The sequence below is a fragment of the Candidatus Didemnitutus sp. genome (assembly GCA_019634575.1).
Taxonomy (GTDB): Bacteria; Verrucomicrobiota; Verrucomicrobiia; order Opitutales; family Opitutaceae; genus Didemnitutus.
The window spans coordinates 3,561,999-3,605,921 of sequence record JAHCAY010000001.1 but is presented as its reverse complement, the minus strand read 5'-3'; the positions used below and the strand labels follow the sequence as shown (position 1 = coordinate 3,605,921).

The following is a 43,923-nucleotide window of genomic DNA, read 5'->3' as shown; positions in this document are numbered from 1 at the left end:
GTTGGTGTGCCGCAACGGTCTGACCGTCGCGGATGCCGACTTTGCCCATGTCTCGATCCGGCACGTGGACGTTTCCGCCGACGCCTTCGCCAAGGCGGCGCAATCCGTCGCCGAGAACACACCTCGCGCGCTGGAGGCGGTGGCCAAATGGCAGGGTGTGCAGCTCCCGCAGGCCACCCGGGTAGAGTTCGCCCAACGTGCGGCAGGCCTCCGTTGGGATGCCGATCAGCCGGTCATGAAGCTCCTCAGCCCTGAGAAGCTGCTGACACCGGTGCGCTACGGCGATGCCGCCACGGACCTCTGGACCACCTTCAACGTGGTGCAGGAGCACCTGATTCGAGGCGGTGACCGCTACATGGGCTACACCGCCGGCATGGGCATCCGCCGCAATCGCACGCGTCCGGTGGGTGGGCTAGGCGAAAGCCAGAAGCTGAACAAGGCGCTCTGGAGTCTCGCGAGCGAGTTCGCCAACAACTGAGTCACGCACGGGGAGCGGCCTGCGGGCCGCTCCCTTTCTTTCGGGAGGCGTGATCCCCCGTTTCCGGTAGGCGCGCCCGCGTGCCAGGCGCACGCGAGCCGCTTCAATCAGCGGCGCCGGCCAGCACTCCGCTGACCGGCGCATTCACAATCCAACGAAATTCACCATGAACAACGGCACCTCCGAAGCACCCGCCACCGCACGCAACCCACGCACCACGACCGACGAACTTGACACGCTCAAACGCGAGCTGATGAAAGCCGAGGTGCGCCTCGCCAAAGCCCGCGCCACCGTCGTCAGCGCCGAGATCGACATCAAAGTCCTTAGCACGCGGCTCAAGGCGCACGCGCGTTGACGCGCTACTTGGAGCCCGACACCGGCTTGATCGCGATGATGCGGCGATAGGAGCCGCGGAAACCAGCCGGTTCGTCCGAACGCACGGTCCAGCCAGGCGTGGCTATCAGTGGCTCGACCGTGCGATTCAGTTCGGAAAACGCGAGTGCCGCCACCCGATTGGCCAGCCTGCGGGCCAAACCGGGCGTTTGTCCGGCTGGCAGGAATTTATCGAAGATCGACACTGTGCCACCCGGGACCAGCACACGGTCAACTTCGGCCACGATGCGCTCGGGTTCCGGAGCGACTGCAAGAATCAGATGCAGGAGCACCACATCGAAACTTCCGGGGGCGAAAGGCAGCGAGCGAGCATCGCCCACCACAAAGGTCACACCGAGACCGCGCCGACGCGCTCTCTCTTCTGCGCGTCTCACCATGCCGGGCGTGAGATCGAGCCCGGTCACCGCAACTCCCGTGGGGATGAAATCCAAGTCGAGCCCGGTCCCGCAGCCGACCAGCAAAACCCGCTGTCCGGCCTGCAGACGAAGCGCTGAAATGGCCACCTTTCGCTGCCCGGAGAAGATGCCCGCGATCCAGTCGTAAACGGGGGCATAGAGTCCGTAGCGCCACCGGTTCAGCCGGTCGGAATCAGGGAACTCATTTTTCCGAGAGGCTGTCATGCTTGATTCCAGAGTGCGGAGTAACAATCACCTCCACGGCATCAGCAGGCCACGGGTCGAAGGCAACGGTGAACCGATCCGGGTATGGCGCACCATGGCGGCGACGCTGGAGGCGGATCGGAACAGTCTGGCGCGCGACTTCGCGTTGCTCGCCGTTTAATATGACGACGTCCAGGTGAGACGGAGGCAAAACTCCCGTGGAACGGCCATGAACCCAGCCGGAAACGGCATTTCGTCCGTCGATGGAAAGCAATTCCGCCGATTTGATTCTCAAGGCGAAAGTGTTCTGTGATGTAACGCGAACGCGTGCCGCCACACCGGTGGCCGGACCGACCGTGGCACAGCCAGACAACGCCACCAGCGCGAGAGTAAGGAATAATTGATTCATGGGTGTTCTCCTTTCGCCATGCGCCTTTGGTGCCGGTAAAGGTAAATCGCGGTGTCGCAAATCGCCCCCGCCAACCCGCCAGCAATTCCACCCCCGGTCATCCATAGCATATTTCCATGCCAGTAGATTTCGGCCGATAATCCGACGAGCGATCCAACCCCGATTGCCCACGGCATCACTTCGGGCTCCCAACGCACGCGGCGACGGGTTTTGGGAGATGACTTGAGGGGGCGCTTAGTTCGCACGGCATCAGGACGCAGCTGGTTTGGGTGTCGCGAGCAGGCGCAACGCGTTCGCTATCACTAGCAAAGTAGCCCCTGTATCCGCGAGAATAGCGAACCAAAGGCTCGCGTAGCCGATCAAGGTAAGCACGAGAAAGAGTGCCTTCAGACCGAGCGCAAAACTGATGTTGAAATGAATGATGCCCAGCGTGCGGCGGCCGAGCCGGATGGTCTCCGCAATCTTACCGAGTTCATCCTGCATGAGGGCAATATCGGCCGTCTCGATGGCGGCATCCGTGCCCGCCGCGCCCATCGCGATGCCGATGTTGGCCGTCGCCATGGCCGGAGCGTCGTTCACGCCATCACCGACCATGCCAACCACGCCGTATTTCGCGCGCAGGGCCTTCACGGCCTCGACCTTGTCGTCGGGCAGCAGGTCACCTCGTGCCTCGTCAATACCAACCTGCCGGGCGATGAAGTCAGCCGTGCGTTGATTGTCGCCGCTCAGCATCACCACTTGCTCGACGCCCGCCGCGTGCAGCGCGGCTATTGAGGCCTTGGCGTTGGGTCGCAGCGTATCGCCGATGGCGATGATTCCCAGGACTTCGCCTTTGCAGCCATCGTGCGGGCGATGGCCAACCACCACGACGGACTGTCCTTGGGCCTCGATAGTCGCCAGCCGGGTCTCTACGCTTTCCGAGCACACCCCCAGTTCGTGGGTAAATCGGTGGTTGCCGACAAAGTAGGCATGGCCGTCGACCACTCCCTCGGCTCCGCGGCCGCTGCGGGCTTGGTAATTCGAGGCCCGTTGGTAGGTGATTTTCTGTTCCTTGGTATGCGCGACCACCGCTTTGGCCAGGGGATGCGCCGAATGCTCGTCAATGGAGGCCGCCACACCCAGCACCTGACCCATGGTGGCCGAACCCAACAACTCAACGCCGATCACCTGCGGTTTTCCTTCGGTGATTGTTCCCGTTTTGTCCACGGCGAGTCCCTTGAGTCGGCCAATCGTTTCAAGGTGGGCTCCTCCCTTGACCAGCACGCCGCGCCGGGCTAGCGCAGTTAGGCCGGCGACAATACTGACCGGCGTGGAGATCACCAATGCACATGGACAGGCGATAATGAGCAACACGCACGCGCGATATAGCCATGCCGACCAGTCGCCGCCCATCGCCAGCGGCGGAATAAGAAAAATCAACAATGCGACCACAGTCACCGTCGGGGTGTAATAGCGGGCGAACACATCCACGAAACGCTGCGTGGGCGCTTTCTGTTCCTGCGCCTCCGCGACCAGTCGGATGATCCGAGCCAGGGTCGTGTCTCCCGTCGTTTTGGTGACTTTGATTTCCAGCGAACCCTCGCCGTTGATCGTGCCGGCAAACACGGTGTCACCCGGCTGCTTGTCCACCGGCACCGACTCGCCCGTAATGGGGGCCTGATTGACGGATGATTCTCCAAGCAGCACGACCCCATCGAGAGGAATGCCCATGCCGGATTTGGTCGCTATGGTCTCGCCGAGCGCGACTTGATCCACCGGCACCTCGGTAAACTGGCCATCGCGTTTAACGACGGCGACCTTCGGTGCCAGTTCCAACAGGGCCTCGGTCGCCCGGCGCGCCCGCCGATCAGCCCAGCCTTCGAGCCACTCGGCAACCCCGAAGAGAAACACTACCGCCGAGGCCTCCACCCACTCGCCAATGACCGATGCACCGACGGCCGCGATGACGACCAATAGGTTGATGTCCGGCCTAAACCTCCGAACTGCCTTCCACGCCTTGGGCAACAGGAACCAGCCACCGGCCAGCATGGCGATGACCGCAAGGCCGGTGGCGACAGCTTGGGGTAATCCTTGAAGCAAGTTAGCCATGACCGCCCCGGCAACCAGCACGCCAGAGATCACGAGACTAATAGATTCCCAACGATTGCTGCCATCGTCGTGATCGTGACTGCAACCTCCCTCGTGCTCGTCCTCTTCGTCGTTATTGGATGTCATAGTAGTTAATAGGCCTTTCTTTGTCGGCACGGAGCCCTGATCTCAAATCGCCATAGCTCCTACTTCTCCTGTGCTGATGCGCAGCGCGGCTTCGACGGGCAAGGCATAGACCTTGCCGTCGCCGCGATTCCCGGTTCGGGCCGCTTCGGCAATGGCCCTGCCGATCACTGCTGCATCTTCGTCCGCCACCATGACCTCAACGCGCACGTGGGGAAGTGTTCCGAGGACGGCTTCGTCCATCGCACCTTTGGAATGGTCGTGTTTACGTCCCCGACCAAAGCCCCGAATATCGGCGAAAGTCGCCCCGGTGACGCCCGGCTGGTTATGCAAGGCTTCGCGAACGGCTTCCTCCTTTGCCGGGCGGATGAATGCGATGATGGTTTTCATTTTCGGTTTCTCCTTAGTGGTCGTGCTTATCCCCACCGGCATCGTCGCAAACGCAGGCGTATTCGGCGCGCTTGCACTCGCCGCAGACTTCATCGTGAAACTCGACCCGGTAGTTCTTCGGCTTGGCCTGGGCGGAGTCGCGCACCTGCAGGACAACGCGGTAGCCGTCGCCTTCGGGCAGCGGAGCGGATGACACGAGCGCGCCGTCCTTGGCAGCGAACGTGAGGTTCACCTTGCCGGTCTTGGCTTCGGCTATCGCCGAAACCACCTGACCGGACGGACCCACGGCTTTAAGATCCTTGTCGTAGAAGGATACGATGACGGAGCGGTCCTTCTCGACGAAGAACTCCACGTGGGGAGCCTCTGTGGTAACAATTTTGCCGCCTTTGGGGCCGGGAATCGGCTTGGCGGCGAACGCTACGGCCGTGGCCAGCAGCGCGAATGATGTAAGGATGAGGTTACGGATGGTTTTCATAGGAATAATTTTGGTTGAGTGGTTGAGGTTTAGGAGTGGTTGCCTTCATGGGCACGGACTTCGATCCGCACGGTGCCGCTCGGAAGCGGATCGAGCGCTACGCTGTAACTCGCGTAGGCGGGTCGCCGATGGCGTCGTATTATCTGGCGTGGTTCGAAATGCTCCACGGTGCTACGGAGCACACCACCCGCAGAATCGTAGAGGGTTACATCCAGATGGGTCTGGGTCGTGTCTTCGGCCTCCAGGCGCTTGACGACATAGCCCTTGACGACGAGCGGACCTTTTTTCCGCTCCAGCCAGATTTTTTCGACCACGACGACCGGGGAGTCGGCGCGGTCGAGTTTGATATGAGCTACATCGGGCGGAGCCCGAAAGGGCGTGGCGCAGCCGGTCAGGCCGACCACACCGAGAAGTAAAAGCCACGGCAGGGTTTTCATGCGTGTCCTTTGTTGGGAGTTGCGGGGTTGACGGAACGGGAAGGCCGGTTGTCGCGTTCAAACCAGCAGTAGAGCGTTGGCAACAGGACGAGGGTCAGGAAGGTCGCCGTGATGATGCCGCCGATGACGACGGTCGCGATGGGTCGCTGGACCTCAGCGCCCGACCCCGTGGCGAGAGCCATCGGAACGAAACCGAGGGCGGCGACCAAGGCGGTCATGAGCACGGGGCGCAGACGGGTCAGCGCGCCCTCGACCACGGCGTCCCGCACATTCTTTCCCTCTTCGCGCAATTGATTGATGAAGGAGATCATCATGACGCCGTTGAGCACAGCCACGCCGGAGAGAGCAATGAAGCCGACCGCCGCCGAGATGGAGAAAGGCAGGTCGCGCAGCCAGAGGGCGAAGACGCCGCCGGTGACGGCGAGGGGGATGCCGGTGTAAACAATCAAGGCCTGTCTGACGCTGCCAAAGGCCATGAAGATCAGGAGGAAGATCAGGGCGAGCGCGGCTGGCACCACGATCATCAGCCGGGTGCGCGCCTCCTGGAGGTTCTTGAAGGCCCCGCCGTATTCGACGAAATAGCCTTCGGGCAACTTAACCTCGGCTCCTATCTTTTGCTGCGCTTCCAAAACGAAGCTCTGCACATCGCGGCCGCGCAGGTTGACCTGAATCGCCATGCGGCGCTGGAACGCCTCACGGCTGATGGTGTTGACGCTTTCGGTCATGCTCACGTCGGCCACCTGGCCGAGGGTGACCATGCCGCCGTCGGTCGTGCGGATGGGGAGATTGGCAACGTTGGCAAAATCCTGCCGCGCCGATTCCGGCAGACGGGTGATGATGGGATAACGGCGATTGCCATCAATGATCACCCCGCCCTCGACGCCGGCGAACGCGGTCTCGATCACCTTGTTTACCTCATCGGCGTGGACGTTGTAGCGCGACATGGCCGTGCGGTTGAGGACGACCTGGAGGACGGGCGCCTTGCCTGCCGCATCAAACTCGACGTCGGCGGCCCCGGGGATCTTCTCCACGATTTCACGGACCTCGCCGGCGACCTTTTCCAAGGTGTCGTAGTCGTCACCAAAAACCTTGATGGCGATGTCGGCCCGGCTGCCCGAGAGCAGTTCGTTAAAACGCAATTCAATCGGTTGAGAAAAGAGGTAGCTCTGGGCGGGGAAGTGAACGGCCAGCTCCTTCGACATGAGATTGGTCAGTTCATCCTTGGTGATGGTGCGACCGTCGATCTTCCGCCACTCGGCGGGCGGTTTCATCATGATATAGCTGTCGCCCACGTTCACGCCCATCGGATCGGTCGCCACCTCGGAGGTGCCGACGCGGGCGAAGGTATGGGTTACTTCCGGGAACTTTTCCAACATCAGCTTCTCGGCGGCAGTCTGCATTTGCACCGACGGCCCAAGACCAATGCTGGTCGTGCGGATCATCTGAGCGGCGAGCGAACCCTCGTCGAGCTGCGGAATGAACTCCGCGCCAAGGTGAGTGAACACCCACATCGACACGCCGAATATGCCAATGGCAATGGCTGACATGAGCCAGCGCATGCGCAGGCTGAAGTGAAGCACCGGCGTGTAGAGTCGCTTGGCAAAGCGAATGAGGAAGTTGTCCTCTTCGCTGACCTTTGCCGTCATGAAGAACGAGCACAGCACCGGCACAACCGTGAGCGCGAGAATGAGCGCGCCGATGAGGGCGAAGACGACAGTGAAGGCCATCGGCGTGAACATTTTCCCTTCGATGCCCGTGAGGGTGAACATCGGCAGGTAAACGATAGTGATGATGGCCACACCGAAGACGGTGGGTGTGCCGACCTGTTTGCAGGCGGTCAGGATGGTATGCAGGCGCTCTTCCTTGCTCAGGAGGCGACCAAGCTGATGCTGACGCTGGGCCAGCATGCGCACGATATTCTCGGCCATGACCACCGCCCCGTCCACGATCAGACCAAAGTCCACGGCTCCGAGACTCATGAGATTACCCGACACGCCATAGCGAACCATGCCGGTCATGGCGAAGAGCATGGAAAGCGGGATGGCGGTGGCGACAATCAGGGCGGCACGCCAGTTGCCAAGCAGGGCAATCAGGATCGCGATCACCAGAATCGCTCCCTCAAAGAGATTCTTCTCCACCGTGCGGATGGTCGAATTGACCAAGTCGGTGCGATTATACACGGTTTCAACCTCCATGCCGTTGGGTAGCTTTGATTGCAGTTCGCCAATTCGCTCGTGCACCCGGCTGGAAACCAACCGGCTGTTCTCGCCAATAAGCATGAGGGCAGAGCCGAGCACAGCCTCTGCCCCATCATGGGTCGCGGAGCCCGTGCGAACGCCGGAACCGATAGCGACATCAGCCACGTCTTTGACGCGCAATGTGCCCGCGCGGGCACCGGAGAATTTGATCGGCAGGTTGGCGATTTCCTCTGTCGTCTGCACCCGCCCGATGGCACGCACCGTAACGGACTCGCCGCCCTTCTCCACCACCGAGCCGCCGGCGTTGGCGACGTTTTCCGCGACGATGTCGGCCACCTCACCCACGGTGAGACCCACGCTCGTGAGCTTTGCGGGATTGGGCATAATCACGATCTGCTTATCGTAGCCACCGGAAGTATTGACCTCCGTAACGCCGGGCACGGTGCGCAACGCGGGCTTCACGATATAGTCCTGAGCCAGCTTGAGTTCACGCAGCCGGTCCACCGGATCGGCCGGGGCATCCTTGAAACCCTCTTTATAGCGGACCGTGTAGTGGTAGATTTCACCGAGGCCCGTGGTGATGGGGGCGAGTTTCGGTGTGACGCCCGGCGGCAACTCATCCAGAACGGCTTGGAGGCGCTCACCCGCAAGTTGGCGGGCGCGATAAATGTCCGCACCTTCCTTGAAAATCAGGGTGACTTGCGAAAGGCCGAATTTCGAGATGGAGCGGACTTCGAGGAGCTTTTCGATTCCACCCATCTCGACTTCGATGGGATAGGTGACGAGTTTTTCGATTTCCTCAGGTGCGAGTGAAGGCACCGAGGTGTTGATTTGCACCTGAACGTTGGTGATGTCGGGCACGGCATCGATGGGCAGCTGGGAGGCTGACCAAGCGCCGATGAATATGAGCGCCACTGCGCCGAGCAGCACGAACACGCGCTGGCGGAGGGCAAACTCGAGAATCTTGTCGATCATAGGAAAGGGATGTGAGAATTAGAAAATGAGAAGAGAAGGATCAGTGGCTATGGCCGCCGCCCTTGGTTAGACGCAATTCGGCCAGCCAGAGCTGATCGACAGGCGTCACCACCACGACATCGCCGGCATAAAGACCGTCGGCGATTTCGATGAAGTCGGCTGAACGTGCGCCCACCTTGACCGGCGTGCGCAGGTAGGCGCCGCTATTGACGACGTAAACGAAGGTATCGGTGGCACCTTCGAGGACGGCGGAACGGGGCACGGTGAGGACCGACTTCGGTTCGACTGCGAGCGCGAGTGTCACGAAGTCGCCGATCTTATGGTTTGCCGAGGCGTCCAGCTCGAAGACCAGGTCAACGAGGCGCGTCGCCGAAACGGCGGATCGATCAATTCGCACCAGTTTCGCGCCGGTGAAACTGGACTGCTCAAATGGTTTAATCTGATAGGCGGGCAGTCGAGCGCTGGCCAGCACCTGAGGCGTGATCGTGAATACCTGGGCCGTGATATTCATCTCGGCCGCGAGCGCACGGTCCTCCGCTTCCGCGGTGACTAAACGGAGTGCCTTGACGACCTCGGGTGTAAGTTGCAGTCCGCGGCCTTCCTTGAAGGTAACGCCGCTTTCCTCACCTTCCGCACCCTCGGCATGCTCGGAGTGGTCGTGCCCTGCTTCGGAAGCCGCCTTCTTGCCGCAGCCGGCAAGGAACAGAGCCGAGGCGGCCAGACCGATTGGAAACCAAAGACGAAAGTTCATGGCTTGATTTCGACAGGGTTGAGTTCAATGCCGGTGAGCTGCTGGACCTTGAGTCCGGCCGCCAGCGTTTCGCTTTGGGTATCGAGCAACGCTTCGACGGCATCGAGGTAGCTGTTCTGCAATTCGACGTAGGTGGCGATGGGCACCGCGCCGGTCCGGTAGTGGCGGTCGGCCAGATCCGCAGCTTCGCGGAATTTCTGCACGGCATCGGGCGACCAACGCCGCGACTCGGCGAGCTTGGTGGCGAAGGCCTGTGCAGACGTGATGACTTCACGGTCGAGTTCGCGCAGCGTGACCAGCACAGCGGCTTCCGCCTGCCGGCGGCGGGCATTGGCCACTTCTACGGCCGCACCCGTGCGACCCGAGACAGGCAAGGGAACGCTCAGGCCGAGACCGACGATGGTCTCGCGGTCACCCACGTTGTCCCGCGAGAAATACGGACTCACGCTGATGCCGGGATAGCGCTCGTTGCGGGCGAGACTGACGGCAAACCCCTGTTGCTCCAATTCAACCAGCCGCATCCGGTAGTCGAAGTTCTTCTCGCGGGCGGCGGCCAGCAGATCAGGGGTGGCAGGCAAGGAGGCAAAACTAAGGGCCGGAGCGGCCACCCGCAGCGGGGCATCAACGGCCACGCCACGAAGCTGATTCAGTTCAATCAGCGCCGCCTGCACGGCAAGCTCAGCTTCGGTTGCGCGTCGCTGGAGGGCGAGTTCGCTTGCCTCGATCACGCGTGTTTCCAGCAGGGGCGTGATGCCAGCCGGATCGCGGGCAAGGAAGGTTTCCTTGAGCGAGGAGAAACGGTCGGAAACTTCCCTGATCGCCGCCGCCTTGGCGTTGGCGGCGTAGAGACCGAAAGCCAGCGTGCGCGCACGCGCCGTCAGGGCGTTTTCAAACCGGGCGACGCCCAGTTCGGCCAGTTCAACCTGTCGGTTGGCGATAGCCTTGCGCAGGGAGAGACGACCAGGCCATTCGAAGGTCTGCGTGACGGAGACAGACCAGACCGCACCGTCGCCGATCCTGGCACCCGATGAGTCCTTCAAACGCTTTTGACCGATATCAAAAGCCAACTCGGGGTCGCTCAGGCGTGAGGAGATGCGCACCCCGGCTTTGGCGGCGGCAATTTCTTCCTGATAAAATTGGCGCTCGGGATTTTTGGCCGTGATTTCGCTGACGAGCGCGGACAGTGAAACGGCAGTCGCGGCTTCATCGGGCGCGCTTTGGGCGTGTGCGACACCCGCAAGGGTGAGGAGCATCAACCCGAGGCTCGGGCGGATGAGGTAGGAGGGCGTGGAAACAATAGGATTCATGAAAAGTAAATGGACGTGACAAGGTGGTGAACGAAAACACCCCGAGGATTGCAGACGCGCGCACGCGTCCCGCAGCGGGATGGAATAGAAAAGGGTCGATCAGTCCGCGCAGGGACTAATCAACCAACGAGCGAAGGCGCGCGCGACAACGGCGCGGCACGACGGACAAACTGCCAGGCCGGAACCCAATGCTCCGGGGTCTCGGGCTCCGAAACCGCAAGGCTTGGCTCAACTGCCCATACTGACGGCAAGAGCTGCAAACAAAGAAAACACGTGCAGGCCGCCAAGGAAGGAGTCGGCACCTTGATCGTATCATTGCTGGTCTTAATGAGGCTGCTCTCGACCACATTGCATCCATCATGGGTGCAGGGGTCTCCGCTCGTCTCACAGCATTTTGCGGCAGCCCCATGCGGGGCTTCCGGCGCGATCAACCCTGCCGCCTCTAGTCCGCAATGCTGAGTCGCCGGCAACCAGAGGGCCAACAAGACAATCGCGATGATGTGGCGGAGCGTGGACACTGCCATTAGTAGTCGGCACTGTGCAGTTTTTGTCAATGGCCACTTGGCCGGAGCCGCGGGGCGAACCCCGCTGCGCAGTCGAGGAACGAGACTACTGACTGTCGCCGTGCATCTTGTCGTGGATGTCAAAACAACGGAGCCTGCAAAGATTGTGAGATATATCTCCCAAGCCGAGGAGTTACGCTCGCTTCGCTCGAATTCTTTTAGCTCTGCCCCGTCCGGTAGCGCCCCATTTTATGGGCGGTCAAGGTCGTGCCTGCGGCCTCCACCCCGCGCGAACGTTCCGCTTCCCCCTCGTTGGTCTCGCTGCGCGGGACACGGCCTCGGCGCTTCACCCAGCGCTTTGACTTTCGCCCATCCCGAGCGGGCGCTCAACCGGGCAGCACCCGCGATCACTCGACACCACGTCGAGCAAGGGAAGCGCGGCTCGCGCGAGCGCTCACCATGCGCGTTTACGAAGCCAAGATCGTTTACTCCCTCGTTTCCCTCGGCGAAGAGGTCCGTCTCGACCGACCCGAGAAGGTGGCCGAATACCTCCGTTCTGCTTTCGAAGAGAGCCCGATGCAGGAGGCGTTCTACTGCGTCTATCTCGACCGCAAAAATCACCCCATCGGCCGGCATCTCGTCACCCTGGGCACGGCGACATCCACACTGGTCGCACCCCGGGAGGTGTTCCGCGGAGCCATCCTCGCCAGCGCCTCTGCCCTCGTGGTCGCCCACAACCACCCCTCCGGCGACCCGGCCCCGAGCGCTGCGGATGTCCAAATCACCCGGCAACTCCGTGAAGCCGCCAAGGTGATCGACATCGACCTCATGGACCACGTCATCATCGGTGATCCGAAGGCCGACCCGCATGGCGTCGGCCACTACTCCTTCCGCGCCGCGGGCATCTTGTGATGCTCTTTCGCCGCAACGTCCATGATACCGCGCGGGCGGATCGTGCGTTGACTCCGACCCATTTCGGCCAACGGTTTTCCCACACGGGCCAGCCGCCCCGGGGGCCACCGGGGCGGTATTTTTTACCCGCACCGCGTGGCATTCGGTAGGAGTGGAGTGAGTTACGTTTTCATCTCACTTATCCGTAAGTGGAGTGAAAACGTAACACCGAAGGTCCAGTGGGCAGTTTAATATCTTGCAAATAAGACTAGTTTCACTTGGTTTATTTGCAACGAAATGAACCTTCCGGTTTAATTCGTTGCAGATATGACCAGAGATACTGGTTCAGACCGACAAAAATTAAACCAGAGGCTGAACGCCGCCCCAGCCGGTGCGGTGCTCACCTCGGCTTGGCTCAAGGGCCAGGGCATATCCAGTCGGCTGGCCGACTACTACGCCAGCTCCGGCTGGTTGCACCGCGTCGGAGACGGAGCCTTCACCGTTCAACCCGAGCCCCCCACCTGGCTGGGCGCGGTTTTCGGGCTCCAGCAGAAATCGAAGTCGTTTCATCCCGGTGGGCGCACGGCGTTGGAACTCTCCGGCCTCGCCCATTTTCTACCCTTGGGAGATGCCCACCCCGTCTATCTTTTCGGCCGCGCCGGTGACCGGCTTCCCGCCTGGTTCAAGGGGCTGCCTTGGTTCAGTCGTGTCCGCCACGTCAGCACGAACTTCCTGCCCCAGGAACTCGGGCTGCGCGAACACCGCGAAGGAGCCCTCAACGTGACTGTCTCTGCGCCGGAGCGGGCCGCGCTCGAATTCCTCCAACATCTGACGCTGGACGATGCCGGCTACGAACACGCCAACCTCGTTTTCGAAGGGCTCGGCACGCTGCGCCCGGGGTTGGTCCAGTCGCTCTTGGAGGCGTGTGCGTCGATCAAGGTGAAGCGGCTCTTTCTCCACCTGGCCGAAAAACAGGCGCACCCGTGGTTCAAGCAACTGGACCTTACAAAGGTTTCGCTCGGCAGCGGCAAGCGCGTGCTCATCCCCGGCGGGCGCCTCGATCCCAAATACCTGATCACCGTCCCGGCGGCGGTCGAAACACCTTCCGACGCACCATGAGAAACACCCCGTTCTTCAGGCAGGCCGACCTGCTGGTGCAGGTCGTGCCCTTCGTTAACGCCGAGGCCTGCTTCGCGCTCAAGGGCGGCACGGCGATCAACTTCTTCGTGCGCGATTTCCCGCGTCTGTCCGTGGACATCGATCTGGTTTACCTGGCGCTTGAGGATCGGCCGACCACGTTGCGGGGGATCGACGCCGCGCTCCAACGCATCGCAACGCGGTAGAAGAATTTGTCTCTCATCAATTGCTCGCCATCGTCACAATCTGCTTACAGGTTTCCCCGAGAATATAAACTTCCCAGTTTACTGCCTTCATGGCCACCGCTCCACAGATCAAAGCACTCCTCCAAAGCCACAGTAGCGGCGATGACGAGCGATTCTACGCCATCGCCCTTCAGGTGGCTGCCGCTGAGGCACGCCGGGGTCATGACGCACTGGCCTTGGAGATCAAGCAGCTTGTCGATCAGGCCAAGCAACGGAAGGCACTTCCGAAGTCCACGCCGTCCCTCTTTCATGTAGCCCAGCCGCAGGGTGAAGCCGCCGAATTACTCGAAAACGTCGATGCCGGGTGGAAAGTTAACGATCTCATCCTGCCCGGCACCTTGAAGAACCGTATCAGGCGCATCCTCTCTGAGCAGGAAAATCTCGCCCGGCTCAAAGAGCACGGGCTTCGCCCCCGTCAACGCCTACTTTTCACCGGCCCTCCCGGTTGCGGCAAGACCATGACCGCCGCCGCGCTTGCCGGTGATCTCTCGCTGCCTCTCTTCGTTGTTCGCCTCGACAGCCTAATCACCCGTTATCTGGGCGATTCACTTTCCAAGCTCCGGCTGATCTTCGAGACGGTCAACCGAACACGGGCCGTTTACCTTTTCGACGAGTTCGACAGCATCGGTTACACTCGCGACTTCACCGGCGATGTCGGTGAAATGCGCCGGCTCCTCAACAGTTTCCTGACCTTCATCGAAAAGCTCACAAGCAACAGCCTTGTCATCGCGGCCACAAACCACGGTGCTCGTCTCGACAAAGCGTTGTATCGCCGGTTCGACGATCTCATCGAGTTCGGCCTGCCGGACGACAACCACATCTGGGAAACCATCCAGACCCGCCTCCACGGGCTGCCTGCCCCCAAGCTCGGCAGACAAAAGATACTCAAGGCTGCCAAAGGCCTTAGCTACGCCGAGATCACCCGCGCCTGCGAGGAAGCGACGAAAGAGATGCTCCTGCATAGTCGCTCCGCCCTCACGACGGATTTGCTCGTGACCGCCCTGACCGAACGCCGGCTTTTCTTGAACCACTGATCCGAACCCAAACGAATACCCGTCTGTGCCGGATCATACGCAGCCGCTTTTTCCTCTCCCGAAGCCGACGCTCAAGCATCTGCTTCTACCCGCACAACCCAAGCGGGTGGATTACAAAGGGAATGGACGTGGCCAGCGCAGCATTCGGGAGGTCGTGCGCTCCGAGCATGCCGCATTCCTTGCGACGCAACTGAAAGCCGTGAGTGATTGGATTGAGGAATCCATACCGGCGGATGACATGCCGGAAATGACGGGCATCCCCGTCACGCTTACCACCAAGCCGGGCTATCCGCTCGCCACCGAAGATATTTACGCTCTGACGACTCAACGGGGAGAGAAATATGGCCCGCCTCCGGTGCATTTGCAGTCCCTGCAACTTGTCGATGACGAGGGCCGGCCCTATACTCGCATACTTCTGAACGTGCCATTCGGCGGGTTGGGTGTTCTGGCGGAGAAAGTCAGGAAGTTCAGCACCGGCACTGGGACAAAAGGAAATCTCCCTTGGCTGGCCAACATCGACACCATCGCGCAGGCGGGCATCGAAGGACTTTGGACGGATGCACCGGAAGATTTGCCGCAAGATGCCGATCCTCATTGGTGGCAGTTTTGGGTGCGCAAGTATCCTGTAGCCAGTCGTGACCGCTTTTTGTCAATTGCCGACGCCTTAGGTTTGGAAAAGCGCGGCGATGCACTCGTCCTTCCGGACCATTACGTGTTTGTCGCACGCGGCACCTACTCAACACTTGCATCGTCGATCCCCTTGCTCGACACGCTGGCCGAACTCCGTGCTGCACACGCCTGCGTGCTGGGTCTCACCGACCTCAATCTCATCGAGCAGGAAGATTACGTCGCTGAGGCTTTGCAGCGCATCAATTTCCCTCCGGATGATGCTCCCGCCGTTTGTCTTCTGGATACTGGCGTCAATCGCGGCCATAGCTTGCTAGAACCTCTTCTCGCCGCGCCCGACAACGACACGGTGTTCGGCGATGGCGACGGGAGTGACGGCTACACCGCCCAAAGCGCTCACGGCCATGGCACCCCTATGGCGGGGTTGGCTGCCTATGGCGATTTGCGCCAGCTTACCGCATCCAATCAGAAGTGGAATCAACTCCATCGTCTGGAGTCGGTCCGCCTTTTCGATCCGCATCGTCTGCATGACCCAGACAATTATGGCTCCGTCACTCTCCAGGCCGTTCGACGTCCCGAAATCAACAACGCCCAGCGCAAGCGCGCCTACTGTCTAGCCGTGACCGCACCGGGAACCGATGACGGGAAACCCTCTGCTTGGAGTGCTGCCGTGGATACGGCTGCCTATGGCGATGGCAATGGCTCGAAGCGGCTTATCCTCGTTTCGGCGGGCAACGTGCATCCGGATAATGCCGGTGCCAGTTATACTTATCCCGACGAGAATCGTAAGACGCCTATCGAAGATCCCGCTCAAGCATGGAATGCAATAACGGTAGGAGCACTCACGCGGCGCACAGCCGTGACCGAAGGTGATGATGAAGCCCGTCGTCTCACTCCCATTGTCCGGGAAAAAGGAATGCTCAGCCCTTTCAGCCGCACCTCGTGTGAGTGGGACCCTCATTGGCCACTCAAACCCGAGATCGTGCTCGAAGGCGGCAACGCTGCCGTCCACCCGGAAAATCACATCGAGTATCCCGACTCTCTGCAACTTGTGAGCACGTCCGCGAAGGTGCAGGCAGGAAAGCCGTTTTGTTCCTTCAAGGCGACCAGCGCGTCAACCGCCCAAGCCGCTGGTCTCGCCGCGGAGATCACCGCTCGCTATCCCGATCTTTGGCCGGAGACTGTCCGCGGTCTTCTCGTTCACGCCGCTCGTTGGACCCCGGTCATGCTCGATGGCGTCGATCCGCACCGTGCCTACACCAAGAAGAAAAATGACCGCCAGCGGTTCATCCAGATTCTACGTTCCTACGGCTATGGCGAACCCGACATAGCCCGCGCCTACTTCAGCGCCCAGCACGCCACCACCTTGATCCGTCAGGATGAACTGCGGCCTTACAAAAAGGAAAAAAGCAGCGTCAAACTCAACGACTGCCATATTCACCGGCTTCCGTGGCCCAAGCAACTGCTCCAAGACAACTACAACGCCACTCTCACCCTGCGGGTGACTCTATCCTATTTCGTGGCGCCGAATCCGTCGGCCAATAATGCACTCAAGGGCTCCCGTTACCGCTACGGCGGGAGCCTTCTCCGCTTCCTTGTCCGCAACAAGGACGATAGCGATGATGCCCGTTTTGAGGCGCGTATGACCCGGGTCGCTCAGAAAACGGAGAGCCCGGACGACGACGATGTCAATGTGGAGAATCTGCCGTCTGATCCAGGTTGGGCTTTGGGCTCCAAACTCTGCGGGAAAGGCGGTTCGTTGATCCACGATGTGTGGAAAGGCTCCGCCGCTGACCTCGCACAGATGGATCGCATTGCCATCTTCCCGGCCAAGGGCTGGTGGGCTTATCGTAAGTTTCCGGAAGGCGATCCGTGGCATGACTGTCACGCGCTCCCAATCCGCTACAGTCTGTTGGTAAGCGTCGAGGCTGAGCAGGAGATTCCCCTCTACGCCGAAATCAGCAATCTACTGGCTGTGCCTGTCGATGCGGGCTGATCTTGAGAAATCTGCATAGCATCCGATTTCATGACTAACTTGACTCCCGCAGGGCTGTAATTGGCGCACTCATCACGCGGCGAAGCCTGATTTGGGCAAGGCGAACTGGGTTACGTTCTTTTCGGCCGGCAGGCGGCTGAGGAGCTCGTCGCGGATGTGGCGCCAGGTCGAATCCTCCATCGCGGTCAACTTCGCCCGCAACTCGGCCACGTTGAACTCGTCGTTCACCCGCTGGGTGTGGTCGCCGAGCAGCGACGGCAACTTGCCGGCCAGCGTGCGCCGGAAGTCTTCCTTCCCCGGTTGGAAGTAATGCTTGAGCACAATCGAGGTGGTGCGATGCCCGGTAACCCGCTGCACGATTTCCAACGGGACGCCGGCCGTGAGGGCCACCGTCACCCAGGTGACGCGGAATGAATGAAAATCGCGGAGCGAGGCCTTGCGTAGCCCGTGCTCGCGTTCCTGTTGGATCGCGCCGCGAGTAGCCCGCTGTGCCTCATCTTCCTTCGGGTTAAAGAACCCCGCCGCCTTCATCACGCGGCGCACGCGGTCGGTGAGGTGGTCCGGGTTAATCCGGTAGTGCGCCTCCAACTCCGGGAAGACGTAGAACGGCGGACGCGGCGCGGGCTTCGCCAGCGCCTTTTCGAGCACACCACGCAAGAGCGGAAAGATCGGGATTTGCACCGTCTCGCCGGTTTTCGCCGTTTTCACGGTCACGAAGCCGCCTTCAAGATCGACCGAGCTGCGCAGCAGCGTGCAGCAATCGCCCCGGCGCATGGCCGTGCACATGCCCGTCACGATCAGCGGATAGATGAAGGGATCGGCCTTGGCCTTCTCTTCGAGCAACGAGAGTTCATCGACCGAGAACGGTTTCCGGAAAACCGTCTCACCGTCCTGGAGTGGGATGGCGGCGAACGGATTCTCGGCGATGCCCGCTTCCTTGCGCAGCGCATGAAACACCGAGCGCAGGTGAATCAGAGTGTGATTATAGGTCTTGGCCGCCACCCCACGTGCCAGCTCCGCCCGGCAGAAGGCATTGGCCAGCGGGGCATGGATCTGGGCCATCTCATGCAGAGAAGGAGAGGCCTTTTTCGCGAAACGGACGAATCGCTCGATGCAGGCGACCTTCTGCTTCTGGTAGCTCGCGCTCAGGGGACGGCGGCGCAGGACCGCGCACCAGCGGGCACCGATTTCGGCCAGCGGGACCGAACTGACCCGGGCGCCGGTGCGGATTTCATGGATAGTCTGCACCAATTCCTCGGCCGCCGACCGCCGCTTCAAGTCCTCCTGGAATTTTTCCATCGCCGCCTGTGCCTTGGCGCGGGAACGCTCAAACACGATGTCGCCCATCTCGCGCAGGGTCGGCGGCACGACGCCCTGCACCTTTACGGCCAGATTCTTGGTGAACTTGCGGCCGTTGACTTTGAATTTTCCATACCACCATTCGCTGACTCCCCGACGTAGTTCCAGACTCATGACAGACTCCTTTGTTTTGTGAGGTTGATTTGAAACCTCACGCAGCGCGGAGCAACGGACGGCATCTCCCGAGATCACGGTAGCCAAAGGAAGGGCCAAAGTTTGGCCAAAACCCGGGTTAAGCGATTCAGGGGCAGCGGTTAGGAAGTTGCCCTCATAACCTGAAGGTCGTTGGTTCAAATCCAACCCCTGCACCCAATTTGAGGCCCTCCCACTGCTCGGGAGGGCCTTCTTGTTTAGGCACTTCTGAGATGCAGCACCTCAGTTTCAGGTGCTGCCGTCAAAGCAGCCCCCGATGTTTCTTGGGGAATGGTAAAGGCCAGGTTTTTCCTACTGCCCTCTGCGCGGCATCGGCGAGAAACGCGATGAACGCGGGAGCACCAGACGGCGCGCGATAGCCTTCGCCCAAACATCCATGCGTGGTCTTCGCGCCGCAGTCAGTTTCCTCCGGACCGGCACAGCGACGACAAGGATGGGATGGCTAAGAACCGATGCCGCGCACGACAGCTGAGTATCATTCACGCAAGCAGCGGCCCTCATGCGCGCCACTCGTCCCCGGCGCATGGTAACTGTTACCCGATGCCTGCGTTGCCCCAGGCGCTGCGCCACCGCGGAATCGCGAGGCGTGTTCCTGATCGAATTTCTTCCGCCGCGGCCAGCCCCACTCTGGCCTCTCACGGTGCAGATGGGCATCCGGCATTGCGTGGTCAAAACGGACCCGCACTGGACACGCCTGCCGCCGCCGAGCGAGATCGACACGCTGCGGACGATCCAGCGCGAACTCGCGGAGGCCGGGCTGACGCTGATCGGGCTCGAAGGCGACCCGATCGACATGACCCGCATCAAGCTCGGCTTGCCGGGTCGCGACGAAGACATCGCCACCTACCGGAAAATGCTGCGCAACATGGGCGAACTCGGCCTGCGGCTGCTCTGCTACAATTTCATGGCCGGCATCGGCTGGCACCGCTCCGACGCCGGCGTGCCCGGCCGCGGCGGCGCGCTCGTGTCACGCCTCGACCTCGCGCAAATGCCGGCGACCCTCACCGAACACGGCGAGATTTCCGCCGAGCGCATCTGGGACAACTACGTCCATTTTCTCCGTGCGATCCTGCCCGCGGCGGAAGCCGCCGGCGTGCGCCTCGGCGCGCATCCCGACGATCCGCCGGTGCCGTCGCTGCGCGGACTCGGACGGATTTTCCACGCGCCGGAACAGTTCCAGCGCGCGCTCGGCTTGTCGGCATCGCCGGCGCACGGACTGACGTTCTGCCAGGCAAACTGGAAACTCATGGGCGGACCCGACGGCGCCGAGACGCAGCGCAGGCTCGCCGCGAACATCGAGCATTTCACGCGCACGGGGCGCGTCCACTTCGTGCATCTGCGCGACGTCGTGGGTGACGCACGGTCTTTCACCGAGACGTTCCACGACGAGGGTCCGACCGATTTCCCCGCAATGCTGCAGCTTTATCACACCGCCGGTTTCCGCGGGCCGGTGCGCTGCGACCACGTGCCGACGATGGCCGGCGAACCGAACGACCAGCCTGGTTACGGCACGCTCGGCCGGCTCTTTGCCGACGGCTACCTCCTCGGCCTGATGGACGCGCTCGACGTCCGCACCTCGCCCGAGGAGTGGCTCCACACCCCATGAACCTGCCCGTTTCCTTTTCGCTGCGCGGTCGCCGTGCGCTCGTCACCGGCGCCTCGACCGGCATCGGCGCCGAGATCGCGCTGACGCTCGCGCAGGCCGGCGCCGATGTGGTCTTGCATCATTTCCAGGATGCGGCCCGCGCCGAGGCGGTCGCGACGCTCGCCCGCACCCGCGGTGTGAGGGCGGCGGTCATCGAGGCCGATCTTGGCGCCGACCGCGCAGGCGCAGATGCTGCGAATGCCGCGGTCGCCGCGCTGGGCGGCATCGATCTCCTCGTGCTCAACGCCGCGATCCAGATCCTCGACGACTGGCAGCGCGTGAGCCGGGCGGACTTTGACCGGCAGGTCGCCGTCAACCTGCGCAGCTCGCTCGAGCTGCTCCAGGCCCTCCTTCCCGCCATGGCCGAACGTGGATGGGGTCGCGTGCTCGTCGTCGGCAGCGTCCAACAGGTCGTGCCGCGACCGAACATGATCGTCTACGCCGCCACGAAGTGCGCGCTCGGCTCCTTCGTGCTCAACCTCGCGCCCCAGTTCGCCGCGCGCAGTGTAACGCTCAACACGCTCGCGCCGGGCACGATCCACACCGACCGCAACGCCGCGCGCCTCGCCGACCCGGCGTTCGCGGCGAAGGTCGTCGCGGGCATTCCGGCCGGTCGCATCGGCACCCCACGCGACTGCGCCGGCGCCGCACTGCTCCTCTGCTCCGACGCCGGCGCCTACATCACCGGCCAGACTCTCTACGTCGACGGCGGCGCCTCCCTTTAACTCCCCAGACCCATGTCCATCGATACCTACCGCAAGGAAGTCGGAATGATGAAACTCGAGAAACTGATCGCCGCGCGCGAAGAGGTCTCGACCAAGCCGTTCCCCGTCCCCGTCCCGGAACTGCTCGCCCGCTACGAGCAGCTCTACACCGGCGCGATCAGCGACGTGTTGCGCGAGTTCGCACTACTCGACCAAGCGCTGCCCTGCCATCTCAAGCCGCTGCGCCCGGAGCGCACCGTGGCCGGTCTCGCCTTCACCGTGAAAAGCGCGCCGAACGTGAAGATCACGGGCGAAATGAAATTCCGTGAGGAAATGCTCGGCCACCTGCACGCCGACAGCTTCGTGGTCTGGGACACCAGCGGCGACGAGAAGGCGACGCTCTGGGGCGGCGTGATGACCGCGACGGCGTTCGGCATGGGCGTGCGTGCCGCGTGCATCGACGGCGGCATCCGCGACACACACCAGATCATGGAAAAGGACTTCCCGGTGTTCTACAAACACCGCATCCCGAACGGCTCGCTCGGGCGCTGCCTCATCACCCACTACCAAGTCCCGATCCTCCTCGGCAGCACGGTGGTGAAACCGGGCGACGTGATCCTGGGCGACATCGACGGCGTGATGTGCGTGCCGCGCGACATCGCCTACGACGTCCTTGTCCGCGCCGAGGAGATCAAGGCCAACGAGAAGAAGATTTTCTCTTGGGTCGCCGCCGGCGAGACCGTGCAGCAGATTTCCGAAAAAGGTGGCTACTTCTGAGTCTGCGCCGGCGGAAACGGTTGCGCTGGCCTACGGCCAGACCGGCCTGTCGCTCGACCTGAGCGGCATCGATGCGGTCGTGCTCCGGCCACGTCACGCCGCCGCGTTGCCCGACGAACGCGCCGCCTTCGAGACGGCGATGCGCGCGCCCATCGGCACGCGTCCGCTGCGCGAACTCATCGCGGCGCACGAGACCGTCGCGGTCGTCGTGCCCGACGGCACGCGTCCGCTCCCGAGCGACCGGCTGCTGCCGTGGCTCTTCGCGGAGCTCGCTCACGTGCCCGCCGAGAACTTCACCATCGTCATCGGCACCGGCTCGCATCGCGCCAACACGCCGGACGAGCTCGACCGCATGCTCGGTCCCGCCATTGCGCGCCGCTACCGCGTGGTGAACCACGACGCGCACGATCCGGCGACGCTCGAGCGCGTCGGGCGGTCGCGCTTCGGCTACGACGTGGCGTTCAATCGCGAGACCGTCCGCGCCGACCGGCGGATCATCATGGGCTTCATCGAGCCGCATTTCATGGCGGGCTTTTCCGGCGGCTACAAAGCCGTGTTTCCGGGCGTGCTCGGTCTCGACGCGATCCAGAACTACCACGGCGCCCGCGTCGTCGGCGATCCGTTGAGCACGTGGGGCCGGCTCGAGAACAATCCCACGCAGGAACGCGTGCGCGAGGGCGGCGCGATGCTGCCGATCGACTTCTGCGTGAACGTCACGCTCAACGCCGCGCACCGCATCACCGCCTTCTTCTGCGGCGAAACGATGGCCGCGCACCGCACCGGCTGCGCGTTCGTCAAGGAGACCGCGATGACCGCGTGCACGGAACCGTTCCCGATCGTCGTCACCACGAACAGTGGCTTCCCGCTCGACCAGAATCTCTACCAGACGGTCAAGGGCCTCTCCGCCGCCGCACGCATCGTGCAGCCGGGCGGACTCATCCTCTGCGCGGCGCGGTGCAACGACGGCTTCCCCGCGCACGGCAACTTCCGCGACCTGCTCTTCCGCGCCGAAAGTCCGGCGGAACTCCTCGCCACGATCGAAGGCGCCACCGCGCCCGTGCTCGACCAGTGGCAGGCGCAGCTCTTCGCGCTCATTCTCCAGAAGGCACGCGTCGGACTCCACAGCGAGATGGCCGCGGAGGAACTGCGCCGGGCCTTTGTCGAACCAGTGGACGATCTCGGTCGCGCCTTGCGCGCCGAAATCGCCCGACTCGGCGGGCGCCCGCGGGTGGCCGTGTTGCCGGAAGGGCCGCTGACGATTCCGTATCTAGCCCGCTGACTTGCGCAGCAACACGCACGCCGGTGCGATGATCGGCCAACGCTCGGAGCAACGTCCCAGCTCGCCCGTGTCCGGATTGATCGGCAGCACGGCCAGTTCTCCGGCGTGCTGATTCGCCACAATCAGCCAACGGCCGTCCGGAGTGATTGCGAGGTCGCGCGGCCAGCGCCCGCCGGTCGGCACCACTTGGATCAGTTTCACCTGCGCTCCGTCGCCGAGATGGAAGACGGCGACCGTGTCATCGCCGCGATTGGAGCAGAAGAGAAAGCGGCCGTTCGGATGCAGCCTGATCGCGGCGGTTTGGTTCGGGCCATCGGACCGATCGCGCGTCGAATGCAGCGCCAGCAACTCCATCGGCTCTCCGCGGGCGCCCACCGCCAACACCGCGAGTTGCGAACTCAATTCGCACAGCACGAAACAATGCCGACCGTCCGGGGCCATCGCGAGGTGCCGCGGACCGGTCCCCGGCGGCAACTTCGTCGTCGCGATCCCGCTGCCCGCGAGCGCATGCCAGACGACCTCGTCCGCACCGAGCGCCGGCGTAAGCACGCCGGTGTTGTGGAAAACGACCTGGTGCGGATGCGCCTGGAGTTGCCGCTCCGGATGAACGCTGCTCCCGGCAAACGCCCAGCGCGGTTGCAGGTCGATCAGGTGACCGCTCGGGCCGAGTTGCCCCAGAGCGACGTTCGCGCCGCGATAGTTCGCGACGGCGAGCCATTCTCCGCGCGGATCGACGGCGAGGTGCGAAGGCGTCATGCCGCCGCTCGGCCACTGGCGCCGGAACGTCAGCCGATCCGTCGCCGCGTCCACCTCGAACTCGCACACGCCGCCCGTCGCCGCAACGCCGAGCGATCGAACTTCGTTCACGCAAAACAGCACGTCGCGTGTCGGATGGAGCGCCAGATAGGCGGGATCCTCGGCGCCGAGCTGCTGGAGCTCGCAAAGGAAGCGTCCGCTCGTGCAGCAGAACTCCAGCACGACGATGCCGCGCCCGCCTTCGCGCGTGTAGGTGCCGACATAGGCGATCAACCGACTCATCTCACGCCGGCGTCAGCGCGTGGCGCCGAACACCACTTCATACCACAGCGTCCGGCACTCCGGTCCGATTGAAAACGTGATCCGACTCGCCTCGCGACGCACCGGCACTTCCGCGCGGCGCTGGCCTCGCTCGTCGAGAGCCCAAACCGCAACCTCGAGCGAAGTCATCACAGAAATCTCCGCGGGGATGCCCTCGACGACGACTGGTGCGCTGCCCCAGGCCGTGACGCTGTCGCGCGCCGACGATTTCCAGATTTGCCCGGTGTTCTCGAGGTCGCCGCAAGCCACGAGCAGCGCGCGGCCGGCGGTGCCGATCGCGTTTCCGTCCATTTGCGTGAGGGCGATCGCCGACCAACCCTGGCGCGTCGTGCCCGGTGCGATCATGACCGGGCCGAGCTCAAGGCGCCGGCCGTCGGTGAAGCCGATCGCAGCCTTGGTGCGCGGGGTGTCGACGGTGAAGACGCCCCGCGGAGCGCGCGCGTCCCACCGCAATTCGCCCGTATCGCTCGCGATCGGCCCGGCGTAGGGAAAACGCGGCGGCGTGGTGAGAACCGGCGCGGGAGCGCCAAGACGCAGGCTTTGCGGGCGGCGCAGCGCGTCGAAGCGGCTCGCGCCGAAGTGTTGTCCGCCGATGTTCACGCCGTAGCGCGTCGTCAGTTCGAAAAATTGCTCTGCGCTCGCGTTCGTCTCGTGGCCGGAAGCGGGCGTGGCGACGTCGCCGCGCCGGAAGAGCGCGGCAGCGACCGGCAAGGTGGCGAGTTTCGCGCTGTGCGCCCAGATGTCGAAGTTGCCGTTGATCTTCGCCTCGTCCCACGGCTGGTTGCCGTGCGAATACGAGTAGACGAAAAACGCGTCCCAGTCCTGCAGCGCCGCGTAAGCCGCCACGATCGGGAATGCCTCCGCGCCGTAGGTGTTCGGCGACGAGTGGTTGTATTCCGTGACGATGAGCGGCTTGCCCGCGACGCGCTGCAGCGCGAGGTCGGAAATCGTGCGCGCCTCCGCGTGATTGACCATGGACTCGTTGCCGACGGTCCAGAGCGCGCGGTTCGTCTTGTCGGGATATTCCGGATGCTGCCAGTAGGCGTGGATGTCGACGACGTCCATCTCGGCTTGGAGCGGCAGCGTGCTGTAGGAATACAGCTGCGTGCCGACCACGAGCGCGCGCACGCCGAGATCTTCCTTCAGATAGCGCTGCATCTCGCGCCAGTAGGCGGCCTCGGTTTCCCAAAGGAAGCGGACCCAGTCGCGTCGCCTTGGCTCGCCCTGAATCGCGTAATCGCGCCGCCGAATGATCGCGTCGCCGTCCGTCGGGAGATTGTGTGCGCGCCGCCATGCCGCCCACTGCCGCGCGAGTTCTGCGACGTAGAATTCGGGCATCTCGTCGAGCGATTTTTCCCACCAGCGGCTGACGAGGCCGTTCTCGTTGTTGATCTCGACGAATGCCACCGCCGGCTCCTGCGCGTAGGTCGCGCCGGTGTAGGGATTCACGTGATGCAGGAGCGTGCGCGCGAAATCCTTTTGCAGCGCGATCATCCCGGGCGTGAACAGGTCGACGCCCTTGTGAAACAGCGGCATGCCGGTCCACGTCGGGAAATCGGGATAGATCCGGCTGACGTGGAGGTTGAGGTCGGCGTAGACTCCGTGCGCTTTCAGGCGGCTGATGAAGAAGTCGAGCCGGTCAAGCTGCACTGGATCGATCGTCTTCAGGTCGGGCTGCCAGAGCCCCTTCGGCGCGGCGTCGCGATCCATGTGGTGAAAGCGCACGCAGTTGAGGCCGAGCTTCGCGAGATGCGCGGCGATCTTTTCCGCGTCGGCGTGCGTCGGGAAATTGGCCGCGAAGGAGAAATTCACGCCGATGAAGCGCATGCGCCGCAGGCCTTGCGGAGCGGCCGGGTCGGGTTGCCAGAGATGACCGTCCGCCGCGAAGACCTGGCCGCGCGCTCCGGCCGGGGCGTCGTTCCACGCGGCGACGTTGGCCACGCTCGGCGCGGCGTCGTCCCAAGGAACGACGAACGGGAACAGCGCGCTCGCCGACTCGACGGCGCAGGCGGCCGCGGAGACCAGCATCGCGCCACAGGCGCCAAGGAGATGAAGCGAGCGGGCGATCATGCGCGAGATTCGGAGGAGGGCTTGAAACAGGCGCGGACCACGAGCGCGCCCAGCGGGTGCATCACGGCGGCGACGACGAAAATCGGACCGTAACCGACCTTCTCCACAATCGGGCCGATCCACAGATTGACGAGCATGGCGGTCGTGACCGAGACGGCGCCCATGAAGCCCATCGCACTCGCGACGGCGTTACTGGGGAAGATGTCGGCGAGCAGCACGGCCGAATAGAAGAACCACGACTGCGCCACGGTGTAGACGAAGCACAGCAAAAGGAGAATCACCGGCAGTGAGGACGTGCCCGCGAGCAGCGCGCCGATCGGGGCGAAGAACGACAGCACGAGCAGCGCACGCACGCGCGACGCGGCGGGATTGGCCGAACGCGCGGCATGCCGGTCGGACCAACGCGCCGTGAGAATCGCCACCAGCGACGCCACGCCGGAGGGAATCCAACCGACGGCCCCGAGCTGCGGCAACGTCAGGCCGATGCGCTCCTGCAAATAGCCCGGCAGCCAGAACAAATAGAAATACCAGACCGGCTCGCTGAGGAGGCGTCCCACGAGCACGCCGATGAAGCGCCGTTCGCCCAAAATCACCCGCAGCGGCGGCGCCGGCTCGTTCGCGGCGACGTTTTCCCCCTCCGCGACGACACCGGGGCGCTCGTGGTCCGCCCACCACCAAGCGACGGCGAGCAGCATCCCCACAATCCCGGGCACGATAAACGCCGCCCGCCAGCTCCACGCGCCCGTCAGCGTCGCCACGATCGGCGGCGCCAGGATGGCGCCGACCGCGGTGGCGGGCGAGTTGAGGCTCATCAGGAACGCACGGTGGACCTTGGGAAACCACTTCACCTGCGCGCGCATGCCCGCGGGAAACGCTCCGGGTTCGCCCGCGCCGAGCAGCATGCGGGCACCGGCGAGCTGCCAGAGGTTTTGCACGGTGCCGCAGAGCGCGGTGGCGGCGGACCACACGGTGATGAACACCGCCATCGGGCCGCGGCTGCCGAAGCGGTCGACCAGTCGGCCGCTCACGAGATACATCGCGATGTAGGGCAGCATGAAGGCCGTCACGATATAGGAGTAGTGCGTGTCGGTGAGGCCGATCTCGACCTTCAGCGTCGCCTTCAGGATCGAGAGCGTCTGCCGGTCGAAATAGTTCAGCAGGTTGACCGCGAAGACCAACGCGAGGATCACCCAGCTTTGGCGCGGAATGCGCGCGTTGGCGGGCGCAGGATTCATGGTTGCGCGAGCGTCACCAGCGGCCAGTCGTCGGTGCGGAAGGGCGAGGCGGGCAATCCGACGGCGTTGGCGAGGGTCGCGACCGGGCTCTCCGTCCAAGCGTAGCGGACTGCCACCGGATCATGCAGCGCACCGGAGACGACCAGCTCGTCGCCGTCGACGCGGGCCTCGGCGGGCACGAAGCGACGGTCTTCGCCGGCGATCGTGAAACCGCGGATCGCGCCACCGTCGTTCGCCTTCAAGCCGCCGGCCGTGTGGCTGAAACGCAGGCGCCAGGTCGCACCAGCGCGCTTCGCCTGCACCAGCACGGGTCCGCTCGTTTCCAGCGTTTCGCCGTAGATTTGTTCGCGCGCGAGCAGGCTGAGGCGGCGGCCGACCTCGCGTTTGTTGCGCGGGTGGATGTCGTTCGGTTCCCCGATGTCGATGGTCACGGCCATGCCGGTGTGCGGGACGTGCAGCGTCTGCAGTTGCGCTTCGCGCAATTCCGCCCACGGGCTGCCGGCCGCGGTGTCACGCTTCGCCAGGTAACCCGAGATCTGCACGTAGAGGAAGGGCAGGTCGGGCTGCTGCCACTCCCGCCGCCAGCTCGCGATCAAGGTCGGGAACAGCTTCCGGTAGGTCGCGGCGCGCGGCGCATCCGACTCGCCCTGATACCAGATCACGCCGCGCACTCGCAGCGGGAGCAGCGGCGCGACCATGCCGTTGAATAGCCCGGATGGTTTCGACGGATGGCCCGGACCGATGGGCGGCTGCGGCTTTGCGATCGTCTGTTCGCGGGTGGGATGCGGCCCGGCGGCAGCTTCCCAGGCGCGCAACTTTTCAAGGTAGGGCAGATTTTTCTCCGGAAAAACCCGGCAGGCCTCCTCGTAGCGCGTGATGAAAGCCTCCAGCTCCGCATCGCGCGCGAGGTCCTCGTGCGGCGTCCACGCCGCGGCGGGCGTGCCGCCCCAGGTGCTGTCGACGATGCCGACGGGCACGCCGAGCTTCGTCTGGATGAACTTCGCGAAATAATACCCGACCGCGGTGAAGCTGCCGGAAGCGGCCGGCGAGGCGGCGCGCCATTCGCCGCTGACGTCGGTCTGGCGCTCGTCCTTGAGCGCGCGCTTCACCTTGAAGACGCGGATGCCCTCATTTGCCGAGGCCGCGATTTCCTCCGCGGCACCGGTGGTCTCGCGCAGCGGCCACTCCATGTTCGACTGGCCGGAGGCGACCCAGAGCTCGCCGAGGTAGACATCCTTCACCTCGATACGGTTGTTGCCCTGCACGGCGAGGACGTAGGGACCGCCCGCGGACAGCGCGTCGAGTTCGAGCGACCAGCGACGGTCGTTCGCGGCGATCGCGTGCGCGGTGCGCCCGGCGAGATGCACCGCGATTTTTTCGCCAGGCTCGGCCTCGCCCCAGAGCCGGATGGCGCGGTCACGCTGGAAGACGACGCCGTCGCTGATCAGCCTCGGCAGGGAAACATCGGCCAGGGCGGCCAACGGGGTGAACGCGAGGGCGAGCGCGGCCAAGGCCGCGCGGCTGCCCGAGGCGGGCCGCCAGAGGGAGAAACGATTCATGGAGTTGAGGTGACGAAGACTCAGGCGCGATCGGCGCGCTCGAACCAGCGCCGAAGCGTCTGCGCTCCGGCCTTGCCTTGCAAGGTCCAGCCGGTGTCGCCGGCCGGATCGATCTTGAACTGGGGACGCTGCTGCTGCTCGTCCCATTTCCACCAGAAGAAGCCGCCCCACCACGGCTCGGCCCAGAACAGGCGACACATGGCTTCGAGGTAGTTGGCCTGTTCCTCGGCGGAATAGGTGCCGGCGGTGCGATACTCGGACGGGTTCATCGCTGCGCCAGCCATCGATCGGCAGCCGGTCTCGCCGAAGATGATCGGGAGGGAGAGCGCTTGGGAAACCGCGCGGAGCTTCGCCACCGTCGGCTGCATGCCGACCATCATGGCATCGGCCGAGGCGCCGGCCCCCGAGGCGCACGGCGTGTAGTAGCTGATGCAGACGGCGTCCAAGGCGCGCAGCCACGCCGGCGGCTCCGCGCGCTCGAGCAGCGTGGGCGGCTGCACGTCGTAGCAGAGATGGCCGGCGTAGTGGCGACGCGCGGCCGCGACGACCGGCGCCCAGCGATCGTTGTGCACAGCGGCCTCGGCGGCGAAGAGTTCGCAGCCGAGGCAATACGACTCGCAGCGCGTGCGCTCGGCGAGCGCGGCGTAATGCGCGACGCATTGGGCGAGGCTGGCGAACCACTGGCCCCAGTAGTCGTGGCGGCGGCCCTGGATCTGCTCGTCGCCGTTGGGGAACGAGATGTTGCCGCGCCACGAACTATCGAGGCACTCGACCATCGGCTTGAGCATGACCTTGATGCCGTGGCGGTGAAACCGCGCGATGATGAGCTCGAGTTCGCTGTCGGAGGGCGTGAACTCGAAATCCTGGAACAGGCGCGTGCTGTGGAAGGTTTCCTGAGCGACGGTCGCCATCAGCGCGACCCAGCGGACGCCCGCGGCGGCCATGGCCTCGACCTCGGCATGTGCGGCGGGCGAGGCGTAATAGCCGCGCTTGGCCATGAAGCCGAAGCTCATGCCCCGCATGACGGGGACGGCGGCGGTGACGGATGCGGGCGATGCGGCCGCGGGGGCGCTGACGGGAGACATCGGATTTCAGAATTCGAGCGTCGTCGAGAGGGTGAACTTGCGCGGCTCGAGCCAGCGGAAGGTGGCACCCGTGGTCATGAGCGGATTCGTCGAAATGCCGTCCTGGCGGTAGGTCGACGTGCTGAGGTAGACCGGGTCGCGGTTGTTCAGGAGATTCGAGACGTTGAGCTGGAAGCGCGCGTTGACCTTGCCGAATTTCTTCATGTAGGTCGCGTGCGCCGTGAGCAGGTAGTAGCTCGGCGAGAAGACGTAGGCGAACGGGTTGGTCGCCTCGGCTCCGATCTTGCCGCGACCGCGGAAGTTGCCGCCGGCACCGACACTGAGGTTCTTCATCGCGCCGTCGCGGAAGGTGTAGGTCGCGTAGGCGTTCGCGGTGTAGGAGAACGTATTGGTGAGCAGCACGCCGGGGACCGCCGCATCGAGGGTCGACTTGATGTTGGTGAGGTCGGTCTGGATCTGCGCGCGGTTCGGGTTGCTGGCGTCGTTCGCACCGGCCTGCCAGGTGGCGAGGTTGGCGTCGTAGTAGGCGCGGAGGCCGGCATTGAGGTTGATCGCGGCGTTGTCGGGGCGCGCGTAGTTCGCGGTGAGGCGGAGCGAGCGCGTCGGGTTGGCGGTGACTTCGAACTCGTAGCCGCTGGCCTCGAAGTCGCGCGAGTCGCGGTAGTTCACCGTCGCGAGATCGACGCGGCCGAGATTGGTCCAGATGCGATTGATCTCGGTCTGGCGGACGTTGGTGAACGCGAGCTGATTGATCTGCTTCGTGTTGTAGCGACTGAGCGTCAGGTAGAGTTTGTTGTCGGGCAGCGAGACCTTGATACCGAAGTCAGTGCCGCTGCTGCGCGAGATGTCGGGCGCGGAGCCGTCGATCAGGTTGGCGCCGGCACCGGGGGGCGCGAAGGTTTCGGAGTAGTTGCCGAAGATGCCGAACCAACGGAGCGGGAAGGCGACGAAGCCGCCGTTATAGCTCGTGGTGGAAATCTTGCTCTCGACCGGCGTGCCCATGACGCGGATGCCGGTGACGGGATCTTGGGCGCCGTTGAGCGTCGCGGCGCGGCGGTAGAACTCGTCGTAGCGGACGCCGGCGAGGAGGTTGATACGGTCGCTCCAGAGCGCGGTGCGCGAGGCGGCCTGCGCGTAGTCGATGCGCTGGATCTGGTCAGTCGCCGCCGTCGGGACCCAGTCGATCTGCGCGCCGCCGAGGTTCGGCAGCGGACCCCAGTTGTAGGCACCCGGCTCATCGTAGTAGATGCGGACGCGGTAGATGTTCTCCGCGGCGGTAACGTTCGGGTTCGTGCCATTCACGCGGCGTGCGTCGCCGGCGTAGTCCTTGAAGGCATCGATGCGCGAGCCGGCGATGACGTTGAGGTTCTGGAAGACGTATTTGAATTGATGGCGCCAGGCGATCATGGCTCGGAGATCGCTGACGGCGTTGTCGGTCTTCGCGCGCTGACGAGTGCGGTCGGTGTAGGGGACGAGGAACTTCGGGTTGGGCTGGCCGTTGGGCAGCTTCTCGTTCACGTCGATGCGCCACTCGCGGAGCAGCGTGATGCTGTTCGGCGCCTCGCGCTGGACCAGTGTTTGGTTGTAGGCGAGTTCGGCGAAGAAGTCGTCCCCGACCTTGTGGTCGAGCGTGGTCGTGAAGGTGTAATACGGGATCTCGACGATCGTGTCGGGCTGCTGGGCGTTGAACTCGCGCGAGGGCAGCACGGGGAAGCGCGTGGAGATGAACGTGCGCTGCGTGGGCTCCAGTGCGAGGGAGGTGCCGCCGGTCTGGTAGGAGTTGGTCCAGTTGGCGTAGCCGAGGCCGGGTTCGGCGGGAATGTCGAGGAAGTAGGCCGAGCTGGAGACGCGTGCGATGCCCTTGCCGGTGGAGGGCGTCGTGGTGCCGTTGAAGGTCGTGAGACCGTCCCACGTCGACGCGAGGTCCTGGTAATAGGTCGAGACGATCTGGCGATCGAAGCGTCCGTATTCACCCTCGAAACGGAAGTTGTTGCGCTCGGTGAGGCGCACCGTGCCGGCGAGGTGCGCGGCCTGCCGCGTCCAGTCGCCGCCTTCGCGCCAGTTCGCGACCTTCGTATCAAGCAGGTTCAGGCGGAGCGCGAGGCGGTTCTTGAAAACGTGATTCACGTCCGCGGAGAAACGGTGGCCGCCGTAGGAATCGAAGGTGGCGCCGACCTTCTGGAAATTGCGGTAGAAGTTCGCGCGCTTCGTCCAGACCGTGGGAATGCCGCCCATGTTGGAGTCGCCGAAGAGCACGCCGTTCGGGCCGCGCGCGAATTCGAGGCGCTCGGTGTTGTAGTTGTCGCTGTCGAGATACCAGATGAAGTAATTGCGGGTCGGGAAGCTGGCGGAGAGGCCGCGGAACGACACCGTGTAGCCGCCGTTCACGGAGGAGTCGCCCGTCAGATAGGTCGGTGTGCTGTTCACCGACCATTCGGAAGCGGCGGCGAAGTTGGGAATCGCGAGATCATCGAGGAACTCGCGCGTGAGCACCGAGACCGCGGCGGGCGTGTCCTTCAACGGCGCGTCGGTGCGTCCGCCGGCGAGCGAGTTGGCCGCCGTGTAACCCACGTCGCGATCGACGGTCACTTCGAAGGGCGAAAGAGTGTAGGTCGTCTCGTCGGTTTTGGCGGGCGCGGCGGGCGCGGTTTGCGCCGAGACGGAGGTGGCGAGCGTGAGCGACAACGCCGCCAGCGTGGCGAGGCGCGACGCGCACAGAGGAGTTTTCATAGCGGAGGGGTGGGACCGGGGTTGAGGGGTGACTGGAGGCTCTCACGCGATTGGCGGCGGTTCGGAAACCATCGCGTCGGTGAAGTGCGCGCAGTCCAAGCTTGCCACCCTTCGTTAACAACGGTCATGACGAGAAACAGTTACTCATGCCGCAACGTCCGCCATCCATTCGCCAGGTCGCCGCGTCGGCGCGGGTGTCGGTAGCCACGGTTTCACGAGTGCTCAATGCGGTTGGCACCGTTGATGCCGCGTTGAAGAAGAGAGTCGAGCGTGCGATCGAGCAGCTCGGCTACCGGCCGAACGCGCTCGCCTCGGCGGTCATGCGGCAGTTCCGCGCGCCGCACCGCAAGCTCCTCCGCGGCACGCTGGCGCTGCTCGCCTATCATCCGCAATCCGAGTGGCAGCGCGAGGAACTCTACTACTACCGCGAGTTCCTCGATGGCGCGCGACGCCGCGCCGCGCGGCTCGGCTACGACATCGCGACGTTCTGCCTGCGCGAGCCGGGCGTGAGTCCGAAGCGCCTCGCCGGCATCCTCGAGGCGCGCGGCATCAGCGGCGTGCTCGTGCTGCCGCTGCCGAACCGGACGGAGTCGCTCGGGTTCCCCTTCGAGCGCTTCGCCTCGATCAAGATCGGCTACATGCTGCAGACGCCGTCCCTGCACCGCGTGACGACCGATTACGTGCTGCACCTCGCGCGCATCCTCCAGCGGATGGACGACGCGGGCTACAAGCGCATCGGCTACGTGGTCGACGACGTGATCGAGGAGCGGCTCGCGCGCCTCGCCCAGGCACACTACCTCCTGCACCAGCAGAAAGTGCCGCGCGCCCAGCGGGTCCCGCTCTACACCGGCGCGCTGCTCGGCCATGCCGAGCGCGGCGCCGTTCATGAAGTGGTGGGAAAGGCACCGGCCCGACGCGATCGTGTGCCAGCATCTTCAGCCGTATTTCTGGCTGCGTGAGGCCGGCGTGCGCTTGCCGCAGGAGGTCGGTTTCGCCGCGATCACGACGCGGCCCGACTTTCCGGAAGTCTCCGGCATGCTCCCGTGCCTGAGCGAGATCGCCGCCACCGGCGTCGACCTGCTGTCGCACGCCGTGCTGCACGCCGAACACGGCGTGCCCGACTTTCAGCGCACCGTGCTGATCTGCGGCACGTGGCACGACGGCCGCACGCTGCTCGCGGCGCGGTGATCGGCGCGCGACGCCGCGGCCGATCCGTCCGGCGGCGACCGGACCGCTGGTAACTGTTACCGCCGCGCCCCGTTGAGCCCGGCGCGCTTCGGTGGCCTTGTGCGACGCCATCCCCCACCCCGCCGGCGGCCCCGCGCCGCGGACAACCAACCCGGAAAATGAAGACCACCCCTCCTCCTGCCTGCAGGCAGTTCGGACACGCTTGGCGTGCATCCCATCGACTCCTCCCGCTCTTCACCGCCGGCGCGCTCGCGCTCGCCGCCATCTCCCGCGCCGCCGCACCCGCGACGCCGGAAATCATCTCGGTCGTCGATACGTCCACCTCTGCGGCCTCGCCGCAGATCACGTGGGCCGCCGTCGCCAATCCCAGTGGAGGCACGCCGTATTACAAGGTCTACCGCGACGGCAGCACGACCGCGCTGACCACAATCACCAACGGCGCGACGAGCTACACGGACTCGAGTCCGACCGATCCCAACACGACGGACGGTCTGATCGACGCGCGTCACGGCACATTCTCCTATCGCGTGAGCGCGGTGAACCCTTCCACCAATGAGGAATCCGCCCAGAGTGCCGCCGCCTACTACGGCTTCCGCCGCACGCCATTCGTGATGAAGTGGGACGACGACCGCTACAGCCCGGCGACCGATTTCCGCGCCACCTCGTGGCCCGGCGGCGCGAGCGAGCCGCCCCGCGTCACCATCGGTTCCGACGGCGTCGGCCTCACCGCCAACGGTCAGACCGTTCGCTTTTGGGGCATCAACTTCGCCTACGGCTCGAACATCCCGTCAAAGGCCGACGCGCCCAAGATCGCCGCGCGCCTCGCCCAGTTCGGCGTGAACCTCGTGCGCGTCCACAACCTCGATGACCGCCCGTCGGAGCCAGTCGCTGGCGACAGTGGCCACCATGGGATTCTGAAGGATCCGAGCGCCGTATTTACCGGCGCGAGCAACGTCAACTCCACGGAGCTCGACAAATTCGACTTCTTCGTCGGCGAGCTCCGGAAGAATTTCATCTACGTCGATCTCAATCTGCGCGTTGGAAAGGACTACCCGACGCCGGGCGGCGGCACGGCGGGCCGCTACAAGGGCATCGATCTCTACTACGCCGACTACATCACCGAGCAGCAGGCCTACGCGTCCTTCTTCCTCAACCACACAAATCCCTACGCCCCCAATCCCGCCGGCGGCAACCACACCTACGCCACCGACCCCGCGATCGCGATCGTCGAGATCAACAACGAGGACGGCCTTATCTCGAACTGGTGGGGCGGCGCCTTCGACGGCACGCTGAATTCCTCCCACCGCACCGAACTCACGACGCTCTGGAACAACTGGCTCGCGGACACCTACGGCACCGGCAGCGCCGGCACGACCGCACTGACCGCGGCCTGGGCCCCGAAGACCAATTCGGCAGATTTCCCCGCGGCAACCGAACTGTTGAGCTCTGGCAACTTCGCGAGCGGCTTTACGTCACCGCCATGGGTGCTGCAAGCCACGCCGTCCACGCTCGTGAGCGCCAATCCGCCCGCGATCCTCACGACCGGCGGCCCGACCGGCCAGCCTGCGGTCGACATCGTCGTCGCCAACTCCGACACCACCGCCTGGCACGTGCAGCTGCTCTACCGCAACGTCACCGCCGACACCACGAAACCGCACACGCTGCGCTTTCACGCACGCATCGCCGAGGCCACACCGCGCACCATCCGCATCGGCTGGCGCAAATACTCCGACTTCACCGTCCTGCACGATACCGAGGTCGAGCTCACGAACACCTGGCGCGAATACATCGTCGTGTTCCCCGCACGCGCGACCAGCGACGGCCCCATCGATGTCTTCTTCTCCGACCTCGCCCGTCAGGTCGGCCATGTGCAGCTCGCCTCCGTTTCGCTCAAGGTCGGCAACGCCGTCGCCGGCGGCACCTCCTTCACTGTCGAAAGCAGCACCAACGGCTCCGATCTCGTCGGCAACGGCCAGTTCCCCAACACCTCTTCCATCACTGCGAACACCGGCTGGACGCTCACCGATCCCGACAGCCGTGTCGGTGCCACGCTAGGCGCGAACAGCGTCGTCGCGGGCGGCGGCGATGGCGGCGGCACCGGCAACAACGCCGTCAGCATCGCGCTCACGACGCCCAACGAGTCCGGCGGCCTCTACCTGCGCAAGACCGGCCTCACCTTCGTCGCCGGTCGCACCTACGCACTCACGTTCCACGCCAAGCACTCCGTCAACGCCACCAGCTCGAACAAGATGAGCGTGAGCGGTCGCACCTCGTCGGTGATCTTCCTCTCCAACTCGATCATGCCCACGACGGCGTGGCAGACCTTCACGCACGTTTTCACCGCCACGGTCGACACCACGGACGGCTGGATCGATTTTGCGCTCGGTAATCTCCCTTCCGGCACGTCTGGCACACCTGGCACATTCAACCTTTCGCAAGTCACCGTCGCCGAATTGCCCGTCATCGGATTGCCGAGCGGCGAGGCGATGGGGTCCGTGTCATTCCCGCGCCGCGCTGATTTTCATACCCGCTCGCGCGCGATGCAGACCGACTGGCTCAACTTCCTCTGGAAAACCGAGACGGACTACTGGAAGGCGATGCGCGACCACATCGTCGGCATCACGGGCAGCACGAACCGCCCGCTGATCATCGGCACGCAAGTCGACTTCAGCCCGGGCTTCCTGCAGGCGCAGGACATGGACATCGTCGACTCGCACAGCTACTGGCAGCATTACAGCGTCTACCCGAGCGGTATCCTCGTCGCGAAAAACTTCCCGATGGCCGGCACCACCGACGGCGCCAACACCGTCGGCGCGCGCAGCGGCCGGCGCATCCTCGGCAAGCCGTATCTCGGCACCGAGAGCGGCCACGGCTATCCGAACACCTACGGCGGCGAAGGCCCGGCGTTCTTCGGCGCCTACGCCGCGATGCAGGGCTGGCAGGGCATTTGCATGTTCTGCTACGAGGAGCGCAACCGGGAGGAGACCGTCACGTCGGCCGGCAAGTTCGACTCGGGTTTCGAAGGCGTCTTCACCATGGGCCGCGCCCCGGCGAAGATGGCCGCGATGCCCTTCGCCGCGCGGGCGCTCTCGGTCGTCTCCGCCGCTCCCGACACCAACACCGCCATCGCGGTCGTCGACAAGGCGACGATCATCGAGACCATCCGCCAGAAACAGCGCGCCAACCTCGGCGCGACCGATTTCGCCGGCGGCGCCATCTCCACGCTACAGGGCTTCAGCACCCGCGTCGGCCAGCGCATGGACCCCTCGGATTGCTACGTCGTCCGGCCGTCGGTCGCGCCCAGCGGCGTCATCACCGACCCGAGCGGCGAGCTCACTTGGGACACCACGAGCGCCACGCGCCGCAGCCTGATCACGACCACGACCGCGAAGTCGTTCTACGGTTACTACGTGCCGAACACGTCCATCTCGCTCGGCGACGGCGTCAGCCTCAGCCTCAACGACAGCTTCCAGCACCGCACGAACGTCGGCACCTCCAGCACCGAATGCTGGGCGGGCGTGAGCCTCACGCTCAAGGACGGCTCATCGTTCGGCGCCGCCGGCAGCCGCTGGCTCGTGACCACCGCGGGCTACACCGACAACTACAAGTCCACCTGGCAGACCTACCGCGGACCCGTCTCGCACGAAGACTCGCCGACGGAGAACTCCGCGCCGGCGTCCGTCGGCGGCTCGCCGAGCTTCGTCGAACGCATCAGCGGCACGATGACGTTCAACGTCGGCTCCGGCCGGCTCTCGGCCTACAGTCTCGACGAAAACGGCGACCGCATCGCACCGCTCGCAGTGAGCTACAGCAGCCCCTACGCGACGGTCACGATTCCGACCACCACCAACACCCTGTGGTATGAGATGAGCGTCGACGCGCCATCGACCGCGCTGACGCTCAGCTTCCCGCCGAACAGCAACGGCTACGGCGCGGTCGGCACCACGCCCATCGGCATCGCCGACACCGCGCTCGCCGCCAACAGCAATACGCGCACGACCGACAACACCGCGTGGCAGAAGCTCGGGCCGAGCGCCTCCGACGCGGTCAACCTCAACCTCGCGAGCGACACCACGAGTCCGGGCAACGCCTCGGGCACCAACTCGGTCATCATCAGCGCCGGCACCGCCACCGCGGGCCAGACGCTGGGCGGCTGGATCGACCTGCGCGGCCAGAACATTCCCAGCTTCAAGGTCTGGGAACTCGAGGCGCGGCTGAAGTTCACCTCATCCACGACGGACACGGTCGACGACGTCCACCTCGTCATCGGCCAGGACCAGACGACGTTCCCCGTCGTGCACGTCGCCCTCAGCCGCGCGATCGGCGGCACCTCGTTCGGTGTGCAGCTGCAGACCGCCGGCGGGATGATGTCGCCAACGACCGTCGCAAGCGGCACGTGGGTGAAGGTCCGTGTGCGCGTAACGCCGCCCGGCGCCGCCGGCGCGCCCGCTGGCGGATTGCTCGAACTGTGGGTGAACGACGTCGCGCAAACGCTCACCAACACCGCGCTGCCGTCCACCACGGCGCTGCCCGACGAGTTGTATATCTACACCGGCGCCACGGCGACCGGCAACGCGTGGATCGACGAGGTGAAGATCACGATTCCCTGAGCTGAGGTTTCCCTGCGCCTGGCGACGTTAACGCGACCGTCGCTGGGACGCCAAACGCCCGCCGGCCTTCGGGCCGGCGGGTTCATTTTCCCGTCCGCACACGACGCCGTCGCGCTTTGTCCTTAATTGGCGTGGCACGCGCCGTCCGGTTTCAGCACGTCCCCCAAAGCCCTTCGGACCGCTTCGCGCAGATTGGATCGCGCGTGGCTCAACGCCTCGACCAGTGGTTGTCCTGCCGGGGTGATGAGGTGCAAGCGAACGCCACCGCTGGGAGCGATCGATGCGGCTCCCGCAAAAAAATGCACCGGCCTGCCATGGGCCGCGGCAAGACGCAGCACGCTTCCGGGGCCTTTGCCCTCCAACGAGCTCTCGTCAAACCGCCCTTCCCCTGTGATCACGAGATCCGCGGCGTCAATCCGCGCCTCCAGCGACAGCCATTCCCGGACCAGCGCCGCGCCTTCCACGATTCCGGCGCGAAACACGGTCGCCAGCCCGAAGGCCATGCCGCCGGCGGCACCCATGCTCGGAGCCGCCGTGGTCTCGAACGATGTATTGGCCTGCGCGCAGAGCAGACGCGCCATGCGCTCCGTCGCCGCTTCCAACGCCGGAATCTCTTCCGGACCAAGTCCCTTCTGCACGCTGTAAACTCTCGCCGCGCCGCGTTCGCCGAGCAACGGATTGATCACGTCACACGCGATGCGAATGGGCGGCCAGTCATTCGTCGGGAAAGCGGCGCGGACAACCGCGACCCATCTGCCCGGATGAACGGAATCCACTCGCCTGCCGCCTTCATCGAAGAAGGAGCAACCCATCGCTTGCAATGCCCCCACACCGAGGTCGTGCGTGGCACTGCCCCCAATGCCGAGCAATACCGCCCGCGCCCCCTGCCGACGCGCGTGCGCGATTAGCTGCCCGGTCCCGCAAGTGGTCGCCAGCCACGGCGCTCTCTGCTCTGCGGAGAGCTGCTCCAGCCCGCTCGCGCTCGCCATGCCGACCAATGCAATCTCGGCGTCCGCATCGAAGTCGCCGAGGCCGAGCAAAGCGCGCGCGCTTTGTGGAACGCGGCCCCAACGGGCAAACCCCACCGGCGCACGGATGGCGCATCCCCGTGCATTGCGCGTCGGGACGGTTTCCATGCGGCCTCCGCACGAGCGAGTCAGGATTTCCGCGAAGCCCTCCCCGCCATCGGTCAACGGGCAAAGGTCCGTCTCGACTTTCCGTCCATGCATCTCGGCCAACGCCGTGCGTATGGTCTCGCCAACATCGGCCGCGCTCAAAGCGTCCTTGAATTTGTCGGGGGCGATCAGGATTTTCACCAGCGTAAGCGCCGAGGATCTGCAGGCGTCAGCCCTCGGCGGCGAAATCAATCCGCGCACCAGCAGGTCGAGACAATGACTCGCTCGCGAAACAGTTACCCAAGCACGGATGGCATCGGAAGCCGGGCCAATAAGCGCATGCCGGCGCATCGCTGACACCTCGACGACCCATCCGGCCAACACCACAGCTTCCCATCGCGTGTCGGCACTCTGACGCTGACGAACAACCCGTCCCAAACCACAAGTCTGCGCATCGGTTCGGATTCCCCTGCCTCGAATTTGCCGCCTTCCCACCGCGCGAGGGTTTCCCCGAGGACTACGTTTCCGACCGCCAGCGCCGTCGGCCCGGTGAGCCGCATAGCGCTCCGGAGATTCGGCATCTCAGTTCGGCTCCGCCCCGGGTGAGTCCCACCGACTCGCAAGCGCCGGTGGAAACCCCGATGGCCAGGCCGGCGAGCTTGCCGCATACTGGCAACTTCCCCTTCGTCACCAAGTCCTCCACTCCCGCATGTTTCGCTCGCTTCCCATGACGTTCAGCTCGTTTCGCGGGCGGCTCCTCCTGCTCGGCGCCGTGGTCGCGGCCGCATCGTTGATTCTCGGCACCGCGCTCACCTGGCGCGCCTACCTGCACGAGCGCGCCGCCATCGCGCGCGACCTGCAAAACACCTCGCGTGCCGTCGCCACGCTGATCGACCAGGAGCTCAAAGCCCACGAACGCTTCGTGGGTTCGCTCGCCACCGCGGATGCGCTCTATCGTGACGACTTCGCGGCGTTCTACGAACGCGCGGCCCGCATCGCCTCGGGCGACGCCCGGTGGATCGTCCTGCTCGACGAAACCGGCCGGCAGTTGGTCAACACCCGCCTGCCCTTCGGCGCTCCCCTGCCTGGCAGCGAGATCCCGCCCGCGACGCTCGAGGCCTGGCGCGCCGGCCGCTCCTACATTTCCAACGTCATCCCCGGCACCGCCGCGCCAGGTTACGTGCTCGCGATCACCGTGCCGCACATGCGCCACGGCAAATTTCGTTACGCCGTCGCCCTCGCGCTGACTCCCCAGGCTTTCGTCGAGGGCATCGACCTGCGGCAGATAGCACCGGGCTACATCATGTCCGTGCTCGATCGCACCGGGACGATCGTCTGGCGCAACCGCGCCGGCGAACAATTCATCGGCCGTAAAGCCACGCCCGACATCGTGCAGGCGGTCCGGCAGCGCACCCCCTACCTCGCCCCGAGCCGCACCCTCGAAGGCATCGACGTGCTCTCGGCGGTCTCCCACGGCGCCGATACCGGCTGGGCCACGGTGATCGGCGCGCCAGTCGCGCTGCTCGAAGCCTCCGCCAAGCAACTGCTCCGGCTCGGCCTCGCCATCACGCTCGGCATCCTCGCCCTCACGATCCTCGTCGCCTGGCGCATCGGCCGCGACACGGTCGCGGACGTAAACGCCCTCGTCACCGACGCGGACAAATTCGCGCGCGGCATGCTGCCCCCGCCACGCACCTGGGCCTTCGCGGAGACCGCCACCGTCGCCCAAGCCCTGCGCCGCACGCTCACGCAACTGCACGCCGAGCTCCATCACCGCACCCAGGCCGAGGCCACGCTCCGCCTGCTCGAACAACGCTTCCGCCTCGCCGCCAACGCCGACCAACTCACCTTCTTCGAGCAGGACGCCGAGCTCCGCTACACCTGGCTCTACCCCGAGCACGGCGCACACCGCCACGCCATCGGTCAGCGCGATACCGAGCTCGCGTCCGACGCGGACGCTACGCCGCTCGTGCGACTCAAACGCGAAGTGCTCGCCACCGGCGAGCCGCGACAGGGCGAGGTCTCCGTTCCACTCGCCACCGGCCTCCGTCACTATTCGCTCTTCGTCACGCCGCGCCGCGATCCCACGACCGGCTGCATCGTCGGCGTGGCCGGCGCAGCGGTCGACATCACCGATCGCAAAAACGCCGAGCAAGCCCTCGAGCACGCCCAACTCGACCTCCGCCGCGCCAACGCCGAACTCGAATCGAAAGTCCGCGAACGCACCGAATCCCTCCACGACCTCGTGAAACAAATGGAGGAGTTCACCTACAGCGTGTCGCACGACCTCCGCGCGCCGATCCGCGCCATCACCGGCTTCTCCGGCCTGCTGCTCGAAGATCACGCGCACCGCCTCGACGCCGACGCGCAAGGCATCCTGCAACGCATCATCCGCAGCGGCGAACGGCTCGACCGCCTGATCAGCGATCTCCTCGCCTTCAGCCGCATCGCCCGGCACGACGTCGAACTCGCGCCGGTCGACGCCGTGCGCATCCTCCGCGATCTCGTCAACGATCACCCGGCCCTCCAACCACCCGCCGCCGAGATCGCCCTCCCCGACTCGCTTCCGCCCGTCCTCGCCCACGACGCGCTGCTGCAACAGGTGCTGTCCAACCTCCTGACCAACGCCGCCAAATTCGTGCCGCCCGGGCGCACGCCGCGCATCGACGTCTCCGGCGAGACGCGCGCCGAGCACCTGCGAATCTGGGTTCGCGACAACGGCATCGGCATCCGCCCCGACTTGCAGCCGCGCCTCTTCCGCATCTTCGAGCGCCTCCACAGCGAAGCCTACGAAGGCACCGGCATCGGTCTCGCCACCGCCCGCCGCGCGCTCGAGCGCCTCGGCGGCAGCATCGGCGTCGAGTCCGACGGAGTGAACGGTTCGCGATTCTGGATCGAACTCCCGCTCGCGCCGAGCAACGCCGCCGCGGCCGACGCTCCCGCTCGTGCCTAGCCTGCGCTCGGTCGATGCTTTCGCGCGGGTCGCCGTTCCCTCGCGCGTTAAGGCGCGTCTTCAAAATGCCTTTTCGTCGCGATGCCCGCAGGGCGAGCCGTGGTGAACGGCCCGCCCGTCGAGACTCCTCGCAAAGACAATTTGAAGATGCGTCCTAACAGGCACCGAGCGCGCGGCGCTTGCGCCAGACGATCGCACCGAGCAACGCAATGAAGCCGGCCGCGACCGCGCAGGTGCTCGGTTCGGGCACGGCCGTGACCTGGATTTGCGAGATGTAGGTGAACGCGCCGGCCTTCGGCACCGTGCCGCCGACGAGCCCCTGGCCCGTGTAGAGCGAATACTCGAGTTCGAGCGTGTAGGTTTGCCCGCCGATCATGCCCGTCAGCGTGGGATTGATCGTGTAGCTGTTCAGCGCGGACTGCGTGACGCCGAACGTCGTGCTGTAGATCGACTCGGCGTGCTGCGCCGTCGGCGACATCAGCGTGACGGAGATGCGGCCGCCGCTCGTGTAGGCGGCGACCTGGTCGCCGTTGAAATTGAAGGTGTAGCTCGTGAGCGTCGGGTCGATCAACAGCGCGCCGCCACTCCACGTGCCGCCCGTCAGCAGCGGGAGCACGTCCGGATATTTGTCGGTGAAGCTCCCGCCCGCGCCGAGATTGATCGAGGGCGTCGCGCCGCCGACCTGCAACGCGTAGGCGCCGTTGGCGAACTGCTGGTCGAGCGTCGCCTTGCTGTTGGTCGAATAGATCGTCTCCCAATTCGGGTTCGTGTAGCTCGCGTTGACCGGCGCGGCGGCGAGGCTGCCGACGGGCAGCGTCGTGATCCGCACCGGCGTGAGTCCCGCGAGATTGCTGCCGAAGACGGCGAAGCGCGCCTCGTAGACTCCCTTCAGCGTCGGCGCGGTATCCTGCTGCGTCTGCTCGGTGTAGGTGCGCTTCTCGACGAGGTAGCTCGAAACCTGGGCCGACGCGGTCAGCGTCGCGAGGAAGGCGGTGGCGGCAAGGAGGGGGATGCGCATGGGATACGGGCGCGCGCACCGGAAAGGCGCACGTCGCCACCCGTAATGGTAAGGTTTCCGCGCCCCCTTACCGAAAATCCGCGCGGCGCCGCTATTTTTTCGCCGCCGCTTGCCAGCGCGCCAGCCGTTCGCGCGCCAACGGCAATTCCGGCAAAAGAAATTTCGGCATCTTGCCCTCGTTCGCCGCCAATCCCTCGACTCCGGCCGCGAGCAACGCCTCCGCTTCCGCCCATCGGCCCTGCGCGCACAGCGCGCCGCCCAAGCGCGACCGCACGATCGCGCGGCGCCACTCGTCCCACTCGGTCCGCTC

The 43,923-nt window shown here is 64.6% G+C and carries 34 protein-coding genes (1 of these 34 cut by a window edge); 15 read left to right on the top strand and 19 right to left on the bottom strand.

The window, feature by feature from the left end:
* A partial coding sequence (locus KF715_14965) for a DUF932 domain-containing protein (GenBank protein ID MBX3737995.1) occupies positions 1-478 on the top strand: 478 nt, incomplete at its 5' end.
* A gap of 166 nt (positions 479-644) precedes the next feature.
* Positions 645-833 carry a hypothetical protein gene (locus KF715_14960; protein ID MBX3737994.1) on the top strand — a complete coding sequence of 63 codons (189 nt, stop codon included), beginning with the start codon at positions 645-647 and terminating at the stop codon, positions 831-833.
* A 4-nt stretch (positions 834-837) separates the two neighbouring features.
* On the opposite strand, the gene KF715_14955 is transcribed toward KF715_14960, so the two are convergent.
* From KF715_14955 to KF715_14915, 9 genes are all read right to left on the bottom strand, one after another.
* Positions 838-1,491, bottom strand: coding sequence for a methyltransferase domain-containing protein (locus KF715_14955; protein ID MBX3737993.1), 654 nt, complete (start codon positions 1,489-1,491; stop codon positions 838-840).
* A complete protein-coding gene (locus KF715_14950; GenBank protein ID MBX3737992.1) occupies positions 1,469-1,879 on the bottom strand; it encodes a hypothetical protein in 411 nt (136 codons plus the stop codon). The genes KF715_14955 and KF715_14950 overlap by 23 nt, the downstream gene beginning before the upstream one ends.
* Before the next feature lie 249 nt (positions 1,880-2,128).
* Positions 2,129-4,093, bottom strand: a complete 1,965-nt coding sequence (locus KF715_14945) for a heavy metal translocating P-type ATPase (protein ID MBX3737991.1) — start codon at positions 4,091-4,093, stop codon at positions 2,129-2,131.
* A 42-nt stretch (positions 4,094-4,135) separates the two neighbouring features.
* Complete coding sequence (locus KF715_14940; protein MBX3737990.1) at positions 4,136-4,480, bottom strand: P-II family nitrogen regulator; 345 nt, start codon at positions 4,478-4,480, stop codon at positions 4,136-4,138.
* Positions 4,481-4,493: 13 nt separating this feature from the next.
* Positions 4,494-4,955, bottom strand: coding sequence for a hypothetical protein (locus KF715_14935; GenBank protein MBX3737989.1), 462 nt, complete (start codon positions 4,953-4,955; stop codon positions 4,494-4,496).
* A 29-nt stretch (positions 4,956-4,984) separates the two neighbouring features.
* Positions 4,985-5,392 carry a hypothetical protein gene (locus KF715_14930; protein MBX3737988.1) on the bottom strand — a complete coding sequence of 136 codons (408 nt, stop codon included), beginning with the start codon at positions 5,390-5,392 and terminating at the stop codon, positions 4,985-4,987.
* A complete protein-coding gene (locus KF715_14925) occupies positions 5,389-8,565 on the bottom strand; it encodes an efflux RND transporter permease subunit (protein MBX3737987.1) in 3,177 nt (1,058 codons plus the stop codon). The genes KF715_14930 and KF715_14925 overlap by 4 nt, the downstream gene beginning before the upstream one ends.
* A gap of 40 nt (positions 8,566-8,605) precedes the next feature.
* Positions 8,606-9,316 (bottom strand): hypothetical protein, encoded by a 711-nt coding sequence (locus tag KF715_14920; protein ID MBX3737986.1) that lies wholly within the window; start codon positions 9,314-9,316, stop codon positions 8,606-8,608.
* Positions 9,313-10,623 (bottom strand): TolC family protein, encoded by a 1,311-nt coding sequence (locus KF715_14915; GenBank protein ID MBX3737985.1) that lies wholly within the window; start codon positions 10,621-10,623, stop codon positions 9,313-9,315. The genes KF715_14920 and KF715_14915 overlap by 4 nt, the downstream gene beginning before the upstream one ends.
* A 962-nt stretch (positions 10,624-11,585) precedes the next feature.
* Between KF715_14915 and KF715_14910 the strand changes: the two genes are divergently transcribed.
* The 5 genes from KF715_14910 (at position 11,586) to KF715_14890 (ending at position 17,056) form a co-directional block, all read left to right on the top strand.
* Positions 11,586-12,038, top strand: a complete 453-nt coding sequence (locus KF715_14910) for a hypothetical protein (GenBank protein ID MBX3737984.1) — start codon at positions 11,586-11,588, stop codon at positions 12,036-12,038.
* A 306-nt stretch (positions 12,039-12,344) separates the two neighbouring features.
* Positions 12,345-13,136, top strand: a complete 792-nt coding sequence (locus KF715_14905; protein ID MBX3737983.1) for a type IV toxin-antitoxin system AbiEi family antitoxin — start codon at positions 12,345-12,347, stop codon at positions 13,134-13,136.
* Positions 13,133-13,360, top strand: a complete 228-nt coding sequence (locus tag KF715_14900) for a nucleotidyl transferase AbiEii/AbiGii toxin family protein (GenBank protein MBX3737982.1) — start codon at positions 13,133-13,135, stop codon at positions 13,358-13,360. The genes KF715_14905 and KF715_14900 overlap by 4 nt, the downstream gene beginning before the upstream one ends.
* An 89-nt stretch (positions 13,361-13,449) precedes the next feature.
* Positions 13,450-14,433 (top strand): ATP-binding protein, encoded by a 984-nt coding sequence (locus KF715_14895; protein ID MBX3737981.1) that lies wholly within the window; start codon positions 13,450-13,452, stop codon positions 14,431-14,433.
* Positions 14,434-14,458: 25 nt separating this feature from the next.
* Positions 14,459-17,056 (top strand): S8 family peptidase, encoded by a 2,598-nt coding sequence (locus KF715_14890; protein ID MBX3737980.1) that lies wholly within the window; start codon positions 14,459-14,461, stop codon positions 17,054-17,056.
* Between the two features lie 72 nt (positions 17,057-17,128).
* Here the strand turns inward: KF715_14890 and KF715_14885 are convergent, their stop codons facing one another.
* A complete protein-coding gene (locus KF715_14885; protein MBX3737979.1) occupies positions 17,129-18,529 on the bottom strand; it encodes a tyrosine-type recombinase/integrase in 1,401 nt (466 codons plus the stop codon).
* Positions 18,530-19,232: 703 nt separating this feature from the next.
* Between KF715_14885 and KF715_14880 the strand changes: the two genes are divergently transcribed.
* Genes KF715_14880 through larA form a run of 4 tightly spaced genes read left to right on the top strand, consistent with a single transcriptional unit; the run spans position 19,233 to position 22,973 of the window.
* A complete protein-coding gene (locus KF715_14880) occupies positions 19,233-20,174 on the top strand; it encodes a mannonate dehydratase (GenBank protein ID MBX3737978.1) in 942 nt (313 codons plus the stop codon).
* Positions 20,171-20,938: an SDR family oxidoreductase gene (locus KF715_14875; protein ID MBX3737977.1), complete on the top strand. Its 768-nt coding sequence runs from the start codon at positions 20,171-20,173 to the stop codon at positions 20,936-20,938. Before KF715_14880 ends, KF715_14875 begins: the two co-directional genes overlap by 4 nt.
* A gap of 12 nt (positions 20,939-20,950) precedes the next feature.
* A complete protein-coding gene (locus tag KF715_14870; protein MBX3737976.1) occupies positions 20,951-21,694 on the top strand; it encodes an RraA family protein in 744 nt (247 codons plus the stop codon).
* Entirely contained in the window at positions 21,681-22,973 is a 1,293-nt protein-coding gene (gene larA / locus KF715_14865) for a nickel-dependent lactate racemase (GenBank protein ID MBX3737975.1), read from the top strand. The genes KF715_14870 and larA overlap by 14 nt, the downstream gene beginning before the upstream one ends.
* Here larA and KF715_14860 read toward each other — a convergent pair.
* From KF715_14860 to KF715_14835, 6 genes are read right to left on the bottom strand one after another with little or no spacing between them, the layout of a single operon-like run.
* Positions 22,962-24,011 carry a lactonase family protein gene (locus KF715_14860; GenBank protein ID MBX3737974.1) on the bottom strand — a complete coding sequence of 350 codons (1,050 nt, stop codon included), beginning with the start codon at positions 24,009-24,011 and terminating at the stop codon, positions 22,962-22,964. The genes larA and KF715_14860 overlap by 12 nt on opposite strands.
* Before the next feature lie 12 nt (positions 24,012-24,023).
* A complete protein-coding gene (locus KF715_14855) occupies positions 24,024-26,120 on the bottom strand; it encodes a hypothetical protein (GenBank protein MBX3737973.1) in 2,097 nt (698 codons plus the stop codon).
* Positions 26,117-27,355, bottom strand: coding sequence for an MFS transporter (locus tag KF715_14850; GenBank protein ID MBX3737972.1), 1,239 nt, complete (start codon positions 27,353-27,355; stop codon positions 26,117-26,119). The genes KF715_14855 and KF715_14850 overlap by 4 nt, the downstream gene beginning before the upstream one ends.
* Complete coding sequence (locus KF715_14845; protein MBX3737971.1) at positions 27,352-28,914, bottom strand: sialate O-acetylesterase; 1,563 nt, start codon at positions 28,912-28,914, stop codon at positions 27,352-27,354. Before KF715_14845 ends, KF715_14850 begins: the two co-directional genes overlap by 4 nt.
* 20 nt (positions 28,915-28,934) lie before the next feature.
* Entirely contained in the window at positions 28,935-29,999 is a 1,065-nt protein-coding gene (locus KF715_14840; protein ID MBX3737970.1) for a hypothetical protein, read from the bottom strand.
* 6 nt (positions 30,000-30,005) lie between these two features.
* Positions 30,006-32,729: a TonB-dependent receptor gene (locus KF715_14835; GenBank protein MBX3737969.1), complete on the bottom strand. Its 2,724-nt coding sequence runs from the start codon at positions 32,727-32,729 to the stop codon at positions 30,006-30,008.
* 146 nt (positions 32,730-32,875) lie between these two features.
* Between KF715_14835 and KF715_14830 the strand changes: the two genes are divergently transcribed.
* The 3 genes from KF715_14830 to KF715_14820 all read left to right on the top strand — a co-directional run bounded on the left by KF715_14830 (position 32,876) and on the right by KF715_14820 (position 38,527).
* Positions 32,876-33,688 carry a LacI family DNA-binding transcriptional regulator gene (locus KF715_14830; GenBank protein ID MBX3737968.1) on the top strand — a complete coding sequence of 271 codons (813 nt, stop codon included), beginning with the start codon at positions 32,876-32,878 and terminating at the stop codon, positions 33,686-33,688.
* On the top strand, positions 33,651-33,917 hold the full coding sequence (locus KF715_14825) for a hypothetical protein (protein MBX3737967.1): 267 nt from the start codon (positions 33,651-33,653) through the stop codon (positions 33,915-33,917). Before KF715_14830 ends, KF715_14825 begins: the two co-directional genes overlap by 38 nt.
* Before the next feature lie 158 nt (positions 33,918-34,075).
* Positions 34,076-38,527, top strand: coding sequence for a hypothetical protein (locus KF715_14820; GenBank protein MBX3737966.1), 4,452 nt, complete (start codon positions 34,076-34,078; stop codon positions 38,525-38,527).
* A gap of 122 nt (positions 38,528-38,649) precedes the next feature.
* Here the strand turns inward: KF715_14820 and KF715_14815 are convergent, their stop codons facing one another.
* Positions 38,650-39,843 (bottom strand): glycerate kinase, encoded by a 1,194-nt coding sequence (locus KF715_14815; protein MBX3737965.1) that lies wholly within the window; start codon positions 39,841-39,843, stop codon positions 38,650-38,652.
* Positions 39,844-40,351: 508 nt separating this feature from the next.
* Between KF715_14815 and KF715_14810 the strand changes: the two genes are divergently transcribed.
* Complete coding sequence (locus tag KF715_14810; protein ID MBX3737964.1) at positions 40,352-42,595, top strand: PAS domain-containing protein; 2,244 nt, start codon at positions 40,352-40,354, stop codon at positions 42,593-42,595.
* Positions 42,596-42,749: 154 nt separating this feature from the next.
* Here the strand turns inward: KF715_14810 and KF715_14805 are convergent, their stop codons facing one another.
* Positions 42,750-43,613, bottom strand: a complete 864-nt coding sequence (locus tag KF715_14805; GenBank protein ID MBX3737963.1) for a hypothetical protein — start codon at positions 43,611-43,613, stop codon at positions 42,750-42,752.
* 91 nt (positions 43,614-43,704) lie between these two features.
* On the bottom strand, positions 43,705-43,923 hold the final stretch of the coding sequence (locus KF715_14800; protein MBX3737962.1) for a serine/threonine protein kinase. The gene runs 2,343 nt beyond the window's last position; only the last 219 of its 2,562 coding nucleotides appear in the window; its start codon lies off the right edge, out of view; its stop codon occupies positions 43,705-43,707.

Bases quoted from the DNA above. Each gene is read 5' to 3' on its own strand.
- KF715_14910 (MBX3737984.1), top strand. From the start codon at position 11,586: ATGCGCGTTTACGAAGCCAAGATCGTTTACTCCCTCGTTTCCCTCGGC.
- KF715_14850 (MBX3737972.1), bottom strand. From the start codon at position 27,355: ATGAATCCTGCGCCCGCCAACGCGCGCATTCCGCGCCAAAGCTGGGTG.
- KF715_14915 (MBX3737985.1), bottom strand. From the start codon at position 10,623: ATGAATCCTATTGTTTCCACGCCCTCCTACCTCATCCGCCCGAGCCTC.
- KF715_14940 (MBX3737990.1), bottom strand. From the start codon at position 4,480: ATGAAAACCATCATCGCATTCATCCGCCCGGCAAAGGAGGAAGCCGTT.
- KF715_14835 (MBX3737969.1), bottom strand. From the start codon at position 32,729: ATGAAAACTCCTCTGTGCGCGTCGCGCCTCGCCACGCTGGCGGCGTTG.
- KF715_14885 (MBX3737979.1), bottom strand. From the start codon at position 18,529: ATGAGTCTGGAACTACGTCGGGGAGTCAGCGAATGGTGGTATGGAAAA.
- KF715_14905 (MBX3737983.1), top strand. From the start codon at position 12,345: ATGACCAGAGATACTGGTTCAGACCGACAAAAATTAAACCAGAGGCTG.
- KF715_14925 (MBX3737987.1), bottom strand. From the start codon at position 8,565: ATGATCGACAAGATTCTCGAGTTTGCCCTCCGCCAGCGCGTGTTCGTG.
- KF715_14855 (MBX3737973.1), bottom strand. From the start codon at position 26,120: ATGATCGCCCGCTCGCTTCATCTCCTTGGCGCCTGTGGCGCGATGCTG.
- KF715_14845 (MBX3737971.1), bottom strand. From the start codon at position 28,914: ATGAATCGTTTCTCCCTCTGGCGGCCCGCCTCGGGCAGCCGCGCGGCC.
- KF715_14950 (MBX3737992.1), bottom strand. From the start codon at position 1,879: ATGAATCAATTATTCCTTACTCTCGCGCTGGTGGCGTTGTCTGGCTGT.
- KF715_14930 (MBX3737988.1), bottom strand. From the start codon at position 5,392: ATGAAAACCCTGCCGTGGCTTTTACTTCTCGGTGTGGTCGGCCTGACC.
- KF715_14870 (MBX3737976.1), top strand. From the start codon at position 20,951: ATGTCCATCGATACCTACCGCAAGGAAGTCGGAATGATGAAACTCGAG.
- KF715_14810 (MBX3737964.1), top strand. From the start codon at position 40,352: ATGTTTCGCTCGCTTCCCATGACGTTCAGCTCGTTTCGCGGGCGGCTC.
- KF715_14860 (MBX3737974.1), bottom strand. From the start codon at position 24,011: ATGAGTCGGTTGATCGCCTATGTCGGCACCTACACGCGCGAAGGCGGG.
- KF715_14900 (MBX3737982.1), top strand. From the start codon at position 13,133: ATGAGAAACACCCCGTTCTTCAGGCAGGCCGACCTGCTGGTGCAGGTC.
- KF715_14895 (MBX3737981.1), top strand. From the start codon at position 13,450: ATGGCCACCGCTCCACAGATCAAAGCACTCCTCCAAAGCCACAGTAGC.
- KF715_14875 (MBX3737977.1), top strand. From the start codon at position 20,171: ATGAACCTGCCCGTTTCCTTTTCGCTGCGCGGTCGCCGTGCGCTCGTC.
- KF715_14840 (MBX3737970.1), bottom strand. From the start codon at position 29,999: ATGTCTCCCGTCAGCGCCCCCGCGGCCGCATCGCCCGCATCCGTCACC.
- KF715_14945 (MBX3737991.1), bottom strand. From the start codon at position 4,093: ATGACATCCAATAACGACGAAGAGGACGAGCACGAGGGAGGTTGCAGT.
- KF715_14805 (MBX3737963.1), bottom strand. From the start codon at position 43,613: ATGCGCATCCCCCTCCTTGCCGCCACCGCCTTCCTCGCGACGCTGACC.
- KF715_14955 (MBX3737993.1), bottom strand. From the start codon at position 1,491: ATGACAGCCTCTCGGAAAAATGAGTTCCCTGATTCCGACCGGCTGAAC.
- KF715_14935 (MBX3737989.1), bottom strand. From the start codon at position 4,955: ATGAAAACCATCCGTAACCTCATCCTTACATCATTCGCGCTGCTGGCC.
- KF715_14820 (MBX3737966.1), top strand. From the start codon at position 34,076: ATGAAGACCACCCCTCCTCCTGCCTGCAGGCAGTTCGGACACGCTTGG.
- KF715_14920 (MBX3737986.1), bottom strand. From the start codon at position 9,316: ATGAACTTTCGTCTTTGGTTTCCAATCGGTCTGGCCGCCTCGGCTCTG.
- KF715_14830 (MBX3737968.1), top strand. From the start codon at position 32,876: ATGCCGCAACGTCCGCCATCCATTCGCCAGGTCGCCGCGTCGGCGCGG.
- KF715_14960 (MBX3737994.1), top strand. From the start codon at position 645: ATGAACAACGGCACCTCCGAAGCACCCGCCACCGCACGCAACCCACGC.